Annotated in this window: 51 protein-coding genes (1 of these 51 running past the window's edge); 50 read left to right on the plus strand and 1 reads right to left on the minus strand. The window is 60.4% G+C overall.

Annotation, left to right across the window (positions count from 1 at the left end; genetic code table 11):
• The 34 genes from WKF55_10325 to WKF55_10490 form a co-directional block, all read left to right on the plus strand.
• Positions 1-1051 (plus strand): nucleotide sugar dehydrogenase (locus WKF55_10325; protein ID MEJ7759968.1); only part of this gene is annotated, 1051 nt, incomplete at its 5' end.
• 15 nt (positions 1052-1066) lie between these two features.
• On the plus strand, positions 1067-2410 hold the full coding sequence (locus WKF55_10330) for a UDP-glucose/GDP-mannose dehydrogenase family protein (protein ID MEJ7759969.1): 1344 nt from the start codon (positions 1067-1069) through the stop codon (positions 2408-2410).
• Positions 2407-3165, plus strand: a complete 759-nt coding sequence (bamD, locus tag WKF55_10335; GenBank protein MEJ7759970.1) for an outer membrane protein assembly factor BamD — start codon at positions 2407-2409, stop codon at positions 3163-3165. The genes WKF55_10330 and bamD overlap by 4 nt, the downstream gene beginning before the upstream one ends.
• Before the next feature lie 4 nt (positions 3166-3169).
• Positions 3170-3805, plus strand: a complete 636-nt coding sequence (gene nadD / locus WKF55_10340) for a nicotinate-nucleotide adenylyltransferase (protein ID MEJ7759971.1) — start codon at positions 3170-3172, stop codon at positions 3803-3805.
• Positions 3806-3815: 10 nt separating this feature from the next.
• Positions 3816-7109, plus strand: a complete 3294-nt coding sequence (gene secA / locus WKF55_10345; protein MEJ7759972.1) for a preprotein translocase subunit SecA — start codon at positions 3816-3818, stop codon at positions 7107-7109.
• A gap of 164 nt (positions 7110-7273) precedes the next feature.
• Positions 7274-7957: a DNA repair protein RadC gene (gene radC / locus WKF55_10350; GenBank protein MEJ7759973.1), complete on the plus strand. Its 684-nt coding sequence runs from the start codon at positions 7274-7276 to the stop codon at positions 7955-7957.
• Positions 7954-10128, plus strand: coding sequence for a bifunctional (p)ppGpp synthetase/guanosine-3',5'-bis(diphosphate) 3'-pyrophosphohydrolase (locus WKF55_10355; protein ID MEJ7759974.1), 2175 nt, complete (start codon positions 7954-7956; stop codon positions 10126-10128). The genes radC and WKF55_10355 overlap by 4 nt, the downstream gene beginning before the upstream one ends.
• Positions 10129-10175: 47 nt before the next feature.
• Positions 10176-12242 carry an excinuclease ABC subunit UvrB gene (gene uvrB / locus WKF55_10360; GenBank protein ID MEJ7759975.1) on the plus strand — a complete coding sequence of 689 codons (2067 nt, stop codon included), beginning with the start codon at positions 10176-10178 and terminating at the stop codon, positions 12240-12242.
• Positions 12242-12697 (plus strand): tRNA (adenosine(37)-N6)-threonylcarbamoyltransferase complex ATPase subunit type 1 TsaE, encoded by a 456-nt coding sequence (tsaE, locus tag WKF55_10365; protein ID MEJ7759976.1) that lies wholly within the window; start codon positions 12242-12244, stop codon positions 12695-12697. Before uvrB ends, tsaE begins: the two co-directional genes overlap by 1 nt.
• 67 nt (positions 12698-12764) lie before the next feature.
• Positions 12765-13445 carry a tRNA (adenosine(37)-N6)-threonylcarbamoyltransferase complex dimerization subunit type 1 TsaB gene (gene tsaB, locus WKF55_10370; protein MEJ7759977.1) on the plus strand — a complete coding sequence of 227 codons (681 nt, stop codon included), beginning with the start codon at positions 12765-12767 and terminating at the stop codon, positions 13443-13445.
• Complete coding sequence (gene rimI / locus WKF55_10375) at positions 13420-13935, plus strand: ribosomal protein S18-alanine N-acetyltransferase (GenBank protein MEJ7759978.1); 516 nt, start codon at positions 13420-13422, stop codon at positions 13933-13935. The genes tsaB and rimI overlap by 26 nt, the downstream gene beginning before the upstream one ends.
• Before the next feature lie 87 nt (positions 13936-14022).
• Complete coding sequence (gene ssb / locus WKF55_10380) at positions 14023-14541, plus strand: single-stranded DNA-binding protein (GenBank protein ID MEJ7759979.1); 519 nt, start codon at positions 14023-14025, stop codon at positions 14539-14541.
• A gap of 776 nt (positions 14542-15317) precedes the next feature.
• On the plus strand, positions 15318-15680 hold the full coding sequence (locus WKF55_10385; protein ID MEJ7759980.1) for a hypothetical protein: 363 nt from the start codon (positions 15318-15320) through the stop codon (positions 15678-15680).
• Positions 15681-15734: 54 nt separating this feature from the next.
• On the plus strand, positions 15735-16541 hold the full coding sequence (gene ccsA, locus WKF55_10390; GenBank protein ID MEJ7759981.1) for a cytochrome c biogenesis protein CcsA: 807 nt from the start codon (positions 15735-15737) through the stop codon (positions 16539-16541).
• A complete protein-coding gene (locus WKF55_10395; protein ID MEJ7759982.1) occupies positions 16538-17185 on the plus strand; it encodes an NAD(P)-dependent oxidoreductase in 648 nt (215 codons plus the stop codon). Before ccsA ends, WKF55_10395 begins: the two co-directional genes overlap by 4 nt.
• Positions 17182-18462, plus strand: coding sequence for a glutamyl-tRNA reductase (hemA, locus tag WKF55_10400; protein MEJ7759983.1), 1281 nt, complete (start codon positions 17182-17184; stop codon positions 18460-18462). The genes WKF55_10395 and hemA overlap by 4 nt, the downstream gene beginning before the upstream one ends.
• The gene (locus WKF55_10405; GenBank protein ID MEJ7759984.1) at positions 18459-19424 is read left to right on the plus strand and encodes a GDP-mannose 4,6-dehydratase; all 966 of its coding nucleotides are present in this window, start codon (positions 18459-18461) and stop codon (positions 19422-19424) included. Before hemA ends, WKF55_10405 begins: the two co-directional genes overlap by 4 nt.
• Entirely contained in the window at positions 19424-20140 is a 717-nt protein-coding gene (locus WKF55_10410) for a MotA/TolQ/ExbB proton channel family protein (GenBank protein ID MEJ7759985.1), read from the plus strand. The genes WKF55_10405 and WKF55_10410 overlap by 1 nt, the downstream gene beginning before the upstream one ends.
• 17 nt (positions 20141-20157) lie before the next feature.
• Positions 20158-20547 carry a biopolymer transporter ExbD gene (locus WKF55_10415; GenBank protein ID MEJ7759986.1) on the plus strand — a complete coding sequence of 130 codons (390 nt, stop codon included), beginning with the start codon at positions 20158-20160 and terminating at the stop codon, positions 20545-20547.
• Positions 20544-21251 (plus strand): TonB C-terminal domain-containing protein, encoded by a 708-nt coding sequence (locus tag WKF55_10420; GenBank protein ID MEJ7759987.1) that lies wholly within the window; start codon positions 20544-20546, stop codon positions 21249-21251. The genes WKF55_10415 and WKF55_10420 overlap by 4 nt, the downstream gene beginning before the upstream one ends.
• Entirely contained in the window at positions 21248-22888 is a 1641-nt protein-coding gene (locus WKF55_10425) for a hypothetical protein (GenBank protein MEJ7759988.1), read from the plus strand. The genes WKF55_10420 and WKF55_10425 overlap by 4 nt, the downstream gene beginning before the upstream one ends.
• 37 nt (positions 22889-22925) lie before the next feature.
• Positions 22926-23513 carry an OmpA family protein gene (locus WKF55_10430; GenBank protein MEJ7759989.1) on the plus strand — a complete coding sequence of 196 codons (588 nt, stop codon included), beginning with the start codon at positions 22926-22928 and terminating at the stop codon, positions 23511-23513.
• Complete coding sequence (locus WKF55_10435) at positions 23510-24328, plus strand: tetratricopeptide repeat protein (protein MEJ7759990.1); 819 nt, start codon at positions 23510-23512, stop codon at positions 24326-24328. Before WKF55_10430 ends, WKF55_10435 begins: the two co-directional genes overlap by 4 nt.
• 13 nt (positions 24329-24341) lie before the next feature.
• Positions 24342-25196, plus strand: coding sequence for a twin-arginine translocase subunit TatC (gene tatC, locus WKF55_10440; protein ID MEJ7759991.1), 855 nt, complete (start codon positions 24342-24344; stop codon positions 25194-25196).
• Positions 25193-28153 (plus strand): putative LPS assembly protein LptD, encoded by a 2961-nt coding sequence (locus WKF55_10445; protein ID MEJ7759992.1) that lies wholly within the window; start codon positions 25193-25195, stop codon positions 28151-28153. The genes tatC and WKF55_10445 overlap by 4 nt, the downstream gene beginning before the upstream one ends.
• A gap of 4 nt (positions 28154-28157) precedes the next feature.
• On the plus strand, positions 28158-29174 hold the full coding sequence (locus tag WKF55_10450) for a DUF1835 domain-containing protein (GenBank protein ID MEJ7759993.1): 1017 nt from the start codon (positions 28158-28160) through the stop codon (positions 29172-29174).
• Entirely contained in the window at positions 29167-30684 is a 1518-nt protein-coding gene (gene hutH / locus WKF55_10455; protein MEJ7759994.1) for a histidine ammonia-lyase, read from the plus strand. The genes WKF55_10450 and hutH overlap by 8 nt, the downstream gene beginning before the upstream one ends.
• Positions 30681-32414: a urocanate hydratase gene (gene hutU / locus WKF55_10460; GenBank protein MEJ7759995.1), complete on the plus strand. Its 1734-nt coding sequence runs from the start codon at positions 30681-30683 to the stop codon at positions 32412-32414. The genes hutH and hutU overlap by 4 nt, the downstream gene beginning before the upstream one ends.
• Positions 32415-33386 carry a radical SAM protein gene (locus WKF55_10465; protein MEJ7759996.1) on the plus strand — a complete coding sequence of 324 codons (972 nt, stop codon included), beginning with the start codon at positions 32415-32417 and terminating at the stop codon, positions 33384-33386.
• Positions 33387-33395: 9 nt separating this feature from the next.
• Positions 33396-34676, plus strand: a complete 1281-nt coding sequence (gene hutI / locus WKF55_10470) for an imidazolonepropionase (protein MEJ7759997.1) — start codon at positions 33396-33398, stop codon at positions 34674-34676.
• Positions 34677-34726: 50 nt separating this feature from the next.
• Positions 34727-36478 carry a tetratricopeptide repeat protein gene (locus WKF55_10475; GenBank protein MEJ7759998.1) on the plus strand — a complete coding sequence of 584 codons (1752 nt, stop codon included), beginning with the start codon at positions 34727-34729 and terminating at the stop codon, positions 36476-36478.
• Positions 36475-37494 carry a polyprenyl synthetase family protein gene (locus tag WKF55_10480; protein MEJ7759999.1) on the plus strand — a complete coding sequence of 340 codons (1020 nt, stop codon included), beginning with the start codon at positions 36475-36477 and terminating at the stop codon, positions 37492-37494. Before WKF55_10475 ends, WKF55_10480 begins: the two co-directional genes overlap by 4 nt.
• Entirely contained in the window at positions 37494-37775 is a 282-nt protein-coding gene (locus WKF55_10485) for a hypothetical protein (GenBank protein ID MEJ7760000.1), read from the plus strand. Before WKF55_10480 ends, WKF55_10485 begins: the two co-directional genes overlap by 1 nt.
• Positions 37776-37784: 9 nt before the next feature.
• The gene (locus WKF55_10490) at positions 37785-38054 is read left to right on the plus strand and encodes a twin-arginine translocase TatA/TatE family subunit (protein ID MEJ7760001.1); all 270 of its coding nucleotides are present in this window, start codon (positions 37785-37787) and stop codon (positions 38052-38054) included.
• A gap of 91 nt (positions 38055-38145) precedes the next feature.
• Here the strand turns inward: WKF55_10490 and WKF55_10495 are convergent, their stop codons facing one another.
• Positions 38146-39978, minus strand: coding sequence for a peptidyl-prolyl cis-trans isomerase (locus tag WKF55_10495; protein ID MEJ7760002.1), 1833 nt, complete (start codon positions 39976-39978; stop codon positions 38146-38148).
• A gap of 194 nt (positions 39979-40172) precedes the next feature.
• Between WKF55_10495 and WKF55_10500 the strand changes: the two genes are divergently transcribed.
• The 16 genes from WKF55_10500 to WKF55_10575 all read left to right on the plus strand — a co-directional run.
• Positions 40173-42197, plus strand: a complete 2025-nt coding sequence (locus tag WKF55_10500) for a tetratricopeptide repeat protein (GenBank protein ID MEJ7760003.1) — start codon at positions 40173-40175, stop codon at positions 42195-42197.
• Between the two features lie 2 nt (positions 42198-42199).
• Positions 42200-42610: a type II 3-dehydroquinate dehydratase gene (locus tag WKF55_10505; protein MEJ7760004.1), complete on the plus strand. Its 411-nt coding sequence runs from the start codon at positions 42200-42202 to the stop codon at positions 42608-42610.
• A complete protein-coding gene (locus tag WKF55_10510; GenBank protein ID MEJ7760005.1) occupies positions 42603-43691 on the plus strand; it encodes an aminopeptidase P family protein in 1089 nt (362 codons plus the stop codon). The genes WKF55_10505 and WKF55_10510 overlap by 8 nt, the downstream gene beginning before the upstream one ends.
• Before the next feature lie 70 nt (positions 43692-43761).
• On the plus strand, positions 43762-44268 hold the full coding sequence (accB, locus tag WKF55_10515; GenBank protein MEJ7760006.1) for an acetyl-CoA carboxylase biotin carboxyl carrier protein: 507 nt from the start codon (positions 43762-43764) through the stop codon (positions 44266-44268).
• The gene (locus WKF55_10520) at positions 44261-44446 is read left to right on the plus strand and encodes a hypothetical protein (protein ID MEJ7760007.1); all 186 of its coding nucleotides are present in this window, start codon (positions 44261-44263) and stop codon (positions 44444-44446) included. Before accB ends, WKF55_10520 begins: the two co-directional genes overlap by 8 nt.
• The gene (locus tag WKF55_10525) at positions 44443-45420 is read left to right on the plus strand and encodes a PilT/PilU family type 4a pilus ATPase (GenBank protein MEJ7760008.1); all 978 of its coding nucleotides are present in this window, start codon (positions 44443-44445) and stop codon (positions 45418-45420) included. Before WKF55_10520 ends, WKF55_10525 begins: the two co-directional genes overlap by 4 nt.
• Before the next feature lie 13 nt (positions 45421-45433).
• Positions 45434-46789 (plus strand): acetyl-CoA carboxylase biotin carboxylase subunit, encoded by a 1356-nt coding sequence (accC, locus tag WKF55_10530; protein ID MEJ7760009.1) that lies wholly within the window; start codon positions 45434-45436, stop codon positions 46787-46789.
• Complete coding sequence (locus tag WKF55_10535; protein MEJ7760010.1) at positions 46790-47536, plus strand: 2-phosphosulfolactate phosphatase; 747 nt, start codon at positions 46790-46792, stop codon at positions 47534-47536.
• A gap of 4 nt (positions 47537-47540) precedes the next feature.
• Positions 47541-49898 (plus strand): DNA translocase FtsK, encoded by a 2358-nt coding sequence (locus tag WKF55_10540; GenBank protein ID MEJ7760011.1) that lies wholly within the window; start codon positions 47541-47543, stop codon positions 49896-49898.
• A gap of 280 nt (positions 49899-50178) precedes the next feature.
• Complete coding sequence (locus WKF55_10545) at positions 50179-50559, plus strand: YraN family protein (protein ID MEJ7760012.1); 381 nt, start codon at positions 50179-50181, stop codon at positions 50557-50559.
• Positions 50560-50688: 129 nt separating this feature from the next.
• Complete coding sequence (recA, locus tag WKF55_10550; GenBank protein MEJ7760013.1) at positions 50689-51735, plus strand: recombinase RecA; 1047 nt, start codon at positions 50689-50691, stop codon at positions 51733-51735.
• Positions 51736-51855: 120 nt separating this feature from the next.
• Positions 51856-52323 (plus strand): regulatory protein RecX, encoded by a 468-nt coding sequence (locus WKF55_10555; GenBank protein MEJ7760014.1) that lies wholly within the window; start codon positions 51856-51858, stop codon positions 52321-52323.
• A gap of 19 nt (positions 52324-52342) precedes the next feature.
• Positions 52343-55207 (plus strand): alanine--tRNA ligase, encoded by a 2865-nt coding sequence (alaS, locus tag WKF55_10560; GenBank protein MEJ7760015.1) that lies wholly within the window; start codon positions 52343-52345, stop codon positions 55205-55207.
• A gap of 8 nt (positions 55208-55215) precedes the next feature.
• Positions 55216-55800, plus strand: coding sequence for a hypothetical protein (locus WKF55_10565; GenBank protein MEJ7760016.1), 585 nt, complete (start codon positions 55216-55218; stop codon positions 55798-55800).
• A gap of 36 nt (positions 55801-55836) precedes the next feature.
• A complete protein-coding gene (locus tag WKF55_10570; GenBank protein ID MEJ7760017.1) occupies positions 55837-56808 on the plus strand; it encodes an asparaginase in 972 nt (323 codons plus the stop codon).
• Positions 56809-57671, plus strand: partial view of a CCA tRNA nucleotidyltransferase gene (locus WKF55_10575; protein ID MEJ7760018.1) — the 5' portion only. Its footprint extends 439 nt past the window's final position; 863 of the gene's 1302 nt are visible here — the first part of the coding sequence; it begins with the start codon at positions 56809-56811; its stop codon lies off the right edge, out of view.

Below are 57671 nucleotides of genomic sequence, written 5' to 3' on the forward strand. Positions count from 1 at the left end.
GCCGACGCCCCTTGCAAAGACACGCGATCCCGACATGACGTATGTCATTGCCGCAGCGGACGCGATCGCGAGGAATTGCCATCCGGGTCTGTTGATCGTTCTTGAGAGCACGACTTACCCGGGCACGACACGCGAGCTGATGCAACCAAGGCTCGAGGCGGCGGGACTCACCGTTGGGGAGGATGTCTTCCTGGCCTTCAGTCCCGAACGCGTCGATCCGGGGAATCCGATCTGGAATACAAAGAACACTCCGAAGGTAGTCGGCGGCATTACGCCGGCATGCACCGAGCTGGCCAGTGCGCTCTATGCTTCGTGTCTCGAATCCATCGTTCCGGTTTCAAGCACCGAAACCGCCGAGCTGGTCAAACTGCTCGAGAACACGTTCCGGTCGGTGAATATCGGACTCGTCAATGAAATGCAGATCGTCTGTGACAAGCTGGGCGTCAACGTCTGGGAAGTTATCGATGCCGCTGCGACGAAACCGTTTGGTTTCATGAAGTTCACTCCCGGTCCGGGGATAGGCGGTCACTGCATCCCGCTTGACCCGCACTATCTTGCGTGGAAGATGAGGACGCTCAACTACAAGACCCGATTCATCGATCTGGCGAGCGAAATCAACAGCGAGATGCCGGCACTGGTGGTGGAAAGGGTTGCCCATTCATTAAACCAGCGGCGGAAGCCAGTGAACGGCAGCAGGATATTGGTGCTTGGAGTGGCGTACAAGAAGAACATCGATGACATGCGCGAAAGTCCTGCACTCGATGTTATCCGGCTGCTCGAAGAGCAGGGAGCAACGGTTGTCTATCACGATCCGCATGTTCAATCCTTTCGTGAAGATGGACATGAGCGTGTGAGTGTTGAACTCACCGATTCGGCGCTTTCCGATGCCGATATCGTCGTCATCATTACGGACCACTCCGCCGTGAATTATCAGCGTGTCGTAAACATCTCAAAAGCACTGGTGGACACCCGGAATGCGACCGCAGGCTTGAAGCGGGCGCAAGGCGGTAATCCCAGCACTCCCGCCATAGCCGATCTGGCAATTGCATAACCACAATCGCAAGTCATGAATATTTCTGTAATCGGTACTGGATACGTTGGTCTCGTAGTCGGGGCCTGCCTCGCCGAGACGGGGAACGACGTCATATGCGCTGATGTGATGGCGTCGAAGATCGACAACCTGAAGATGAACATCCTGCCCATTTACGAGCCCGGCCTCGAGGATCTTGTGGCGCGGAACCAGCAGGACGGACGGCTGACCTTCACCACCGACATTGCGGCAGCGGTTGCATCAGCGAGCGTACTGTTCATTGCGGTCGGTACGCCGCCGGACGAGGACGGATCCGCCGACCTTCAGCATGTGCTGGCCGTGGCGCGTCTGATTGGCAGGCATATGACGCGCGAGCTTGTAGTTGTCACCAAATCGACGGTGCCTGTCGGCACCGCAGGAAAGGTGGCGGCCGAGATTGTCAGGGAAGCGAAGTTTGCGTTCCACATGTGCAGCAACCCCGAGTTCCTCAAGGAAGGCGCGGCGGTTGACGATTTCATGAAGCCGGACCGAGTTGTTCTGGGTGTCGACAGCGACAAGGCACGTGACGTCATGGGTGAGATTTATGCGCCATTCGTTCGCACCGGCAAGCCGGTCATTTTCATGGATATCGCGTCCGCTGAGATGACCAAGTATGCCGCGAACGGCATGCTTGCAACGCGAATCTCGTTCATGAACGAAGTTGCCAACCTGTGCGAGATGGTGGGCGCGAACGTCGATATGGTGCGACGGGGCATCGGTAGCGATTCGCGGATCGGTTCCTCCTTTCTCTTTCCCGGCCCCGGTTACGGCGGATCGTGCTTCCCAAAGGATGTGAAAGCACTTATCCGCACGGCTGGCGAGATAGACCTGAACCTGCTCGTCCTGGCGGCCGTGGAAAAAGTGAACGAGCGGCAAAAGCTGCTGCTCGCCGAGAAGTTGCGCGGCGCGCTGGATGGAGAACTCGAAGGGAGCCATATCGCGGTGTGGGGACTCGCCTTCAAGCCGCAGACTGACGACATGCGGGACGCGCCGTCGCTCACGCTCATCGAAGAGCTTCTCCGGGCCGGTGCGACTGTCTGCGCTCATGACCCTGCAGCGATGAACGAAGCACGGCACAAGCTCGGTGACACGATCGCTCTTGCAGAGACGAACTATGAAGCGCTCGAGGGAGCTGACGCCCTTGTCGTGGTGACGGACTGGAACGAATATCGCCACCCGGACTTCGAGCGCGTCAAGGCTGCTCTCAGCCAGCCAATCATTGTGGACGGCCGGAATCTCTACGATCCGGAAAAGATGCGCGAGCTCGGTTTCGGGTACTATTCAATCGGACGGACCTCGGTCGAACACACGCCAGCCGAGCGGGTAAGAGAGATCGCATGAACCTTCGCCGCCATCTCCTCGTTGCGATACTCATCCTTGGCGCCTGCAAGCCCGCGTTCAACGCCGGCCGCTTCGGTTCGACTGACGATCTTTACCGGGCCGCGCTGGTGGAATACAACGCGCGGCGGTGGGAGAATGCGGTGACGGCCTTCGAGCGTCTCACCACCGAGCTCCCGCCGCGTGATCCACGTCTTCCGGCAGCGTTGTTCTATCTCGGCACATCTCAGCAGAAGCGAGGTGACCACCTTCTTGCTGCAAAGACCTATAGCCGCGTTTTCGAGATTGCACCGACGGATACGCTGGCGGACGATGCTCTCCTTGCTTCGGGGCTCGCGTATCAGCGGCTGTGGCGCAAACCCGTGCTGGACGCGGAGTACGGAGACTTTGCGCTGACCCAGTATCAGCAGCTGAGAGGCTCATTCCCCAATTCCGTCCTCCTGCCGCAGGCTACGGAACAGATCGCGAAGGTGGATGAATGGTATGCCGCCAAGGACTATGAGACCGGTTATCACTATTTGCGGCGAAAGGCGTACGATTCCGCGATTATCTATTTCAAGGATGTGATCCGGCTGCGCCCTTCCGCGCCGTCAGCGAAAAACGCGTACCTTCGACTGCACGAGGCCTATTCCGCCATCAACTACAAAGACGATGCACGTGACCTTTGTGATGCGATGCGCAAGGCATACCCTGCGGACAGGGAAGTGAGAGCGGCATGTGGCGCCGTGCCCGCCGTCGTGACGGCACCACCTCAGTAGTCAATTGCGCCTCGGCGTACTCGGGGGCACGTTCGATCCGCCGCACGCCGGACACCTGCTGGCAGCGGTCGATTCTTTCGAAGCACTGAAGCTCGAGAGGCTTTTGATTGTCCCGGCAGCAACACAACCGCTCAAGGCTGGCTTGGCTGCCGGAGCGTCGCCTGCGCAACGGCTGGCAATGACGAGACTCGCCTTCGGTGGTGACACGAGATTCGAAGTGCTCTCCATGGAAATCGATCGGGGCGGGTTATCTTACACGGCCGATACTCTGGAGTCCGTCTCAGCCGCAAATCCGGACAGTGAGCTTGTTCTTGTTGCTGGAACCGACGCGCTCGCAACGTTTGACCTGTGGGATAGACCTGAGCGGATTCTTGAGTTGGCCAGAATCGCGGGAGTGCAGCGGGATGTAGCTGGAGGAGCTGCAATTTCAGGGCACCTTTTGCGGGCGCGGGGCGGAGTCCTCTCCGTTACGGCCCGACGTGTGGATGTGTCATCTTCCGAGATCCGCCGCCGGCTCCAGAAGGGTCAGTCGGCAAAGGGATTCGTCGCTGAATCGGTAGAGCGCTACATCGCCGCCGTGAAACTATACAGGTCAGAGCGCGGTATCGCACCACGTTGCGCGGTACTGAGCGGGGACTGAGGAAAGGGAAATGTTAAAGGGAATGCTGGCGGGTGTGTTTGGCACGAGGCACGAGCGCGAGCGCAAGCGCGTGCAGCCAATCGTGGATGAGATCAACGCCCATTATGAGCGTCTCCACGGCGTGTCTGAAGACGAACTAAAGGCACAGACGGACAAGTTTCGTGCGCGCTTCAGCGAGGCGACAGGCGAGCTGGATGCGCGCATTGCAGAGCTGAAGGAAGAGAAACGGAGCACGGCCGACGCCGCCGGGCGGGAGCGAGTGGATGTGGAGCTTGGCGGTACCGACGGACGCGGAGGGGCCGAGGGTGAGCTGAGGGAGGCAACAGCCGAAGTACTTGACGAAATTCTTCCCGAGGCATTTGCCACCGTCCGCGAGGCGTGTCGCCGGCTTGTCGACTCGACGGTTCGCGTCACCGGGCAGGACCAGCAGTGGAACATGATCCCGTATGACGTGCAGCTCATGGGAGGAGTTCAGCTGCATATGGGGCGCATCGCAGAAATGGCGACCGGTGAAGGCAAGACGCTGGTTGCAACCCTGCCGCTCTACCTGAATGCGCTGCCTGGCAAAGGATCACATCTCATCACCGTGAACTCGTATCTCGCCCGCCGTGATTCCGAGTGGATGGGGCATGTGTACCGGTACCTCGGTCTCACCGTCGGGTGCATTGACGACACGGAGCCGGGAACGCCGGAACGCCGCGCGGCTTACGAGTGCGACATCACCTACGGCACGAACAACGAGTTCGGGTTCGACTACCTCCGCGACAACATGGTGGTGTCGAACGAGCAACGCGTTCAGCGGGGACACGTGTACGCGATTGTCGACGAGGTCGACTCGGTGCTCATCGACGAAGCCCGGACTCCGCTCATCATATCCGGGCCGGTAGGTAACGAATCCGATGCCGAATACGCGCTGCATAACGCGGCGGTGTCCCGGCTCGTAAAGCGACAGAGTGATCTTGCAAACGTGCTGGTGGCCGATGGGCAGCGCGCTTTCGAGAGCGGCGATACGGCGACGGCGGCGCTGAAGTTGTACCAGTCCCAGCTTGGTGCGCCAAAGAACAAACGGCTTCTGAAGATGCTGCAGGAAACGGGTGTCAAGCAGCTCGTTCAGAAGATGGAGCTGGACCACCTTGCCGATCGCAAGCTACCGCCGGCAAAGCAGCAGTTCCGCGAAACGGAGGATGAGCTGCTGTACGTGCTCGATGAAAAGGGCCACACCGTTCACCTAACGGATCGCGGCGTCGACTTCATGTCGCCAAGCGACCACGATGCGTTCGTTATGCCGGACATCTCGCAGGAAGTGCACCGCATCGACCGCGATGATGCGATGACCCCGGAGGAAAAGCTCGCCGCCCGCAACGAGATCAACCGGGAGTACGCGCTGAAGAGTGAGACTCTCAACATCGTGCATCAGCTGTTGCGGGCTCACGCACTGTACGAAATCGACGTGAACTATGTCGTTCAGGAAGGGCAGGTTCTCATCGTCGATGAGTTCACGGGGCGCACGATGCCCGGCCGGCGATGGTCCGAGGGGTTGCACCAGGCCGTCGAGGCAAAGGAAGGCGTACAGGTCAAAGGCGAGACGCAGACCCTCGCAACCATCACTATTCAGAATTACTTCCGGTTGTTCTCGAAGCTTGGCGGCATGACCGGTACTGCTGAAACCGAAGAGACCGAGTTCCACGAAATTTATGGTCTCGGTGTTTCGGTAGTTCCAACGAACCGCGACGTGATTCGCGACGACCGGCAGGATCTTGTCTACAAGACCCGCCGCGAGAAGTACAATGCGATGCTCGAGGAAACCGAGCGGCTCCACAAACTTGGGTATCCGGTGCTTGTCGGAACCGTGAGCGTGGATGTGTCGGAGACGCTGTCGCGGATGTTCAAGCGTGCAGGCATTCCGCACAATGTTCTCAACGCCAAGTATCACCAGCGGGAAGCTGAGATCGTCGCCGGAGCTGGACAACCGGGCGCTGTGACGATCGCGACGAACATGGCCGGCCGCGGAACCGATATCAAACTTGGTGCGGGTGTGACGGTTTCGAAGCCGTCAGTTGTCAAAGACGCCGAAAATCAGCCGGTCGAAACGAATGAGTGTGGCGGTCTCCACATCATCGGATCCGAGCGGCATGAATCGCGGCGAATTGACCGGCAGCTGAGGGGCCGCGCCGGACGGCAGGGCGATCCCGGCTCGTCGCAGTTCTTCCTTTCGCTCGAAGACGATCTGATGCGGCTGTTCGGCAGCGACCGCATTGCCAAGCTGATGGACCGGATGGGCGCGGAGGAGGGCGAGATGCTGACGCACTCACTCATCACGCGTTCGATCGAGCAGGCGCAGAAGCGCGTCGAGCTGCAGAACTTTCAGTCACGCAAAAGACTGCTCGACTATGACGATGTAATGAACCAGCAGCGCGAGGTAATTTATTCACTGCGATCATTTGCGCTCGACGGTGGCGAGGAGTTGAAGGGCGAAGCCGAGAAGATGATCGAGAAGGGAGTAACCCGTCGGATCGAGAATTCGCTGGCGGCGTTCGACAGCGCAGAGGAATGGGACTACGGATTGGTTCGGCAGGATCTGCTCATGCACTATCTGCTCAGCGTCCCGTCGTTTGAGGAAGATGTGGACCATCCGGGCTCGCTGGCAGAAGCGCAGCGGGATGCAGTCGAGGCGGCAAAGCGTGCCTTCGATGACAAGCTCACAGGCCTGGGAGAATTTTCGGGTCAGCTGCTGGCCCTGGTGATGCTCAATGTGCTCGACGAAAAATGGAAGGATCACCTCTACGATCTCGATCAGCTTCGAAATGCGATCCACTACCGGTCGTGGGGTCAGAAGGATCCGCTCATCGAGTACAAGCACGAAGCGTACACGATGTTCGTGGATTTGATGAACGACATCTTCCACACGTTTACCGAGCGGTTTCTGCGGGCGCAGATCAGCTTTGAGCCACCGTCGTTCGACGACGGAATTGACTCTGGTCCCAGCAACGGCTCGCCAACCGGCGGACCGCCCCGTGGCCCGACAAAGCGTTACAACGCTATGGGTGTGCTGGTAGATATTGAGCCGGAAGAACCGAATGGAAATGGTGAGGATTCAGTCGTTGACATAGGGCCTTCGGAGCCGCCCAACAGGAAGCCTGCGGTTCGACCGGAGCCCGTCGTCACGGGGGCTGGCCGCGTGCGATCGCTCGACCCCACGCAGAACTCCGCGCCGCAGGGGGATTGGAGCACAGTCGGTCGAAATGATCCCTGCCCCTGTGGGTCAGGAAAGAAGTTCAAGAAATGCCACGGGACGCTCGCCTAGCCGGCTGACGCGCGGGGCGTACGACGGCGCGCGATCGTGCAGTAACCCCCGCTGAAGCAGATTTGCGCCAAGGCGTGCATGTGGTTGCCGATGCGAGGCACAGGTGGGGCGCCTCGGGCCGGGAAGGACTAGCCATACACATTCCTCCAATGGAGTGCGTATCGATGGCATCGAGCATCCGCGAACTACCGAGCAGTGAACGACCGCGGGAAAGACTGAAGTCGCATGGCGCGCGGGCGCTGAGCTCCGCGGAACTGCTGGCGATCCTGCTGGGTACGGGATCCGAAGGACATTCCGCTACAGGCATCGGTCATCAGATTCTCACCAGCTCCCGCGGTTCGCTTCGGCGGCTTTCCTCGCAGCCGGTGGCATCGCTCACGGCACTTGCCGGTATCGGCAATGCGCGCGCGGTCGCAATTCACGCTGCGCTCGAGCTGGGGCGTCGCATGGCGGCCGAGGAACGCGAGGAAGGAATTCCCGTGCGCGGGCCTCGCGACGTGCACGAAATATTCGGACAGAAACTGCAGGATCTTCCGGTGGAGGAGTTCCACGTTGCGATTCTAGATTCGCAGCATCGGCTCGAACGGGACATTACGGTAACTCGCGGGTTGCTCAACTCGTCTCTCGTGCATCCACGCGAAGTATTCCGCGAAGCGATCGCGGAGAACGCCGCAGCGATCATCCTCGTGCACAACCATCCGAGCGGCGACCCTACGCCATCTGCCGACGACAGGATTACAACCGATCAGCTGGTGCAGGCCGGGCGCGTTCTCGACATTCCCGTGCAGGATCACATTATAATTGGAAGAGGACGATATCTGAGCTTCGCGGAGGCCGGCCTGTTGTGACAGCGATCGAACCGCACACGGTGATTCCTGGATGGACCAGCAACGGCGGGTCGATCCCTGATCGGCTCGATCAGGAGCTGCTCGTGCGTGCGTACCGATTCAGCGAGCGGGCGCATATCGGCCAGAAGCGATTGTCCGGCGAGAACTATGTGTCGCACTGCGTGCAGGTGGCGAAGATTCTTGCGGATCTCCACCTGGATAGTGTGACCGTCGCCAGCGGGCTCATTCACGATGTGGTCGAAGACACGAGCGTAACTGTTCGTGAGGTCGAAGCTGAATTCGGCGCCGAGATTGCACAGATCGTCGATGGTCTGACCAAGATCGGACATCTGCCGCTGAATTCGTCGCAGGAAAGACAGGTCGAGAACTACCGCAAGCTGCTGCTGTCCATCGCCAAGGATGCGCGGGTCATCCTGATCAAGCTCGCTGACCGTCTGCACAACATGCGGACGCTCGAGTTTCTCCCCGCGGAAAAGCGTCGGCGCATCGCTCAGGAAACGCGCGACCTCTATGCGCCGCTGGCTCACCGCTTCGGTATGGCGAGAATGCGCTGGGAGCTGGAGGACCTTGCTTTCAAGCACCTGGAACAGCCGGAATACAAGTCGCTTGCGAAGCTCGTCACGCAGCGCCGCGGCGAGCGGGAGGAAACGATCTCGCAGGTCACCGAGCCGCTGCTGGCGCTTCTGAGCAGCGGCGGGATTGCGAACGTCGAGGTGACAGGCCGCCCCAAACATCTCTGGTCGATCTACAAGAAGATGACCAAATGGGATAAGCCGTACGAGGAGATATACGACCTCATGGCCATCCGGGTGCTTGTCGACACGGTCCCGGATTGTTACCACGCGCTCGGCGTCATCCACGAGCGATACACTCCTCTGCAAGAGCGGATCAAGGACTACGTCGGGCAGCCGAAATCAAACGGATACCAGTCGCTGCATACGACGATCTTCGGGCCGGGCAAGCAGCTGTTCGAGATTCAGATTCGCACACGGGAGATGCACCGGACAGCCGAATACGGAATCGCCGCGCACTGGCGGTTCAAGGAAGACGCGCGCAATGCCGACGAGCTCGATCGCGCACTTCACTGGTTTCGACAGGTGCTCGAGTTGCAGCTCGACGCCAAGACTCCCGACGAGTTCCTCGAATTTCTGAAGCTCGATCTCTACCAGGATGAGATCTTCGTTTTCACGCCCACCGGTGATGTGATTCAGCTTCCGAAGGGTGCGACGCCCATCGATTTTGCGTTCGCCGTTCACACCGAAGTCGGCTTGCACGCCTGCGGGGCGAGGATCAACGGCAAGCAGGCCACGCTTGCCCGCGAGCTGAAAAATTCGGATACCGTCGAGATAGCTACATCGCCCACCGCGCGGCCCAGCCGCGACTGGCTTTCGCATGTTCGGACTGGCCGCGCGAGGCACAAGATCAGGCAGCGGCTGCGGATCGACGAGCAGACAACGTCGTCGAAGCTCGGCCGGGAGATGCTGTACCGCGAAATCAAACGCCGGCGGCTCGCCAAGCCGGACGATGCACAGCTACGGCTGGCAGCCGAGGCCATGGGCCTGAATGATGTCAATCACCTCATCGCGTCGATTGGACAGGGCGACGTGGGAGTGACCCAGGTGCTCAGGCACCTTTATCCCGAAACTGAAGTCAACGTGCCGCCCGTCAAGCCCGGCCCGCTGGACTGGCTGGTGGACAAGGTTCGCGGAAACCCAAAGGGCGTGCGCATTCAGGGCGTGGATGGGCTGATGGTCCGCTACGCGCAATGTTGCCAGCCGGTACCTGGAGACCCGGTTGTGGGCTACGTAACCCGGGGGCGTGGAGTGAGCATACACCGAGGTGACTGCCCGAACCTGCTGATGCTCGACCTGGAACCCGAGCGGCGGCTCGAGATCGACTGGAAGGAGCTCGAGGGCGAGCGTTTCATGGTGCGCCTTGCACTCGATGCCACAGACCGGCGGGGCCTGTACGCCGATCTTGCAGCCGCGGTATCGGCAACCGATACCGATATCCGGAGTTTTGAGATGCAGAGCGCCGATGGGCATGTCACTGGCGCGGTGTCGGTGGAAGTCGAGAATCTTGCCCATCTTCAGCGAATTCTGAAAGCGGCGCGACGCGTGAAGGGAGTAACGGAGGTGACGCGAAAGGAGCGGATGGCCAGCGACAGCTGAACGGATGGCAAAACCGAACAAAAACCGCAAAGTGGTTATATTTAGAAGTGCCGTCCAAAGCCGAGTTCGACCTTCAGGCCCCGTTCAAGCCGGCGGGGGATCAACCTCATGCGATTGCCGAGCTGACGCACGGGCTCGAGCGGGGCGACCGGTTCCAGACACTGCTCGGCGTGACCGGATCCGGCAAGACGATGACAATCGCCAACGTCATCCGGAATTTTGGGCGGCCGACGCTGGTTCTGTCGCACAACAAGACGCTCGCCGCGCAGCTCTACGGAGAAATCAAGAGCTTTTTCCCGAACGACGCGGTCGAATATTTCATCTCGTATTACGACTACTACCAACCCGAGGCGTACGTACCGACGACGGATACGTACATCGAGAAGGATGCTTCGATCAACGAGGACATCGACCGGTTGCGGCTGAGGGCAACGTCGAGTCTGATGGAGCGCGAGAACGTTATTATCGTCGCTACTGTCTCAGCGATCTACGGTCTTGGCGATCCGGTGAGCTACAGGGAGCACATGTTGACCCTGACCAAGGGGCAGCGGATACCCCGCGACGACATCCTGCGTGCGCTGGTGAAGATTCAGTATTCACGTAATGACGTGATGTTCGACAGGGCGACGTTCCGGGTGCGCGGTGATACCGTCGAGATTCTGCCGGCGTATGAAGAGCAGGGTGTGCGCGTGGAAATGTTCGGTGATGAGATCGAGCGGATCTCGAAGATCGACCCCCTTACGGGCCGAGCCATCTCGGAAATCGGGAAGGCGGCCATTTACCCCGCGAAGCATTTCGTGACATCGCGCCCGACGATCAAGCGGGCGGTGGAGCTCATCCGCGACGAGCTGGTCGAGCGGCTCAACGAGCTCCGCGCCACGGGAAAGCTGCTCGAAGCACAGCGTCTGGAATCGCGCACCAACTTCGACATCGAGATGATGCTCGAAATCGGCACGTGTGCGGGAATCGAAAATTATTCACGTCATCTTTCCGGGCGCGATGGCGGAGAGCGTCCGGCGTGCCTCTTCGACTATTTCCCTGACGATTTCCTGGTAGTCGTCGACGAATCACACGTTACGCTTCCTCAGATCGGCGGGATGTTTAACGGCGACAGGGCACGCAAGCTGACGCTGGTGGATTACGGATTCCGGCTGCCGAGTGCGCTGGACAACAGGCCGCTGATGTTCGATGAGTTTTTGTCGCTGACGCCCCGTGCAATCAATGTTTCAGCAACGCCTGGCGAAATCGAGCTGCGCCTTTCGGAAGGCGTCGTTGTCGAGCAGATAATTCGTCCGACCGGCCTCATAGATCCCGAGATTGACATTCGTCCTGTGCGCGGTCAGGTGGACGACCTGCTCAACGAGATTCGCCTGCGGGAGAAGAAGAGTGAGCGTGTGCTCGTGACGACGCTGACGAAACGCATGTCGGAGGATCTCACGGACTACCTCCAGCAGATGGGCGTTCGCGTTCGATACATGCATTCGGATATCGACGCAATCGAGCGGATGGAAATCGTGCGCGGGTTGCGCCTTGGCGAGTTCGACGTTCTGGTAGGCATCAATTTGCTGCGGGAGGGCCTCGACCTTCCTGAAGTGTCGCTTGTCGCAATTCTCGACGCGGATCAGGAAGGGTTTCTTCGGAGTGACCGGTCGCTCATTCAGACCGTTGGAAGGGCGGCCCGGCACGTCAACGGGCGCGCGATATTCTACGCCGACCGAATCACAGGGTCGATGGCGCGGGCGATGGACGAAACGAAACGGCGGCGCGAAACTCAGCGCGCGCACAATGTTGAACATGGCATCACGCCGTACAGTGTGGTCAAGAGTACTGAGCAGGTGAAGTTCATCACGCGCGTAGCTGACGCCCGGGAGGTGCGCGAGGCAAGGGAGGACGATCGTGCGCGCCGTGTAGCGGAAGTCCGGCCGACGTATGGCGGCGGAGATCCTGCGGTGCTCATCGCTGAGCTGGAAAAGGGAATGAAAGACGCTGCTCTGGCCCTGGATTTTGAGACCGCCGCCCGGCTGCGGGATCAGCTTTTCGAGATCAAGGCGAAGTCGGATGGCAATCGGGCTCGCTCGCGGGGACCGCTGGCAGGCATCAGGGCTGAGCGGTGATGCGTGTAGGGCATCATGTTGTTCCGAATCTGGCAGGAAGCGGTGGTCTGACGCTCGACGAAGACGAGATGAAATCGTGGGGCGAACAACTGGGCGCCGCGAGCACCGCGCCTCTCGTCATCGGGCTCACCGGCGAGCTCGGCGCAGGAAAAACGACACTTGCTCAGGCCATCTTCAGCGGCTACGGGGTCACCGAGCCAGTGACCAGCCCCACTTACACGATTGTGCAGCAGTACCACTCGCCGCGGTCGATTGCCTACCATATAGATCTTTATCGCCTGAACGATGTCGCGGAACTCACAAATATCGGCTGGAACGACATTGTCGCCGAGCGCGCGCTCGTGATCGTCGAATGGCCCGAGCGGGCGGGAGACCGCTTACCGGATGCGCCGCTGCATATCGAGCTTGCGTATGTAGCGGGCGATCCTGCGCGGCGACTGTTGCTGGCGGGGTGACGCCATTGCGGACGGGGTCGACGGTAGCGCCCTCTAAGTCCTGCGCAACGCGCCTCGCGGCGGTCTGATGGCCACCTGCACGTTGGCTCTCGACGCGTCCACGTATGCTGGAAGTGTGGCGTTGCTTCGCGACTCTGTCGTTGTAGCTGAGCGCACTCTGGCCGATACGGGCATGCCTCCAAAAGGGGGGCGGGAAGAGCGAATGCTGCCGCTGGTCGCGGAGTGTCTCGAGGAATCCGGTGTGCGCGCGGGCGAACTCGGGCGAGTGGTGTGTGGAGCTGGACCCGGCAGTTTTACAAGCCTGCGGATCGCGGCCTCTGTCGCGAAGGGTCTGGCAGCAGGCATTGGGTGTCCGCTTTTTTCTGTATCGTCGCTGCTGCTCACTGTCGCCGGTCTCGAATCATTGCCGTCGAGCGGCCTGCATCTGTCCGTGCTGCCGGCAATGCGCGATGAGTGGTTTGTTGCCGAAATCAGCGTTGATGCTGCGGACATTACCAAGCAGGTTTCGCCGGTTTCCATTGTGACCGCCCTGCACCTGCGGGAAGCAGAGGAGGCGGGTGCGTCAATTGTAGGCCCCGGGCAGGCTTGTGATGCGCGGCCGCATGCGCGCGGTGTTGCGCGCCTGCTGGCTGCGATTGTTGCGCGTGGCGCGGAGAATCTGGATGGCTGGGAGCCCGATTACGGCAGGCTGGCCGAGGCGCAGGTAAAATGGGAGGCCGCGCATGGAAGATCGCTCTTCGCCGGTTGATGTGCTGGGGCGTTCCCTTAACGCAGGCTCAGGGGCGACCAACACCTTCCTGATCCGTCGTGCGATGCTGGGTGACCTCTCTGCGATTGCGGGCCTGGAGAAGATCGCGTTCACCGATCCGTGGTCCCCGGCAGAATTCAGGACCTTGCTCGATGCCCCGCACATCATCTTCCTTGTGGCTGTCGGTGTCCGCGACGGCAGCATTGTCGGCTACGCAATTGTGTCGAGCGTCCTCGACGAAGCGGAGATACTCAACCTTGCGGTCTCGCCTGCGTGTCGCGGCGTTGGCGCCGGGGGAATGCTGCTCGACGCGGGCATGTCGGCGGCTGCTGCGGCCGGGGCGACGGCGGTTTTTCTCGAAGTGCGGGAATCAAATGCGGCAGCCCGCGGTCTGTACGCTTCGCGCAACTTCAGCGAAATTTCGAGACGCAGGCGTTACTACAGGAGGCCGGTGGAAGACGCCCTTGTACTTCGTGGCGCGGTACAATGATGTCGGGTGTCACAGGATAGATGCAGTCTTGTCGGACTGCAGGTTTACAATGAATGGCAAACGTACGAACTCTCGCCGGGAGGCAAAGTGAGCAGGAGTGTTAACAAAGTGATGTTGATCGGAAATCTGGGAAACGAGCCGGAAATCCGTACGATAGCCAGCGGCAGCAAGGTCGCGACTTTTTCACTCGCGACGAGCAGGTCGTGGAACAGCGCGAGCGGTGAGAAGCAGGAGAAAACCGAATGGCACCGGTGCGTTGCATGGAACGCAAAGGGGTCGGGCATGGGGCTGGCTGATATCGTCGAGAAGTACTGCAGGAAAGGTGAACGGGTCTTTGTCGAAGGATCCATCGAGTATAGCCAGTGGCAGGACAAGGAAAACCAGACCCGTTACACGACCGAGATCAAAGTGCGTGAGTTGATGCTGCTCGGCGGAGGCTCCGGCGGGGGCGGTGGCGGGCGTGGCGATTTCGAGTCCGATGACTCGCGTTCGCGTGCCCCGGCTCGCAACGTCGGGCGTTCGGCCGCGGCATCGGGCACCAAGGACAACAATTTCGACGATTTTCCGTCGGCGCTTGAAGATCAGGATGACGATCTGCCGTTCTAGAAGAACAAGAGTTTCGTGGTGTCGATTATGCTCGTGCAGCGGAAGCGACCGGCGCAGCAATAGTCTGGCGGAGGGGGTCGGTAAGTGACCCCTCGTTACCACTAAACCGTCTACCTACCGGCGCACATCACGCCCGCCGTGCATCCCGCACGTGCGCGGCAACGGCTCACTCCCGCTGCCCCGATCCAGATTTTTCGCGGAGCAACTCGATGCAGGTCTAAAAAGGGGTCGCAGGTAACGGTCGCCTGATTCCGGTCACCACCCTCCGGGCTCTCGTCGCAACGGTGGCGATCGCGGGCTTCTCAGCCACCGGTCAGGCGCAGGATTCGGTGGCGCGTCCGGTCCTCCACGAGGCCGGCGCCGGTGACGGATAGAACCGTGTTCTCTTCGATGCCGATGCGAGTCTCCGACCGGATTCAGTCGAGCGGCGAAGTGCTGGGGCGCGAGGGTGCTGGCTCGGTGCGACGTGGCGAGAGAGGCGGCACCCTTTGCGTCCCAGGGTGGGGGTCCCCCAGGCAGCGGACGCCTGGCCGCGGCATACGACAGGCCGGACATCGATGCCCCGGCCGGTAACCAGACGTTTCGGCTGAATGATCCTGTATTCATCGAGGTGCCGGCGGCGAGCGGCGCACGAATCGGAGCTAAGTTCCTGGCTTACCGTCCTGGTCCTTCCATCAGCGAAGTGGCCCAGGTAATGATCTCGACTGGCATTGTGCGTGTGGAATCGATGGTGCCCGGACAGCCGGCTCTGGCTCGCATCGTGACGCTTTTCGATCATGCGTCTCGATCAGCGCCTGATGCCTCTTGGAGTCTTCGTGATGGCACACCCGGGTTCAGTTGCAACGGTTGCCATGGGACCGGTCGAAAAGGTCGTCTACGTTTCCGGCGACCCCGTTCTTCCTTCGCTGCAGAGTTACGTGATGCTGAGTGCAACAGCCGCTGACGGTGTTCGCGTTGGTGATCGGTTCACGCTTGTGGACGATACCATTGCCGAGCGGTATCCTGCCCCGGCTGTCCCCGCCACAGTTGCACAAGTGGTCCGTGTCACGCCATTCGCCGTTACGGCAATTGTCCTGGATCACGATCAGCCCACCATTCGCACGGGAATGACCGCTCGTCTCAGCGCTCGTACACCGTAACCGCGCAGAAAAAAGGTGGTTTCACGGTAGGCAAGGATTAAATTACGGGCGATCATGATCGTGATCGCCCACTTCATCGCCATCTCCTGTTATGTTGGCGCTACGGCCCTTGCTGCGATGCCGTTTGCGCGCCGCGTGCGGGCCCCCGTCCGAGGCGTTATCGCGCTCCTGGCGCTGGGCGCGACGGCGCACGGCATCGCGTTGCTCGGCATGCTGCAGCAGCTCGGATCGGCATCTCTCACCGGACTCGGTCCCGCGCTGTCGTTCGCCGGCTTTTTGCTCGCCATCGTGTTGTTGCTCATAGAGGCAATTACACGCGATGTAAGTCTGGCGCTGGTCGCGGCGCCGCTTGCGGCAGTGATGACCACAGTTGGCAATATTTCCGGGCTTACTCCGTTCATGACCCTCGGTGGCCCACGAGCCGTATGGCTGGTGACGCATATCGTCCTCAGCTTTTCCGGCCTCGCATTCTATGCAACGGCCGCCGCCGCAGGCGCCATGTATCTCGTGGCACGCCGCGAGTTGAAGTCAGGACGATTCGGGGCAGTCTACCGGTTCTTTCCTCCGCTGGAGACGCTGGATCGCGTTAATCACTTTTCAGCCATCGCCGGTTTCATGGGACTGACGCTCGGCGTCATCCTGGCGGGGGTCTACTCGATCGTTTACCGCACTATCGCCGCCCCGGAAATGGTCTGGGGTCTTGGCGCGTGGCTGTGCATATTCGTGCTTGCCTTCGGCCGAATCCTTCGCGGCTGGCAGGCAAAGCGCGCCGCGGTAATCTCCTCAGTCTCGTTTGCGGGCGTTGTCGCCTTCTACGTCCTGATCCGCGCGTCGTCGCTCGGCCGCGGACAATTCCTGTGACCGCCATTCCGCTGGCTGTCAACGCGGCCGCAATTTCCGTACTGATTGTGGGCGGAGGCCGAGTTGCCACACGCAAGGCGCTGGCCCTACTTGGCGCTGGCGCTGGTGTCAGGCTCATCGCCCCGGAGATAACTGACGAGCTCGGCGCGCTCAGTGCTCGTTACGCGCGGCTTTCGATTTTCCGCCGCGAGTATGATGGAATACCCGATATTGCGAACGCTGCTCTGGTAATCGCTGCAACCGCATCAACGGAAGTCAATGCTCGTGTCGCGGCGGATGCGCACGCAGCCCACCGGCTGGTAAACGTTGTCGACGCCCCGGGATCAGGCACCTTCACGACGATGGCTGTTCACCGGGCCGGCGATGTGGTGATTGGGGTGAGCGCGGGGAACGTGCCGTCCGCCGCTGTCCGTGTCAGGGACAGGATCGCCGTGCAAATTGATCAGCGGTATGCCGCCGCCGTTGCGGCCTGTTCGGTACTTCGGTCGCAGATGCTGACACGGGAACGTGCGTCCACTTCGGGAAACACGGGCAGTGCCGCAAATGGAGAATGGGCCGACGTCAATGCGCGGCTGATCGACGAGAATTTTTGCGTAAGTGTAGAAGATGGTACCTTCGCGACAACGCTGGCGGCCTGCCGGTGATTGTTGCGGGCATGAACCATCAGACAGCGCCAATCGAAATCCGCGAAAAGCTCGCGTTCCGGGCGAGCGAGTGCAGTGATGTGCTCGATGGCCTGCGTGACAGGAGCGATGCGCGCGAGATGGTTCTTCTCTCGACGTGCAATCGGACGGAATTCTATCTCGTGCACGGCACCGACGACTGCGCGCCCCACGTGTGGGAAATAATGTCGTTGAGGCTTGGCGAAGATGCGAAACAGTATTCGTATGTTCGCCGTGACCGCGAAGCCGTGTCGCACATTTTCCGGGTGGCCTCCGGAATTGATTCGATGATCCTTGGCGAGGCTCAGATTCACGGGCAGGTGCGCGATGCGTGGGAAGCGTGCAGGGCGCATTCCGGCGTCGCGCTGAATCGGCTTTTTCAGTCGGCGCTCCTTGCCGCATCGCGGGTTCGTGAAGAAACGGGCATCGGTCGGGGCGCGGCGTCCGTCAGCTCCTCCGCCGTTCAGCTTTCCAAGCGCATATTCGGATCGCTGGCTGGCCGCCGGGCGATGGTCCTCGGCGCCGGCGACGTTGCGGCAATCGCGTTGACATGTCTGCGGAAGGAGGGCGTGAAAGTCTCGATCGTCGCCAATCGTACCTTCGAGCGCGCCGATGCCCTCGCACGCGAACAAGGCGCGGTAGCGATGCGTTACGACGAGTGCTGGGAAAATCTGCATACAGTCGACGTCCTTCTCTGTTCGACGGCATCCCCGCATACGGTCGTTGGTGTCGAACAGATAATGCCCGGAATGCGGGCCCGGGGCGATCGTCCGCTTTGCATTCTGGACATCGCGCTTCCGAGGGATGTGGACGCGCAGGTGGGACAGCTCGACAATGTATTTCTCTACGACCTGGACGATCTTCGCGCGGCGGCGTCCGCGAATCTGGAACGGCGACAGGAAGATCTTCCCGCGGCCGAGCAGATCATCGCTGGAGAAGTGGAGAGGTACTGGCAATGGCTTGCGGGCCTCGCTGCAGTGCCGGTGGTGACTGAGTTTCGTTCGCGCATGGATGCTGTTCGCAGCGACGAGCTGGCACTGGCACTGCGCCGGATCGGAGGCCTGTCTGAGGCGCAGGAAAAAGGACTCGAGAAATTCTCTCGGGCGTTGATGAACAAGTTTCTCCATGAGCCGAGCGTGCGACTTCGTGCGGCGGCCGCAAACGGCAGGGGGTTGGGGGTGGTCGATGCAGCACGATATTTGTTCGCGCTCGAAAGCGATGCGGTGAACGCAGACACGGACCCGGAAGAGCCGGTATGAATCAACGGGCGCTGGTTACCGGTGGCGCGGGATTCATCGGGTCGCACGTGGCGGACCTTCTGATCGCTGAAGGATACGAGGTGGAGATCATCGACGACCTTTCTTCCGGGAACAGAGACAACGTTCCGCAGCTCGCGATGCTTCACGAGGTGAGCGTCGTCTCGCCCGCCGCTGCTGACATCGTTCTCAGGGGGAACTTCGATTTGCTCGTTCACCTCGCGGCTCAGATCGACGTGCGCAAGAGTTTGGCAGACCCTGTGCTTGATGCCACGACCAATATCCTTGGAACGCTCAATCTTCTGGAAGCGGTAAGACTCGGTGGGAGAAAGACCCGGGTCGCGTTTACTTCGACTGGCGGCGCCATCTATGGTGACTTCAACACTCCTCCGAACGTCGAGAATTATCCCAAGGAGCCGGAGTCGCCGTACGCCATATCCAAACTCGCGTCCGAGTATTACCTCGCCTGTTACGGGCGTCTCCACTCACTCGAGCACGTGACGTTGAGGTTCGGCAATGTTTACGGTCCCCGGCAGGATCCGCATGGCGAAGCGGGTGTCGTGGCGATTTTCTGCACCCGCATCCTGGACGGGGATTCACTGACCGTATTTGGTGATGGCAAGCAGACCAGAGATTACGTCTACGTCGGGGACGTGGCGCGGGCCGTCTATCTTGGCCTGACGCGGCCACTGCCACCCGCGGAGCGGGTTGACACCCGATCGTTCAACGTTGGTACCGGGACGGGGACGTCGGTCATTGAGCTCGCCGGCCTGCTGAACAAAGCGGCGGGCAGCAACGCCGAGGTGGTGTTTGCTCCGAGCCGGCCCGGCGAGCAGATGGAGTCATTTCTCGATTGCGCGAAGGCGCAAGCGGTTCTGGGGTGGCGCCCCGAAGTTTCGCTCGAGGATGGGTTGGCTGAGACTTTCGCCTGGTCCAGCACTCAAAGGGCGGCTGTCCGAACGTGATGCCAGCGTTGATGTTGCAGGTAGGCGCTGCGATTCCTTCGTCGCCAACCGAGCTGATCATGAGCTCTACCGGCGCCACCAAGATCGTTCTGGCAGTGCTCGGCATCCTGTCAGTAATGAGCTGGACCATCATGGCCTCGAAGGTCCGTGAGTTCAAACGGGCCGAGCGGGCGTCGAAGGCTTTTATGGAGGATTTCGAAAGATCTCATTCGCTGGACGAAGCCGCGGATAACGCGCTGAGATCCCCCGCAAGTCCCCACAAGAGCGTGATGGCCCGAGCGACGCGGTTCATTACCGAAACCACTCCCGCATTGTCGCCCACCAGCGAACGCAAGGCACGAATGAGCGCCTCTCAGGTCGAAGCGCTTCGCCTGGTTCTCGATTCGGAAAGCGGAGCGGTTCGCGATCAGCTGGGAAGGTTCGTACCGACGCTCGCCACCATCGGATCCGTGAGCCCGCTCATCGGGCTGCTGGGAACCGTGCTTGGCGTTATCGATGCATTCATTGGAATTGCCACCAAGGGGTCCGGGAATATCGGCGCAGTCGCGCCCGGCGTTGCGGAGGCGCTCATCGCCACCGCCGCAGCCCTTGCGGTGGCGATTCCAGCGGTTTTTGGCTACAATATTTTTGCCCACCGATTGAACCGGTTCGACGGTGAGCTCGATGGTTTTGGTTCCGAGCTTATTGCGCTGCTGGTGAGAGAGGGGCGTATCTAGTGCGGCGGCGGGAAAGGATGCAGCTCAACGCAGAGATTAACGTCGTCAGCCTGATCGACGTGATGATGTTGTTGATGGTGATCTTCATGATTACCGCTCCCATCATGCAGGGCGGCATCGATGTCGCGCTCCCGAAGGCCGAGGCACGCCCGCTGGAAACGAAGAGCGGGCTGGTCGTTACAGTCGATCGCGCCGGCAAAGTTCATGTCGATGAGACCGTTCTCACTTTTCCGGAATTTCGCGCGACGTTCAAAGCGCTCGCGTCTGCGCGTGGGAAGGATGGTGTCTACCTCCGCGCCGATGAAGGCGTGCCTTATGGCTCGGTTGTGAAAGTCCTCGCGGTGATGCGGGCAAGCGGAGTCGCCGATGTAGGCCTCGTCGCAGAGCCGGAAGGGGAGCGTCAGTGATTGCCGCTGCAGGGCGGGCTCGGCTCTCGGGCCCGATCGGTGTTTCGCTGACGCTTCATCTCTCGGTTGCCGCTCTCGCGCTCGTGGGTTTCAAGAAGGGCGTCCCGCAGGCGATGCCGCCGATTTACAAAGTGGATATTGTCGCTGCGCCTCCCGGGCCGAGAGCCATTGGTGAAGTCCAGCCAGAGCCTGTTACGCGCCCGCTGACTCCACCGGTGGTCGAACCCCCCGCGCCGGTTCCCCCAAAGCAATCTGTCATCCCGACGCCAAAATCCGCTCCGCAAAAAACACTGCCGCGCGCTACACCCGTTGAACGGCCGGCAGTCGCGACGCCAAAGACGGCTGCGCCGCGGGCCGGCGGTGGTCCGATTGGCGGCAAGGGCACCGACGTCGCGACGGTACAGACGGAGGGAATCGATTTCCCCTTCCCAGGGTATCTCAACAACATCGTCCGGCAAATCGCTCTCCGTTTCAATCCGGCGGACGCGAACACCGGTCTGCGTGCGGAGGTTAGATTCGTGATTCGCCGTGACGGTTCTGTCATCGGAATTGGATTTATCACGCGGTCCGGGTCCTACGCTTTCGACCTCGAGGCACAAGGCGCGGTCGAAGCAGCTGCGCGCGAGTTCGGCGCGCTGCCCGAGGGATTCCGTGATGATGCACTGCCCGTAGTGTTCAGCTTTGACCCCCGTTTCCTCAGATGAATCCACGCACTTATTCTCTTGCTGCTGTCGTACTGGTTGCAGCAGCTGTTGTCAGCACACGCGCCTGCGGTCAGGACACGCTTCCGCCGCCGCCTCAAACTCCGCAGCCAGGGGTTCGTCTCGGCCTCAGCTATCCACGTGGCACAAGCCCGAAGGTGCTTGTAATGCCGGTGGATACCACCTCCGGCGACTCGGTCCGCACGATCATCCATCGTGATCTCGACTATGGCGACCGTGTGACGCCCATCGTTCTCGACGATGCAACGATGCGAGGCATGATGCCCGTTCAGGCGAACGGATACAATTATTCGTTGTTCTCGAGCCTGGGTATCGCGGCCATCGTTCAGGCAACGCGAATAGGTTCCGGTTTTCGGGTGACGCTTTATGATGTAAGCGCAAAGCGGCGCCTGCAGTCGCAGGATTTCCGCGTGTCCGGCATTCCGCCAAATCGTGATGCGGATCTGGTCGAATCCGTTTCGACTGCGACAACGGCGAGGGAAAGGCTGCTACGCGATTCAGTGCAACGCCGGCTCCGAGCCCGCGCAGCGATCATGAGAAAGCCGCCACTCAAAAAGGACACGCGGGCCCGGCGTTTCATTGTGCGCGATTCCCTGCGTCGTGATTCGACCGCCACCGCATACGTGAGGCGAGGTCTGGCGCGCTGGGAGGAGGACCGCAGGGATTCAGTGGCGGTATCGATCACTCGTGGCGCAGAAGGCATGGCGAGGCAGGACAGCGCGGCGCGCACCGCCGCGGCGGAAGGCGAACGTATGGGAGTCCATAGAATAAGTGATGAGATAGAACGGTGGATCACCGGTCGCGGCGGTATCGCGGCGTCCCGCCTGGCATATGTACATGGTGGGCTCATTCGCGTTGTCGACTCCGATGGTGCCAACGACCGGCCGTTGACGAAGCGCGGGCTTTCACTCTCACCGTCCTGGCATCCCAACGGTGAGAAAATCGTCTATTCCAGATTTCTGGATGGAGGCGCGGGAACTCAGCTGGAGGAGATCAACGTCGTCAGCGGCAGAACCAATAAGATCGGTGGCGGGGGGCTCAATATCACGCCCGTGTATTCACACGATGGGCGACACGTCGTGTATGCGACAAGTACCGAGAACGGAACCGACCTGATGATGGTCAGCGTGGAAGACGAGTCGGTGACGCAGAGGCTGACGTTTGGCCGCGGAACGGACAACGGATCGCCGACATTCAGCCCTGACGGCCGTCAGATTGCCTTTTTCTCCACACGATCGCGCTTCCCGCAGATTTACACTATCGACACCGATGGAGCGAACCTCGAACTGTTGACGCCATTCACTCCGGGTGTGCGCAGTTACCGGGCAGCGCCGGATTGGTCGCCCGATGGACGCGCAGTCGCGTACGAGCAGCAAAATGGCGACTTTCAGGTATGGATGATCAATATTCGGGACAAGGAACCGCGACGGCTGACGAGCGAAGGCGAGAACGAAGGCCCCTCCTGGGCTCCGGACGGCAGGCATCTCGCTATCTCTTCAACCCGTGGAGGATCCAAGCAGATCTGGATTCTCGACACGGAGTCCGGCCGTTTTCGGCAGCTCACGCGCAACGCCGGCGCGCGGCTTTCAGCCTGGTCGCCCCTCGTGAAGGCTCAGTGATGAGCGGCGGCAACCAACATCTTACTGGAGGCAGTCAATGTTCGTTCTCGCCCGCGTAGCCGGAATTGCATTCATCGCGGCCGTCGCAATCGCCGGGTGCTCCAGAAAGCCGAAGAACGCGCCTGCGCCTCGCCGCATCAATGCCGACAGTCTGCTCCGCGAGCAAACGAGGCAGGACAGCGTCGCACGGGCCGAGGCGGCGCGTGCCGCTGCCTCAGCGGCAGCAGCTGTAGCAGCGGCTGCCGGACCGGCAACGACGGCTCCCGTCACATCCAGTGAGCGATCCGCAATGGTTGCGACGATCTATTTCGACCTCGAGGAATCGACCCTGGCCGACGAATCGCAGGCAGCGGTGGAGGCGAAAGCGCCGGTGCTGCTGCGACACCCGAACATGCGGATCAGAATCACCGGACATGCGGACTCCCAGGGCTCCGACGAGTACAACCTCGCGTTAGGCTTGCGCAGGGCAGCCGAAGTGAAGCGGTATCTGGCTGCGCTTGGCGTGGATGAGGCAAGGGTTGAAATAGTCACGCTTGGAGAGGAGCGGCCGGCTGTCGAAGGCCGCAACGAAGAGGCATACGCCCTCAACCGGCGTGTAGAATTCGAGATTATCGCCGGGGGATGACGATGCGGGATCAGGCCAGGCAGGCCAAGTTTTTTCTTTTGGCGGCGGTCGTAGCCTCGGCCACAGGGTGCTTTGCGTCCATCGGCCAGATGGACGATCTGCGGGAAGAGGTAAACGTGGTTCGCACCGATAACGCAGCCGCGGATTCGGTTCGCGTCACACAGATCGTCCAGATACTCGGTTCGCTGCGGGCGATCAACGACAGCCTCGCCGCGTTTGGCACGAGACTGAGCCGTGTCCGCGCTGAGTCGCAGAGTGAGATTCGCGCGCTGCGACAGGACATCCTGCAGGTTCAGGAGATAAGTGGGCAAAGCCAGCGGCGGTTGCAGGAAATGCGGGCCACGCTCGAGCAGCGCAACCGCCAGCCGCAGGCGCAATCGTCGCCGTTGCCGACAGCGGAGACGTCGACTCCGGTTGTCGTGCCGCCAGTGGAAGATGCTCCGGGACCGAACGAGCTGTTCCAGCTTGGTCGCGACCAGCAGTCCCGGGGCGGTAACAGGGCGGCCCGGGCCGCATTCAGCGATCTTCTCCGCCGGTTTCCCGAATCGGATATTGCGGACGATGCGCAGTTCTATCTGGCAGAGGCATACGCGGCCGAGGGAAATGCTGCCGCAGCGGATTCGGCATATGCGCTGGTGGGCGCTAAGTACTCGTCATCCATTCGCGCGCCGACCGCGCTGTACAAGCGCGCTGTGATGGCCCAGACAGCTCGCCGTACCACAAGCGCACGAAGACTGTTCAACGAGGTGATTCGCAGTTATCCGCAGTCGGACGAGGCTGACCTGGCGCGCGAACGGCTGCGGCTCCTCTCCTGACGGTTTGAGCGTCATGGCGGGTGCCACGCGTGAAATTGAAATGCCGTTTCTCGATCACCTCGAGGAGCTGCGGCACCGGCTTTTCTGGATTGCGGGGGCCATTCTTCTCGGGGTGGTCGTATCGTTTGTTGTTCTGTCTCAGAAACGTCTGGACCTGGTAGGGTTGCTCGCACAGCCGATCAAGCCGTACCTGAAAAACGGCAGTCTCGTGTATACCCACCCGGGAACATCGTTCAAAATCATTCTGAATGCTTCGCTCATCACCGGCATGTTGCTGGCGACGCCGGTAATAGGGTATCAGCTCTGGGGCTTTCTTGCGCCGGCGCTGCACTCGCACGAGAAGCGCATCATCATTCCCACAGCGTTTGGAATGGTCGCCCTGTTCCTGGGGGGAGTCGCGCTTTGCTTCAAAATTGTCCTGCCATTCACGCTGCGCTTTTTTCACGGGTTCGAGTCGGCTTCGCTTACGCCGATGATCGAAGCGACCCAGTACTTCGATTTCGCGTTCAGCATGATGCTTGCTTTCGGAATTGCCTTCGAGCTTCCGATTGCCATCCTGCTGCTGACCGTACTTGGAATCGTCAATCCGCAGACACTCTCGAAGTACCGGCGTCATGCCATTGTGGTATGTGTGATTGCTTCGGCATTCATCACCCCCGATGCGAGCCCCACGACGCTGTTCGCGCTCGCCGGGCCGCTTTACCTGCTGTTCGAGCTGGGGCTTGTACTTTCGTACGCAGTAACGAGGCGGCGCCGCAAGCGGGCCCTGGCTGCCGAGCTTGAAGCTCGTCGTGAGGCTGACCGCGAGATGGGACTCGTTACGGGAACCGGAGGACGTGAGCCACGCCGACTGGGAGTGGATCTATGAGGCGCTTGCTGGTCGTGCTCGGGTTATTGATCCTGCCCTGCGCTGCCTACGCACAGCCAACGCGGCCGGTCCGGCCTGTCGTGCCGCAAAGCGCGCGGCCGACCCCCGACGATACAATCCGCCGTGTCGCGGGAGATACACTTCGCGTCGATTCGGCGGCGGCGCGCAAGCTGATTGAATGGGCGGAAGCCGACTCGGTGACGAGAGCGCTTCTCGATCGACCCGGATATTCGGTTACCCGATACCAGGGCGTGAAAGTGACTTTCAACGCCAGGTCGCGCACTCTCTATCTGGAGGGAGGGCCTGCCGCCGTCGGGCGCGGGACGACCCTCCTCGTGGGTGATACCATCACCTACAATGATTCGACAAAGATCGTCCTTGCACGCGGCGATACGCTGATACTCAGGGATCCTTCGCAAGGCTCCGCATCCGATGTGGTCGCGCTCGGCCAGCTGCGCTACGACATCGTTGCCCGCCGCGGCAGCGTGACGAATATCAGCACGGCCATTGAAGGGACGGGACAGAAGTGGTTCGTCGGGGGGATGCAGACTGCCTTCGTTCTCGACACTACGAGAGGACGGCAGCCTTCTTACTATGTCCGTGGCGGCTCGATTACCAGCTGTGACGACTCGATTCCGGATTACCGGTTCCAGGCAAAGGAAATCAAGCTCGTGTCGCGAAACATCATGGTTGCGCGCCCCGCGGTGCTGTACATCGGGGACATCCCGGTGATGTGGTTGCCATTCATCTTCCAGGACATGCGATCGGGAAGGCGAAGCGGGATACTGACACCGCGGTTCGGCGTCAGCGAGCTCTTTCGAAACAGTCCCACCTACCGCCGCCATGTGGAGAACATTGGTTACTACTTCGCATACAGCGATTATATGGACGGTCAGGTTTCGCTCGACTGGCGGAGTGGAGCAGGTGCATCGGACGGCGATCCGGGTTGGGTGAGGGTTAACGGAGAATGGAGATATCGCTGGCTCGATCGTTTCCTGACCGGTCGGCTGGCGGTTTCGCGGCTGGCGCAGCGTGACGGGCAGAAAAACACGGCATACTCGTGGGGACACCAGCAGAATTTCTCTCAGACATCGAGTCTGACGACCGATATCAATTATGTAACCAGCACCGTGCTGCAACGTCAGAACACGTTCGATCCGCGTCAGGTGCTTGCGACAATTCAGAGTCAGGCGAACTATCAGCAGAAACTGGGACCGGCATCGCTCAGCCTCGGTGGAAGTCAGCGGCAGTATCCGGGGCGCGAGGAAGTAAGTCGGGATTTCCCCAATTTCAGCCTCAGCACACCGACGCTGGAGCTCGCCCGGTGGCTGGAGTGGACGCCGTCACTAAATGTCACCAATGCACAACAGCTGAAGGTGGACGTGACAGGCCCGCTTGGATTCCGGTTCACGGGAGCCGACGACGACAGGAACGGTGTTCCGGACACCGTCCGGGTTCGCGGCGATTCCCGGGCAACCCGGCTGTCGATCGGAACGCCCTTCAAGATCTTCGGCTTCACCTTACAGAACTCTTTTCGGGTGTCGGATCTCGAAAACACGGCGCCGATAACCATACCAATCATCGATCCCCCGGACCCGACCCGCACGACCAACCGGATTTTCGGCAAGACGTACAGTACCGAGGTTGATTTCGAGACTTCGTTCGCGCTGCCGACGCTGCTGCAAGGCACGTTCAACCTGGCGCCGAGCATCGGTCTGACGAACGTAGATCCCCGTGGCTATTGGGTTCGCACTCAACTTACCGGCGGGCGCTTCGTTAATCAGTCAAAGCGATTGAGCTACGGCGCTTCGGCAGCTCCCACGGTGTTCGGTCTCTTCCCGGGTTTTGGCGGAGTCACCCGCTTCAGGCATTCAATATCGCCCGTCCTTAGCTATCGGTATGCGCCCGCGGCGCAGGTTAGCAATGAGTTTCTCGCGGCGCTGAATGAGAACCCGCGCAACTACATCGGCTCACTTGCCGCGAATCAGGTCACGCTGCAACTCGCACAGACGCTCGAGGCAAAGCTGAGGACGAAGGACACGAGCTCTACGGCCGAGGCGAAGAAGGTGAAGCTGCTGGCGCTCACTTTCTCACCTCTGACATACGACTTCGAGTTGAAGCGCGCCACGGGCAGGTCTGGCTTTACAACCGATCAGTTCAGCTATGACGTGACATCCGAGCTTCTGCCCAGCTTTCGGTTAGGCGTACAGTACTCCCTGTTCGAGGGAAGCGTGCTCAGCGACACGGCGCTGTTCAAACCGTTTCGGACTGGCATCAACGCGTCGCTGTCATTCAACAACCAGTCGGGAATCTTCGCTGCCATCAATCGTATCCTGGGCCGCGCGGTGCCGCAGCCCAATCCGCAGATCGAGCGCCTGGAGCGGAGCGCAGATGACGCGCTCGTCCAGCGTATTGCTTCAACGCCAGTTGCTGGAAGCTCGATCGGGAACCGGCAGTTTGGAATTCCCGAGACACAAGGATGGCAGGCTTCGTTTACGTTCAGCTCGTCGCGTCAACGCGCGCCGACCGGTAACGGCGTCGTCATCGACGATGACCCGCGGACCCGATGTCAGCCATTTGTCGGCAATCCCTTCGTCTTCGACCAGTGTGTGCTTACTCAGCAGACCAACCCGGTGGGTGCGGTTCCGGTAGATCGTCTTACGGCAGGGGGGCCATTCATACGGACCCCGTCGCGAGAGAATCTCAACTCGCAGATGAGCTTCAACATCACGCCGAAGTGGTCAGCGTCGTGGGGCACTAACTACGATTTTCAGGCCGCGCAGTTCGGGAGTCAGACGGTGACGTTACAGCGCGAGTTGCATGACTGGCGCACCATTTTCGCGTTTACCAAAGGTCCGAACGGTAACTTCGCGTTCAACTTCTTCATCGCCTTGACCGCGCAGCCAGACATAAAGTTCAACTACGACAGGCAGACCTACCGGCAATCCGGACAGTAGCGCGATGCAATCGATTCTACACATCACCAACGGTGACTGTGCAGGAGATCTGATCAGGGCCTCGGGGATCGCCGGCGATGTGCTTGCGTGGCGCGACATCCTCCATGAGGGGCCGGTCCCGCGATTGCCCCTTACGCAGCTTAGCCTGGTGCGCGCCGACTTCCTTGCTGGCGAAGGGCTGGGTGAGGCCGCCCGGATTCGTGCGGATTTCGCCGAGCGCGACTCGACGCTGATGCGCTTTGACTGCTACGACCAGGTAGTGCTCTGGTTCGAATGGGACCTGTACGATCAGCTGCAGCTTATTCAGCTGCTCGATTTCTTCTCGGCCAACTGGTCCGGGGACTCGAGCGAGACCCATCCTCGCCTCGATATTGTCTGCATCGAAGGTTACCTCGGCAATACCGCTGTTGAGGATTACCCATCGCTTTTCGAAAAGCGCGCTCCGGTCACCGGGGAGATGCTCAAGGTCGGCCGGGATGCGTGGCGTGCGTTTACGTCCTCCGATCTGCAGGATGTAGAGTTGTTCATCCGCGGTGATACGACCCCGCTGCCATTTCTTCGTGACGCATTTTTCCGGGCACTCGAAGAATTTCCGTCCGCGCGAAACGGATTGTCGCGATCGGAGTCACAACTGTTGGAAGCGGTCTCCGGCGGACCTCTTGGATTTTCGGAACTGTTCAAACGCGTTTCGCAGCGCGAAGCCCGTGTCTTCTGCGGTGACATGGCGGTGGCGGGTTACCTGGAGCGCATGAGCGCGAAGCCTGAGCCGCTCGTTTCATATGCCTCGGGCGACCGGATCCGCTATCCTCGCGATGGTGAGGATTCGGCGGCATTTCGAAACGCGCAGGTTGCCCTGACGGAGGCAGGACGCTCGGTTCTCGCGGGCGGGCGCGACTGGATCGACATGGGGGGTGCCGACCGGTGGCTTGGCGGCGTCCATCTTCAGGGTAGAAATTCACCCTGGCGGTGGGATTCAGATGCGGAGACACTTCGAATGCGCGAGAGCGGCGTGAATGGCTGAGGGCGTTTCCAGCATCGAGATCGATGGGAACTCGCTGGACATCGAAGGCGTGCGTGCCGTGTCTGATGGCGGAGCTGGAGTAACCCTTGGGCCCGGGTCGCGATCGAAAATGCGGAACACGCAACTCGTCATTGCCGGCATCGTCGAGCGGGGCGATGTGGTTTACGGCGTTACTACCGGATTCGGCAAGCTTTCCGAGATAGCCATCCCGCGCGACCGGCTAGCCGAGCTGCAGGTGAACCTCGTTCGCAGCCATGCGGCGGGGGTAGGTCCGTTTCTGCCGCAACGCGAAGTGCGCGCAATGATGCTGCTTCGGGCCAATGTGCTCGCGAAGGGATTCTCCGGCGCGAGGCCCGCGCTGGTCGATCTGCTGATCGGCATGTTGAACGCCGGTCTTTACCCACTGGTGCACGAGCAAGGCAGCGTGGGGGCAAGCGGGGATCTTGCACCGCTCGCAGCCCTCGGACTAGCACTTATTGGGGAAGGCACGCTGTGCCAGGACGAAAATCCGGCGCGTGACGCGGCACGCGCCCTCCGCGACAACGGTCTCGAGCCTCTCCAGCTTGGACCCAAAGAAGGAATCACTCTCATCAATGGCACACAGGCGCATACCGCGATCGCGTCCCTTGCTGTTGCCGACGCGCGAACGCTCTGGCAAACGGCGCATGTCGCCGGCGCGATGTCTCTCGAAGCATTGCTTGGAACTCCAGTTGCGTTCGATGAGCGGATTCACGACGCAAGGGGGCAGTCCGGACAGCGCCGGTCGGCAGCACTTCTTCGCGATCTATTGGCGGATAGCGCGCTCAGGGAATCCCATCGGTTTGGCGATCCGAGGGTGCAGGATCCGTACTGCCTTCGATGCATGCCCCAGGTTCACGGGCCTGTTCTGGACGCGCTCGACTGGATTGCAGATATCGTCACGCGCGAGCTGAACGCCGCCACCGACAATCCACTCGTGTTCGAGAACGGCGAAACACTGAGCGGCGGCAATTTTCACGGGCAGGCGGTGGGGATGGCGCTCGACTTCCTCGCCATTATCATGACCAACCTCGCAACCATCGCTGAGAGGCGGATTGACCGCCTGGTACATCCTGATTTCAACCAAGGATTGCCTGCCTTCCTTTCGGCAGATGCGGGGGTCAACTCCGGTTTCATGATGGCTCAGGTTACCGCGGCCGCACTCGCCAGTGAATGCAAAGTGTTGTCGCATCCCGCTACGGTTGACACGATTCCCACCGACGGGAACAGGGAGGACGTTGTACCAATGTCGATGGGCGCGGCCTGGAAGGCGCGGCGCATCATTGGCAACGTGAGAAATGTGCTCGCTATCGAGCTGATGTGCGCTGCGCAGGCGTTGGACTTTCGCGCGCCGGTTAAACCGGGCCCCAGGATGCAGAGGGCGCACAATACGGTGCGATCGACCGTCTCGCATCTCGACGACGACCGGGCGTTGAGCGGCGACATTGCGGCTCTTGCCTCAGCCATTGAAAGCGGCGGGTTCAACACGTGATTGCTGATGGCACGATTACGGAAGGGGTGCCCGCACCGAACGGCGTGACGATATCGCGTCGCGCGCCCGTCAGATCACCCCGTGGCCGCGAGATATCGTGCCGGGGGTGGCAGCAGGAAGCTGCCCTTCGGATGCTGATGAACAATCTCGATCCGGATGTCGCTGAGCGTCCCGAGGAGCTTGTCGTATATGGCGGAACGGGCAAGGCCGCGCGCAACTGGGAGTCGTTCGACGCAATAGTGCGATCGCTGCGCGTGCTTGGGGACGACGAAACGCTGATCGTCCAGAGCGGCAAGCCCGTTGCGGTATTCCGAACGCATACGTCGGCACCACGGGTTCTGATCGCCAACAGCAATCTGGTGGGAAGGTGGGCAACGTGGGACAAGTTCCGTGAACTGGAGCGGATGGGCCTCACGATGTATGGACAGATGACTGCTGGTTCCTGGATATATATCGGTTCACAGGGAATCGTTCAGGGTACGTACGAAACGTTCGGCTCAGTAGCGGAGCGGCACTTCGGCGGAACCCTGGCCGGGCGACTGGTAGTCACGGCAGGCCTCGGTGGGATGGGCGGTGCGCAACCGCTTGCGGCGACGATGCAGGGTGCCGCTGTGCTCGCGATCGAGGTTGATGAATCCCGCGTAGACAAGCGGATCGGCACCGGGTACTGCGACCGCAAGACCGGTAGTCTCGAAGAAGCTCTGGCATGGCTGGACGTTGCGCTGGACCACCGCGCGGCGCTTGCCGTTGGCCTGGTTGGGAATGCAGCGGATGTCATTCCCGAGCTGGTCGCGCGTGGAAGGATTCCCGACGTACTGACAGATCAAACGAGCGCCCACGACATGCTGAACGGTTACGTGCCGGCGGGGATGCCGCTGAGTGAAGCCCTCGCACTGCGTACGGCCGATCCGGACGGGTATGTGGAGCTATCAACGGCCTCGGCGGTAGTCCACGTAACGGCGATGCTCGCGCTTCAGCGGATGGGCTCCATCACGTTCGATTATGGCAACAACATACGAACTGTGGCATTCGATGCCGGCGTCGACGACGCGTTCAGCATTCCGGGCTTTGTCCCTGAGTATGTGCGACCACTTTTCTGCGAAGGGAAGGGTCCGTTCCGCTGGGTTGCGCTCTCGGGTGATCCGGCAGATATCGCAAGAACGGACGACCTGGTGCTCGATCTCTTCCCGGCCGACGAGCACTTGAGGCGATGGATTACACTCGCGCGTGAAAGAATCAGCTTTCAGGGTCTTCCCGCCCGGATCTGCTGGCTCGGACAGGGCGAGCGAGCGCGGTTCGGGGTTGCCATCAACGATCTCGTAGCGTCTGGAGAACTTTCGGCACCAGTGGTGATAGGCCGCGATCATCTGGATACCGGCAGCGTTGCCTCGCCATTCAGGGAAACGGAAGGAATGCGCGATGGCAGCGACGCCATCGCCGACTGGGCAATTCTCAACGCAATGTTGAACGTCGCCAGCGGTGCCTCGTGGGTGTCGTTCCACCACGGTGGCGGCGTCGGGATTGGCAACTCCCTGCACGCCGGGCAGGTCATTGTCGCGGACGGAAGCGCTGAAATGCGGCTGCGACTCGAGCGTGTTCTGACCAACGATCCCGGCATTGGTGTCGCGCGTCATGCTGACGCCGGATACAAGGCTGCAATCGAAACCGCAAATGCCCACGGCATAATTCTGCCGATGCCGCCTCTGCCAGCTCCCGATCAGAAAAGCTGAATGCTGTCGAGCAAGTTCAAACCCTGGCATGTTCCCGTATTTCTCGCGAAGTACGCATATCTGACCGTCGTCAACAAGCCCATTCTCGTTCATTTCGAGGTCACGCTTCGGTGCAATGCGCGGTGCGGTTTCTGCGACTACTGGAAGACAGAACCATCGGCGCGGGCGAATGAACTCAAGAGCTTTGTCGACGCCGCCAGGTTCTTCAATCCGATGATGATCACGTATACGGGGGGTGAGCCGACTCTCCGCCGTGATCTTGAAGACATCGTCTCATCGGTGAGCGATGCCGTCAGCGTACAATACTCGACGCTTCTTACACACGGCGGCATGCTGACGATCGAACGCGCCAAGTCACTGTGGGACGCGGGCATTCACCAGTTCAATTTCTCCCTCGATTTTCTCGACGAACGCCACGACACCGCTCGCGGCATTCCCGGACTTTCGGCAAAGATCTTCGATGTCATCCCGCGTATGCGCACAATCGGCATCGACAGCATCCGCTTCAACACGGTGATAAAGGATTCCAACCTGGATCAGTTGATGCCTATCGTCACACGTGCCGAGCAGCTCGGCTGCGGGGTCAACTTCAGCTCGTATACGGATTCCAAGAATGGCAGCCGCGATGGTCTCATCGCTCAGTCGCGGGTCCCGGAGCTGGAAGCGGTGATCGAAGAGTTGCTGGCGTTCAAACGGCGAAAGCGGGGAGTGATCACGAACTCGGATTACTACCTCGAGCAGATTCCCCGCTATGTTCGCGGCGAAGCAATGGAGCCGTGTCGCTCCGGAATGCGCACGATCCACGTCGATCCCACCGGACACGTCAAGCGCTGTCCGGACTTCGCCACCGATTTTCACTGGAGCGAGTTTCGGAAATATCGACCGATAGACTGTAACGCATGCTATTATGCCTGCCGCGGCGAAGCGCAGGCGCCACTACGGCTGTCGCGCATTCGCGATGTCATGGCATAGCTCCGGACATTGAGTCAGATCCTCTTCGTAAACGCCGCGCAGGTTGTGACGTGCGCGGGTCCTGCGCGTGGTCGTCGCGGGATTGAAATGGGCGAGGCGGGAGTACTGACCGGGACCGCAATCGCGATTGAAAACGAGCGCATCGCGGCGGTGGGTTCGCAGGCAGATCTGGAGCGTGAATTTCCGGACGCTACGCGCATTGATTGTGCGAATACGGTGATCACCCCCGGACTGGTGGACTCGCATACCCATGCGCTTTTTGGCAGAGCGCGGTACGAAGAACATGAGCAGCGCGCTGCGGGTGCGGATTATATGGCTATTGCGCGGCGTGGCGGTGGAATCCACTCATCCGTTGCGGATCTGCGTGCGCGGAGCGAAGACGACCTTTATGCACTTGCACTGCCGCGCCTGCGCAGGCTCGCTTCGTATGGATCGACGACCATTGAAGTGAAGTCCGGTTACGGACTATCGGTCGATGACGAGCTCAAATCGCTGCGCGTTGTCAGGCGTCTTAGCGAAGCACTGCCGATGCGCCTCATACCGACGTGGCTTGGAGCCCACGAGATTCCGCTCGATCATCGGGGGGCTGACAGGAGTCGCTCCGATTACGTAGCCCTTCTGTTGAATGAATTGCTCCCAGTGGTCGCCCGCGATAAGCTGGCTCGCTTCGCTGATGTGTTCTGCGAGCCCGGTGTGTTCACAATCGCCGAAACACGTTCTATCCTCACAGCATCCAGATCGGCCGGCCTCGGGCTGAAACTCCACGCCGATGAGCTCGAACCCTACGGTGGTGCCGAACTGGCCGCCGAGCTGGGCGCTATCTCTGCGGACCACCTCGCCTCGATTTCGGCAGCCGGTATCGAGGCAATCGCAACCTCCGGCACGGTCGCAACGCTTCTTCCCGGCACAATGCTGTTCCTCGGCAAGCACAGGCAGGCGCCTGCGCGCCGTCTCATCGACGCTGGCGCGGCGGTGGCGCTGGCAACCGACTTCAATCCCGGCACTTCACCGACGTTCAACTTTCCCCTCATCCTCACTCTGGGCGTGAGCCAGCTCGGCATGAGCGCAGCGGAGGTTCTTATCGCCGCAACCGTGAACGGGGCGGCAGCGCTTGGGCTCGCCGCAGAAACAGGTCAGATCGCCACAGGTTTTTCAGCCGACCTCGCGATCTTCCACGCAGATGATGTCCGGGAGATACCGTATTGGTACGGTGATCGTCGTTGTAGGAGCACGTGGGCGCGAGGAAAACCTTGTCACGCTTACGGCGCTGCCGATAACTTGAGCGCATAGCGGTAGTCGTCACGCCGGGTGCGCCCGCTGGTCACGCCTCATCACTCAAGATGTCCAACATCGATAAGCTCAAGAAGAAGGCCGCCGAGTTCGAGAACAAAAAACAGTACGAAAAGCCGCTCGAGCTTTACGAGCAGATTCTCAACCACACGCGTGCGGGTGAAGAGGATCGCGAAGTTCCCTTGTACAACAAGGTCGGCGGTCTGCACTACCGTATCGGCAACAACGAGCAGGCCATCGGCTATTACGAGAAGGCTGCAGACCTGTACGCCGAAGGCGGTTTTTTCAACAATGCTATCGCGCTGTGCAACAAGATCCTGAGATACGCGCCAGGCCGGACGGTCATTTACTACAAACTCGGATCCTCAGCGCGAAAAAAGGCTTCAATAGCGACGCCAACCAGAATTTCCTCGAGTACGCAGACCGGATGCAGCGCCTCGGAAAGGTGGACGAGGCACTCCGTGCGCTCAAGGAGTTTTGCGGATCTCTGCCCCGGGCAGGGCGATGTACGGCTCATGCTCGCTGAGCAGCTCGCCCGTGCCGACCGTAAGCCCGAAGCACTGGAGCAATTGCAGCTCCTGTATGAAACACTCGAGTCGGAAGGCCGGACGGTGGAGGCAACAGCCGCTGTCGACCGCATGAAGGTTATCGACCCGTCGTTTCTGCCCACGCGATCGGCGACACCGCCTCAGCGGAAGAAGGATGACCTCGTATTTCTCGACCTGGACTTCAATACCGCTGAACTCGGGGCGCCAGCTACGGATGCGGCAATTGGAGAGGCTATGGGCGCCGGGACCAGCAGCGACGCAGGCGTCATCCCGGAAGGATTTGTACAAGCCGAGCCTGCGGCTGAGACGGAAGAATCCGAACACACTGCGGCAACGGCTGTGCCGGAACGCCAAGTCGAGGCCGCGGCGCCCAGTGCACCGGAAGGTCTCGGGATGACGTCTGTGGAACGCGAGCGCATCGCGGCGATTACGCCATTGTCAGTTCAGTCGATAGATGAAGAAGTCTACTCCGCACCTTCGCCTGCAGCTGCTTCAGACCTCGTCTACATTCTGCCGGACGTCGAAAACCCGGCACTAGCGAACGAGAGCCGCACATGGGAAGACTCGTCTGATGCCGACCCGGTTGGGGGTGACCACAAAATGCAGCTTGAAGCTGAGCTTCTGCATCTCGAGCTGGCGCCGATAATCGACAGTGTGGATTTCCCCACTGCAGAAAAGACGGCAAATCGTACCGGCAGGCAAGGAACCAACGGACTTCCCGATGACGATTTCGTTGACCTGGGCGATTGGCTGGAGCGAAACCGCACGCCGGCCTCCACGAGAATGGTGGCGCACGATCAGGAGCCCGAGGACAACGAGCAGAAGGATTTCGGCGAGATGCTCGACAAGTTCAAGGAAGGTATCTCCAGGAATGTCGATAACGCGGATTTTGAAAGCCACTACGATCTGGGAATTGCTTTCAGGGAAATGGGTTTGCTCGACGAAGCAATTGGATCGTTTCAGAAAGCGTCGCGTGGCGAAGCGCAGCGGCTGCGGGCGTCGGAAGCGATGTGGCAATGTTTCATCGACAAGGATGAGCCGGCGGTCGCGACGGCGGTTCTTCAAGGGCTCGCCCGCGATTCCCAAATGGGCGACTGTCAATTGGTCGGAGTTCTTTACCTGCTCGGACGAGCGGCCGAGGCGCTGGGCCGCCTCGAAGAGGCAGAGTCGTACTACCATCGTGTCATTGCCGTGCATATCAGATTCCGCGACGCCAGCGCCAGACTATCAGCCTTGGCGCAGACATCCCGGTGACCGTCGGTCGCGCTGCGCCGGCGACTCTCACAGCCGGTCGGCCGTCGGACGTGCTCGCCCGGATTCAACAGCCAGTTCGTGAACCGCTGAATTCGGTAACGATGGAGATGGAGAGGATGGTGCTTCATGACGCGCCGCTGGTCGCGCAAATGGGGCAGCACCTCATGGGAATGCGCGGCAAGATGTTTCGGCCGACGCTCGTGCTTCTCTGTAGTGACGTCGAGGGCAAATCTGAACCTCGGGTGGTCGGGCTCGCAGCAGCAGTCGAACTTATCCATCTTGCAACGCTGGTGCATGACGACGCTGTGGATCACTCTGTACTCCGGCGCGGCATGCCAACGCTCAACTCTCTCTTCAGTCACCAGATCTCGGTGATCATGGGAGATTTCCTCTACTCCACCGCGCTGGGGAAGCTGGTCGACGCCGGCGATCTGGAAGCTTTGCGCGTGCTCACCCGCGCATCGACCGATATGAGTGTCGGCGAGATGCGCCAGCTCGCAGTGGTCGACCCGCTCTCGTTTTCTGAAGACGACTATTATGGTCTTATCCGGGCGAAAACGGCCTCCCTCATGTCCGCCGCCTGTGCGGTCGGCGCAATGTGCGGGGCGGCCAGATACTGTGAGGCCTTGACAAGGTTTGGCGAATCTCTCGGAATGGCGTTTCAGATCGCCGATGATCTCATCGACTACACCGAGCAGGAGGAAACCACCGGCAAGCCAACCGGTCTCGACCTGCGCGAGCACAAGGTGACCCTTCCTCTGATTGCGGCGCTCCGCGAGATGTCGCCCGCAAACCGATTGAAGGTGGACAAACTTTTTGCCGGCGGCGAGCCCCGCGATGGCCCAATCGCAGAGGTTATGCGGATGGTTGCCGACAGTGGCGGTCTCGACTACGCGCGTGTTCGCGGCGCTCGCTATGCGGCGAAAGCGGAGGAAGCGTTGAGCGGGCTACCCGACACAGTGGCGCGGTCAGCCCTGATCGAGTCTATTTCCTATGTCATGGAGCGACACGCATAATGCCCCCAAAAAGCGCAACCCGGCACGGAATCGTCTTCAACGGCATCGTTCTGGCAATTGGTTTCATCGTTGGCGGACTCCTCACTCAGGTGGCCCGCAAATTTCTTCCGCCGGGCTCGGCGAAGGAATTCTTCACTACCGGGGTAACACCTTCGGTAGGCGCGCTTCCGGTGGATCTGGTGATCCTGAACTTTGCGCTCGGTCCGGTGGCGCTCGACGTATCCTTGCTCAGTCTGGTGGGCGTTCTGATAGCTTACCTGATTGCCCGTTCGCTCTTCTAGGAGGCAGACATGCTCGGCAACATAGGTTTTCCCGAAATCATGATCATTCTCGTGATCGTTCTGCTCCTCTTTGGCGCGAAGCGAATCCCGGAGATCGCAGGCTCGATGGGGAAGGGCATCAAGGAATTCAAGAAGAATATCAATGACGCCACCCGCGACCTCAACTCGAGCGACGCACCCGGCTATGAGTCACGGCTCACTGCTGCTGAGCTGGAGGCGCGACGAACCACTCCTCAGCCTGAAGATGCAGTGCGTCCTGAGCCGAAGCGGCTCGTTTAACCGGGTTATCGGCCGCGCGGGGCCGAACCCAGCAACGAAAAGAGGCCGTGCGATCAGCGCGGCCTCTTTTGCGTCGTGTGAACAGCGATGTCTACTGCTCGACGATCTGACGGCTGGCGGCCTCGATTTCCTTGCGGCGGTCGGTAACCTTGGCCGACTCGCGCAAATTGGTGAGGAACTCGCGAACTCTCTGCTGCCGTAGCTGAGAGGCCACCTGCGTTCTCTGAGCCGCTTTCGTCCTCTCCCAAACGGCACGATCGGCAACGGTCCGCTGGTCGACCCGAATCACGAATACCGCATCGTACGTTTGAATCGGCCCGCTGACAGCGCCAATGGGAAGCGAAAACGCCGCGCCGATTGCTTCGTTAAGCCGGCCAATACCTTCCGCGCCACTGATGCGAGTGAAAGCAGGACTCTTTGCCACAGGCAGCGCCGCAGCCTGCGCTGCCTGTTCGAGTGAGGCGGCGGCTGCTGACGCCGCAAACTGTTTTGCCCGCGGCATCAGCTTCGCAACCTTGAGCCTTCGGCCCAGCAGCTTTCGAATTTCCGGCGTGGCTTGTTCCAGGCTGGCGATGCCGCCCCGGTTCACCGAGTCGAGGCGGGCGAGATAGTAGCCGTCCTCAGCGTCAAACAGCTCACTGGTCTCGCCTGGTTTTGCACCTTGGAACGCCCACGGCCCAACGCTGGGAACGAACTTGCCGTTGATGACGAGGGCGTCGGTATCGACTACCGACGCTCTCTGAATCGGAATTCCGAGTTTTGTCGCTGCCTGTTGAAAAGCCCCGGGCTTATCGGTCGAGGCAGCGAGTCGTGCCAACTCGTCAGCGCGGCGATCAGTTGCCGTGGCAGCAGAATCGCCCTGGAGTATTGGCAGCAGAATATGTCGCAGCGTCAGAGTGTCGCCCTTCCGCTCGTCGACGCGAATGAGGTGATAGCCGAAAGGCGAAAGAACCGGCTGCGAGATCTCGCCGACGCCGAGTGCGTAAGCCGCTTCCTCGAAGGCCGGCACAAACCGTCCGCGTGCTCCGCTCCCAAGCGAGCCACCGCTCGCGGCCGAAGCCGAGTCGGTGGACTCAGTGCGGGCGACATCCTCGAATTTTTCTCCGCCAGAGATGCGTGCGCGGAGTGCCCCAAGGCGGTTCCGCACCGATGCGCTGTCCGACGCAGTTACCGATCGGGGAATGGCGAGTACCGAGACGACCGCGTGGCCCGGTCTGTTGAAATCTTCCTTGTTGCTGTTGTAATAATCTTTGATCTCCGACGCGGGCACGCTCACTGCCGAATCCGGCAGCATCTCCGGCCTGAATGCAACGTAGGAAATCCGAGCGGTATCGTGGGAGTCTTTCCAGATACTCCAAAGCCGCTCATCGCTGACGTATACATCTGCGGCCACCTGTTCGAACAACTTTTCCCTCGGGACCGCGTTTCGATAGTACGACTCGAGCTGGACCAGAATGCCCTGTTGCCGCGCGGCCGCGCTGGACAGAAAGCGCCGGTATTTTTCCGGATCGAACTGACCATCTGTCTGTAGCTCCGCGCTCTGAGCAAGCTCCGGCGGCGGGCTGAACTTTGCCGCTTCAGCCAGTTCTTCGTCAGTGACGTTGATCCCACGCCGCAGATATTCCTGTTTCAGCAGCACGTCGGACACTAGTTGCTCGAACGCCTGGTCTGACAAACGCTTGCGTTCATCGAGCGACACTCCCCGCCCGGACTGCTGCGTTGCCTGCTGTTCAAGGACGGCAGTCGCGTTATACCAGGCAGTCGCGAGAATGTCTTCGCCATTCACCGTCGCTACCGCGGTATTGGTGCGCACAGGGCCGCTTCCGAGTAGTCCTGACGTCTCGGCCAGAAGAAAGCCGCCGACGAAAAAGATGATGAGGAAAATCCAGATGTACTTTGCGGAACTCCGCATCGATTGCAGCAAGGGGCCTACTCCTGACAGGGCCGGGAAATCAGCGTGAAAAGAGGTGTGGAACAGCCTCGCAAATTATCGGCGCGGCGGTCGTAAAAGCAAGAAGCACAGGCACTTCGTGCGATTGACGCAAGTCCTCCTCACGCGGTATCTTCAGCCATTCTGCACCGAGTGCGGAGACAGCAGTACAAACCAGAGGTTCAAGGATGCAAAGCTCAACCCGGATCGACGAGCTAAGGGCCAGATTTTACGAGAATCCACGCCGGTATTTCGCGCCACTCGCAAACGAGTATCGCAAGGCCGGTGATCCGGAACAGGCCATAGCAATTTGCCGAGCGCACCTGACGCAACAGCCTGGTCACATGAGTGGCCACGTCGTCTGTGCGCAGGCGCTTTTCGACGCGCAGCGCACTGACGAAGCGAGAACGGTTTTCGAGCAGGCCCTCGCTCTTGACCCGGATAACGTCATTGTGCTTCGGCACCTCGGCGATATAGCGCGCGAGAGTGGTGAGACTGCGGAGGCTCGTCACTGGTACACACGGGGCCTGAACAGCGATCCGCATGATACCGAGATTGCCGCTTATCTCGCCCAATTGACCGAACCGCTTGGAATTGCCGCTCCGCCGTCATCGGCCCACGGGTCGCCAGTAGACGCCGAGTCGAGCGCGGAGTCGACCGGGGCACTTGTGGGAGCCCCATCGGAGGAACCTGCGGCTGTTGCGCGCGAGAGCAGTGACGATGTCGAGCTCGTTCATGAAGCGCCGCTCGCGGAGGATGTCGACGCTGTCCCGGGATTACAGCCTGAAGTGGACCTGGAGCCCGTTCTCGAACCGGTTCATGAGACGGACGTGGAGCCCGTTCGTGAACCGGCGCTTGAAGTGGAAGTCGAGGCTGTGCGCGAACCGGGGCCCGAGGTGGACCTCGAAGAGATTCGTGAACCGCCGCCCCCGTCTGCCCCGGATGTTCCCGAGTCGCTGTTCGGAGGAGATGCTGAACCGCTCGATGCGCATTCGCCGGAAGTCGGCGTGGAAAGCACGGGTGACGCGCGACTTGATGCCGATGTCGAACCCGTGGATCCGGCAGTCTCGACGATTCCCCGGGAAAGAGGGCCGTTTGTCACCAGTACGATGGCGGAACTCTACATTCAGCAGGGATTCAAGGCGCGGGCACTCGAGATTTACCAGCAGCTCGCTTCAGAGCGTCCGGATGATTGCGAGATAGCCGATCGGCTCTCGGCGCTGTCTCTTGCTGCCGCTGCCATCGAGCCGGACGGCGAGAGAGCAACGAATGAACAGTTCGAGGATGCGACCGAGACCGAAAGCACCCCGTTACCGGCCGATGAGCTGGGATCTCCGACGTCATCGGTAGAGTCACATTTCACCGAAACTGAACTGGTCGGTGGGGGTGACAGCTGGGATACCGACAACTGGGCGGCGGGGTTTTCGTCCACAGAAGCGGTGGACTATGGCGACCTTCACTCTCCTGATGTGGAATCGGAGTCCGGTAACGCTGCCGGCGCCGAACTCCTGGCCGATGCGGGAAAGCTCGATACAAATCTGATTGCGGACAGGTGGGGCGAGGCTGACCCCGCGGAAGATCTGGCGGTCGAGCAGAGCGACTCCAAGCCCGTTGCAGATCTGGGAGTTGCGCAAAGCGACTCTGACCTGGTCGCGTACGCCCCGCTCACGCCGACACTGTTCGGGGGGAACGATGCGCCTGACCCCGGGCCTGCCGATGCGGATCAGGTTACCGCCTCCGACTTCGGTGGCGTTCCTGACACCCTGCAATTTAACGAGCGGATGCCGAAGCGCGGGCCCACAATCCGCGAGTTCTTCGCAACCCTGGGTGCAAAACGGCCTCCGGGGCATGCAGCACCGGACGGTCAGGTCGCGGGCGACCTCGCTCCGCCACTTGCCAGCGCGTTTGACGATCTTTTTCCGGGAGAGGTCATCAGCGGCGAGCACAGTCGGGCCGCGTTCGCGCTCAGCGGTGCTGTCGGTGGCCTGCTGCCGCCGTCAGCGCAGGCCGCCACGACCGAAATGCCTCACACGAAAGCGGCGGCAGCCGCGTCTCCGCCAGGGGGAGGGTCCCCCCAACCCGCCGCAGCCGCGGCTGCGCCATCATCAGCTGAGGCGGGGCAGGAATCGGAAGAAGACATTCGAAAGTTTCGCGAATGGCTGGACGGTCTTGCCCAGTCGTGTAGAGAGCGGTCATCAACGGCCCGAACCTGAATCTGCTTGGCAAACGCGAGCCCGCGGTTTATGGCACGAAGACGCTTGCGCAGATAGAAACACGGCTACGCGAGATCGGGTCGAACCTTGGGTGCAATCTCACGTTTTCCCAGTTGAACGGAGAAGGCGAGATCGTGAGTGCAATTCACGAAATGCAGGGTGTCGCCGACGGCATTCTCATTAACGCCGGAGCTTACTCGCACACTAGTCTGGCGATAAGGGATGCGTTGACCGGAGTGAATGTGCCGTTCGTGGAAGTCCACCTCACGAACATCTACGCGCGCGAAGCCGAACGCCAACATTCGGCTCTCGCGGTCAGCGCTGTCGCGGTGGTCTGCGGGTTTGGAGCAATGAGTTACGAGCTCGCGCTGCGTGGACTTGCGGCGCGTCTCTCCGGAACCGCAGGTGACTGACCGGAGGCCAGCGCGATTGACCGCGCTTGGCGAAAGGCTCAGAACAGAGAAGATCGACGCGCTCCTTCTCACCGCGCTCCCCAATATTCGGTACCTGACCGGATTCTCTGGTACGAGTGCGCTCGCCCTCGTAACCGGATCAGACGTCAGGCTCATCACCGACTTCCGCTACGAAACCCAGGTGGCTGACGAGGTCGGCGACGCTGCCCGCGTCAGAATCGAACCTGTGAGCCTGTGGACCGGCCTGTGGGATATGCTGCACCGGCTGGGAGGCATAGAAGTGGTTGGCTTCGAGTCTGCGCACGTCTTTCACCGGGATTTTCAAAGACTTCTCGGTGACGGCGGGCGCTGGCAGTGGCGGCCGCATGTGAATCTGGTCGAGGATCTTCGTGAGTCCAAGGACGATGATGAAGTCGCGTTGATTGCTGAAGCGGCCCGGATCGCCACGGGCGCGTTGAACAGGGTACTCCCCGCGATAGAGTCCGGCATGAACGAGTTGAAGGTTGCCGGGATACTCGAGAAGGCGTTACGGGAGGAAGGAAGCGAGGAAGCTCCATTTGCCCCGATAGTTGCTTCGGGCCCGCGCTCCGCACTGCCTCACGCAAGGGCATCGTCGCGCACTATCGAGCGGGGTGACCTCCTGCTCCTGGATTTCGGGGCTCAGTATCAGGGATACTGCTCGGACATCACCAGAACCGTAGTGGTGGGAAGTCCGACCGACGAGCAACGCGAGGTTTATGACGTTGTGAAGGGTGCGAATGACGTTGCGACGCGCTCCGTACGTGTCGGAATGTCGGGAATGGCTGCTGACGCGCTCGCCCGGAGCTACATTGAGCGCCATGGGCACGGGGCCGGCTTTGGCCACAGCCTTGGACACGGTCTTGGCCTCGAGGTCCATGAAGCGCCGCGGCTTGCCCGTACTGTACAGGCGGAGCTGAGGCTGGGAACAGTAGTGACGATCGAGCCTGGTATTTACCGGGCGGGGTGGGGAGGCGTCCGTATTGAGGACGACGTCCACCTCTCAGCGAACGGTCCGCAGATTCTGACGAACTTTTCCCGGGAGCTAATCGAGGTCGCATGACAAATCATTCACTCATGCAGGACGCACGACAATCGCCTTACGGAAGGGGAGCAGCGGCGGAGGTGAAAGGATGATAGATCTGCGCTTCGTCAAGAAGCTGGTGGACATGATCGATGCATCGTCAGTGGATTCGATCGAGATCTCGTCCGACAAGGGAATGAAGATCCGCATTTCCAAGACGTCGCAACAGCGTGCCACGGTACAGATTGCTGCACCTATGGCGGGCGCACCGGTAGCGACAATCGGAATTGCGTCACCTGCTGCTCCCGCCATCGACACTGCCGCGGCAACGCCGAAAGAGCTCGAGGCGCGAACGGAAGCGGCGAAGTCGAAACTGCTGGAAGTGAAGTCGCCAATGGTGGGCACGTATTACGGAGCGCCGGAACCCGGTGCAAAACCTTACCTGGCTGTGGGCGAGCGAATTTCGACAGGCCAGATTCTCTGCATCATCGAGGCGATGAAAATCATGAACGAGATTGAATCGGAATTCGATGGAGTCGTCAAAGAAGTCCTTGCTCAGAACTCGCACCCCGTCGAGTACGGCCAGGTGCTCTTCCGTATCGATCCCAATGGCTGATCCAGATTCAGAGACAGCGGCCACCGCTGGCGGCAACTTCGATTATCGCATCGTACTCCGCCAGATGCTCGAACAGAACGCATCCGATCTTCACCTGAAAGTCGGATGTCCTCCGACACTTCGCGTGAACGGGGAGCTGCGGTCGATGCCAATGGCGCCTCTTGGACCGACGACATGAAGGCGCTCGCCGATCAGATCATGCCGGCCAAACGACAAAAGGCATTTGCCGAAATGAAGGAGGCGGATTTTGCGCTTGGTGTTCCAGGTATTGGACGTTTTCGGGTCAACGCATTTCAGCAGCGCGGCACAATTGCCGACGCGTTCCGTATCGTGCCCTTTCAGGCGAGCACCGTTGCCGAGTTGAATCTTCCTCACGTCGTCGAGGAGATAGCGCTCAAGCCACGCGGCCTTGTTCTCGTGACGGGTATGACCGGTTCAGGAAAATCGACGGCGCTGGCGGCGATGATCCAGTACATCAATCAGCACCGCCAGGCCAATATCATCACGATCGAAGACCCGATCGAGTTCCTGTACCGCGACAACAAGTCGCAGATCAACCAGCGGGAAGTCGGCACGGATACGGCGAGCTTTTCACAGGCGCTCAGACGTGTGCTCCGTCAGGATCCTGATGTCCTGCTGGTCGGTGAGATCCGGGATCTCGACACGCTGGACACCGCCATGAATGGAGCCGACACCGGCCACCTTGTATTCTCGACTCTGCACACTACCGACGCCACTCAGACGATTAACCGCATCCTTTCGTTCTACGCTCCGCACCAGCAGGCGGAAGTGCGGTTTCTTCTTGCCCGCTCGCTGGAGGCGGTCATCTCGCTGTGGCTCGTGCCACGCGCGGACAAGCCCGGGCGCGTGCCCGCGGCTGAAATACTTGTAAACACGGCTGCCGTTCGTGAGAACATCCGTGACATGTCCAAGTCGCTGAACATCCCCGAGCTGATAGCGGAAGGCACGGTGCAGTACGGGATGCAGAGCTTTGACCAGTCGCTTATGAACTGGTACATGAAGGGTGTCATCTCGTACGAGAATGCCCTCTACTTTGCGACGAGTCCGAGCGAGTTCGCGCTGCGGATTCAGGGCGTGGCTGGTGCGAGCGATTCTACCTGGGATACCGTGAGTCTGGATGCGACTGCCTGACGGTCGCTGAATTATGTTCAAGAAGGTACTAATTGCGAACCGTGGTGAGATCGCGCTACGGGTGATTCGCGCCTGTCGTGAGCTCGGACTGCAGACGGTGGCGGTTTATTCGGAAGCAGACCGCGAGTCGCTGCACGTCCGGTTTGCGGACGACGACGTGTGCATCGGCCCTGCTCCAGCGCGCGATTCATACCTTAAAATCCCGCGAATAATCGCCGCGGCTGAGATTGCTGGTGCCGATGCCATTCACCCTGGGTATGGCTTCCTCGCCGAAAATGCCGAGTTTGCGGAAACCTGCGAGGCGAGCAACATCACGTTTATCGGGCCGACCGCCGATCAGATTCGCACCATGGGCGACAAGGCGTCGGCGCGAAACGCGATGGTCAAAGTCGGCGTTCCCATAGTGCCAGGCAGTCCAGGCCCGGTGGAAGACGCCGAGGAAGCGCTCATCTTCGCGCGTGACATCGGGTTTCCGGTAATCATCAAGGCGACCGCTGGCGGGGGCGGAAAGGGTATGCGGGTAGCGACAGAACCCGATGACTTCGTCCGCTCCTTCCAGCTCGCACGATCCGAAGCACTTTCTGCATTTGGAAACGGCGACGTGTACGTCGAGAAATATCTTGCGCGGCCCCGTCACATAGAGTTCCAGATCATGGGCGATCGTTACGGCAACGTGATCCATCTCGGCGAGCGGGACTGCTCGGTGCAGCGTCGGCATCAAAAACTGATCGAGGAATCGCCGAGCCCCGCGCTCACCCCGGAACTGCGCGCCGCGATGGGAGAGGCCGCGGTGAAGGGTGCCAAGGCGATCGATTACGTCGGCGCAGGCACCATGGAGATGCTGCTCAATGACGACGGAAATTATTTCTTCATGGAGATGAACACCCGCATCCAGGTCGAGCATCCGGTAACGGAGATGCTTACCGGCATCGATCTGGTAAAGGAACAGATACTGGTGGCGGGAGGCGCAAAACTCTCGATAACTGAGACGCCTCCATACAGGGGCCATGTGATCGAGTGCCGGGTAAACGCAGAAGATCCCGCTCGGAGTTTTCAACCCTGCCCGGGGCGACTGGATGTCTTTCATCCGCCCGGTGGCCCGGGCGTGCGGCTCGACACTCACGTGTACACCGGATACACAGTACCGCCGTTCTACGACTCGCTCCTGGCAAAGCTGATCTGTCAGGGACGGGATCGCCGGGAAGCGCTCAGACGGATGCAGGTTGCATTGGAGAGCTTCATCATCGAAGGTGTGACGACGACGATTCCTTTCCTTGCGCGAGTGATGGCGAACAAGCGTTTCCAGGACGGCGAAGTGGATACGAAGTTTCTCGAGCGTGAGACAGATTTGTTCAAGGAGCCCGCCTAGTTGAGGCTGGACGTGTTCATGTCGCCTCGCGAGTTGTCACCGGGCGACGTTCAAGGGCGGGTAGTGGCAGTCATCGATGTTCTGCGGGCCTCGACAAGCATTGCTGTCGCGCTTTATAACGGCGCGAGGACGGTGGTACCGGTTGAAAGCGTGGACGACGCCCTCAGCGTTGCAAGGCCATTTGAAAGAACACAGGTTCGTCTCAGCGGCGAACGGCGAATGCTTCGCATACCAGGATTCGATCTCGGCAATTCGCCCGCCGAGTTTTGCGCCGAGGCCGTCGCGGGACGGACGGTTGTGATAAGTACCACGAATGGTACGCGTGCCCTGCTCAACCTTCATGGCGCGCGCGACATTGTTGTCGCTGCGTACGTAAATCATGCCGCGGTTTCGGCCTTGCTGCGCACGGCGGCCCGGTCGGATATCGACATCGCGATTGTCTGCGCGGGTGACGAGGGGCATTTTAGTCTCGAGGACGCGGCATGCGCCGGCAGATACGTCCGATCGATCACGAAACAGGGGACGTCGGTGGTTCACAATGACGCCGCCAGTGCCGCAGACCTCATCGACCGAATGTATGGCGACAACATCGCGAAGATCTTCGAAGAATCGACCCACGGAAAAGCGCTCGCCGAAGCAGGGTTCAACGACGACCTCGTGGCGTGTGCCACATTGGATTCGCACCCTGTGGTCCCCATCTACCAGGACAAGCAGATCACCCGCCTCGGCCCCGACAGGGACCGCTGACAGCATGGGCGGCGGCTCCGGGCTGAAGCGCGAGCTCCTTGGCATCGCGCTGCTGCTGCTGGCGCTCTTCCTTGCCGGGGCCCTGGCTATGCAGGGCATCGCGATGCTCGGCGCCGGAGGCGATGTCGCTGGCAGTTTTGGCTGGATGGGTACGTTGCTGGCGTCGCCGCTAGCTGAATTTCTCGGGTGGCCAGCCGCCGCACTCATTCCGGTTGCTCTGGCGGCGCACGCGTTGCGGCTTTTTGGACGACTCGACAGATCTACAGATCGGTCGTGGCTGGTGTTTCTGCTCGGTATGGTAGTTCTCCTGCCCGTTGCTGTCGGTCTGGCTGAAGGCGGCGGCCGGACGGAAACAGCGAGTGTTCTGAGCGGCTGGTGGGGCGGACTGACGTCATTTTATCTCCTCGAGTTCGCGGGATACGCGGGCGCGTGGATTGTCGTGCTCCTCTCGCTTTCGGCGTTGATGGCGGCGACGTTGTCGTGGAACCCGGTACGAGCATTGATCGGAAGGCGTGGCGAGGCCGGTTCCACGCTGACTGCGGGCTCTGGTCGTAACGGTGTTTCCGGGGAACATAGGAACGGGGAGACCGCGCGGAAAGAAGTGAGGGTGACGGAGCCGGCTCCCGAGGAGATGCCCGCTGTCGACATGAGCTTGATGGACCGGTTAAGGGGGGGGCCGGATGAGGCTTCGGACGACACGCGATCGACGAAGAAACGGGAGAAAAGATTCCGGCAAGACAGTGGCGCTGAGCGGGACAGCCGAATCGCCGCGGCGATCGACTCGACGGCGTCAGCATCATCCGGAACAGCAGACGACGAGCTTCCGAATGCTGATCTTCTAACTCGCGCGCCGAAGCGGAACACCGCTGACGGTGATCGGGAGCTGGATGCAATGGGTGTGAAGCTGATGGATGCTCTACGTACTTTCCGCGTCGACGGCGATCTTGTCGGCCGCACGACCGGGCCGGTGGTCACCCAATACGAAGTTGCCCCGGCTGCGGGCGTAAAGGTGCGTCAGTTCGCGACACTCGCCAACGACCTCGCGCTTGCAATGCGCGCGCAAAGCATCCGCATCGTCGCCCCTATTCCGGGGAAGGGTGCCGTGGGAGTCGAAGTACCCAATCCGACTCCGGAGATGGTCGCGTTCCGCGAAATGATCGAGTCCCGGGAATACCAGAAGATGCCCGCGGCGTTGCCGATTGCACTCGGCAAGGATCTCGAAGGCAGAGCAGTTATCGCCGACCTCGCCAAAATGCCTCACCTGCTCATCGCCGGCGCAACGGGTTCCGGCAAATCGGTGTGCGTCAACACGCTGATCACCAGTCTGATCTACCGGCACACGCCCAGGACACTGCGCTTTCTGATGGTCGATCCGAAGATGGTTGAACTGTCGGTGTACAACGTGCTGCCGCACTTGAGGCATAAGGTGGTTACCGACAACCGCGACGCAGCGGCTGTGCTCAAATGGGCGGTGTTGGAAATGCAGGACCGCTACGAGCTGCTGGCCGCTAATGGTGCGCGGAACATTCAGGATTTCAATCGCAAAGTCGAAGAAGGGGCGCCGCTGAAAACGCCCAGGCGGCCTGATGTTGCATTCGAGAACAACGAATATAGCGGCGGAATTCTGCCCTATATCGTGCTCATCATCGATGAGCTTGCTGACCTGATGATGACAGTTCAGGCCGAAGTCGAGACGCCGCTTGCAATGCTGGCGCAAAAGGCCCGCGCCATCGGCATCCATATCATTCTGGCCACGCAGCGGCCGAGTGTGAACGTGCTCACGGGTTTGATCAAGGCGAACTTCGCGAGCAGGATTGCCTTTCGGGTTGCATCCCAGATTGATAGCCGCACCATTCTCGACGGCATGGGCGCCGAGTCGTTGCTGGGTAACGGTGACATGCTGTTCGTGCCGCCGGGCAAGTCCGAGCCGTCGAGATTGCAGGGCGCATTCATCTCGAGCGAAGATACTGAGCGAATCACGCGCTGGTATGAGGAAAAAGAGCAGCGTCGGCGTGAAGCCGCGGAGGCGAAAGGGCTGTTGGTCGAGGAGTCAAAAGAGGTTGATATCCTCGAGACGATGCGTAAGCGGGAAGCCGAGGCTGCCGCGGGGGGCGAAAGCGAGGATGCCAGTGATGGCGACCGCGACAAATTGTTCAGAGAAGCCGCTGAGATAGTCATACAGCACCAGCAGGGATCCACATCACTGCTTCAAAGACGGCTCAAGGTGGGATATGGACGCGCGGCGCGGATCATCGACCAGCTTCACGCAGCCGGATTGCTTGGACCGCCAGACGGATCGCGTCCTCGCGATGTTCTGGCAGGCCTGGACGATCTCGACCGGATCTGCGGACCGCGACATTGACGGCAGTGGTAAACGCTGTTGAGTAACTGCGGCGCACCGCAGCATTGGCTGAGGGTTACCGCTGCTGGTGCCGTCAGTCAATCGAATATTGTTTCAGAGCCGTGCTGACTGCGGCCGCGACGGCTTCACGGTAATGTGAAGGGGCCTGCCGCATTTCGATGGATTTCCACCCGGAAACTTGCACCCCGGATGGCAGACTGCAAATGCGTATCGCGGGATTTCGTATCTATCAGAAATGGGACAATGCGGGCGATATGCGGGGTCCATCTAGCTTCACCTCATGTCGAAGGCCCGTCAGGAACTTGGCGCACGAGGAGAACGTCTGGCGGAAGCCTGGCTGGTAAGAGCGGGCTGGCGAATCATCGGCCGCCGGTTTCGCAGTGGTCATCGCGATATCGATCTGGTGGCTGAGAGAGGAGAGGAGGGAGACCGTACTATCGCCTTCATCGAAGTAAAAACCCGGCTCTCTCCTGCATATGGCGGCCCGCTTGGCGCCGTTCACTGGCGGAAACAGCGGGAGGTGGCGCGCGCGGCGCGAGACTGGATAAGCAGGTTCCGGCGGCCCGGGGAGCAATACCGCTTCGACGTCATCGGCGTGACTCAGAAAAAAGAAATGGAGCCTGAAATAATTCATCTCGAAAATGCATTTTCGGTGCGGTAGAATCTTGAGAAACGGATGGAGTCTTCGTATTTTATTCGGGTGCGCTTTACGAGCGGAAAACGGGAATTTGCTGGCCTGTCCCGGAGGCGCATCATGCGGTGGGGCAACGACAACAAGAGGATCTGACAGATGGCGGCTTCGGTAACCCAGGACGACAAAAGCAAGGCCCTGAACCTTGCGATCGCGCAGATCGAGAAGAACTGCGGAAAGGGCTCGATCATGAAGATGGGCGAAGGCTCGGCGCGAGTTCGCATTGACGCAATCTCGACAGGAGCGATTAACCTCGATGCCGCTATTGGCGTCGGCGGCATTCCCCGCGGAAGGGTGACAGAAATCTACGGGCCCGAGTCGAGCGGGAAGACCACACTTTGCCTGCACGTGGTAGCGAACGCCCAGCGAGCCGGTGGCGTGGCAGCTTTCATCGACGCCGAGCACGCGCTGGATATCGATTACGCGCAGAAACTTGGCGTTGATATCGACAACCTTCTGGTGTCGCAGCCTGATACCGGCGAGCAGGCGATGGAGATCTGCGAGATCCTCGTGCGCTCCGGCGCAGTCGATGTAGTGGTTATCGATTCCGTGGCCGCACTTGTTCCGCGTGCCGAAATCGAAGGGGATATGGGTGACTCGCACATGGGTCTCCAGGCCCGTCTGATGAGCCAGGCCCTCCGAAAACTGACCGGCGCGATCGCCCGTTCGAAAACATCTGTCATATTCATCAATCAGCTCCGCGAGAAAATCGGTGTGATGTTCGGCAATCCGGAGACGACCACCGGTGGCAAGGCGCTCAAGTTTTATGCGTCGGTCCGTCTCGATATACGTCGGATCTCAGCCGTCAAGGAAAAGGAAGATGTGATTGGTTCGCACGTCCGGGTGAAGGTGGTCAAGAACAAGGTGGCACCTCCATTCAAGCAGGCAGAATTCGACATCATGTACGCTGAGGGAATCAGTCACGCATCGCTGGTGCTGGACATCGCCGCAGAATCGGGTATCATCGATAAGTCGGGGGCGTGGTACAGCTACGGTTCCCAGCGAATCGGACAGGGAAGGGAGAATGCAAAGATGTTCCTCAAGGACAACCCTGCACTCCTGAGCGAAGTCGAAGAGAAAGTAAAAGTCGTACTCGGTATTGGGCCGGCGGTGATTGTGGCCGATTCGGAGGCCGCTGAAGAGTAGAAAGCGGCGCCCGTCGGCTACGGTTACGGGAAGACGACCGAGAGGGGTCGGATGAGCTTGTTGCGGTGGTGGCCCGGTGCCTCCCCTTCAACGCCGCTCGTTCGGCCCCATTCTTCTGATATGGCAACATCAGCGTACGACTACGCGCTCAATCTTCTGTCTGCCCGCTCCTACTCTGAAAAGAATATGCGGCGGAAGCTCTTGTCACGAGCCTTCGCACCCCCTGATACGGAGTCGGCAATCGAACGCCTGCTGGCGAATGGATTGCTCGACGACCGGCGCTACGCAGAGCAATTCGCCCGGGGACGACTGCTTGGGCGCGGTGCCTCCAGGTTGCGACTCAGGCAGCAGTTGTTCACCCGTGGCATCCAGGGCGAGCTGGCTGATGCTGCAATCGACGCGGTGATCGCAGACGATGAGATCGATCTCGATGCCGTCGCCGAAAAAGCTGCCGCAAAAAAAGCCGCATCGATGGCCGGGCTCGATGCGGCGGTAATCAGGCGCAGGTTATACGGCCATCTCGCACGGGCGGGATTCACGCCCGACATCATTCGCGCCGCCATGAAAAAGGTGCTCGGCGCCGAGTAGGAGTTCTGTATATTTGAGCATGCATTCCGCCGAGATCAGGCGCAGGTTTCTCGATTATTTCGAGCGCCAGAGTCACACAGTACGCCCCAGCGGGTCACTCGTTCCTGCGGACGACCCGACGTTGCTGTTCGCCAACGCCGGGATGGTTCAGTTCAAGCGGGTATTCCTTGGGCACGAAACCACCGAATTCGGATTGCGGGCGACGACCTCGCAGAAATGTGTCCGCGCCGGGGGTAAGCACAACGATCTCGAACAAGTGGGGCATACCGCCCGGCATCACACATTTTTCGAGATGCTCGGCAATTTCTCGTTCGGAGACTACTTCAAGGCAGATGCAATCCGTTTCGCCTGGGAATTCCTCACCGTCGATGCCGGCATCGACCCCGCGCATCTTCGTGTAACCGTCTTCGAGGAAGACTCTGAGGCACGGGCACTATGGCGGGAGATCACCGGAATTTCCGAGTCGCGGATTTATTCACTCGGCGCTCATGACAACTTCTGGCAGATGGCGGATACCGGTCCCTGTGGACCCTGCTCCGAGATTTATGTCGATCTCGCCCGAGTGACAGACGATTGGCGCGCTGCTGACGGTGAGACAGGCGATTGGACTGAGAGCGAGCAAAGCGAATTTTCGGAGGCGGCGTTTGTACAGGGCGCGGAGGCTGGTCGCTTCCTCGAAATCTGGAACCTTGTTTTCATGCAGTTCGATAGACAGGCTGACGGGACGCTCCATCCGCTTCCGAAGCCATCAGTTGATACCGGTCTGGGCATGGAGCGAATCGCGTCCGTTATGCAGCGGGTTGCGAACAACTATCACACCGACCTGTTCGCGCCGCTCATCGAGGCTGTCGAACAATCCACAGGAATTCCATACCGCGGCAGGCAATCGTCCGACGCGCACTGGCACGAGTTGCTTCCCGTCGCAGCCGGCCGGCCTTCGGGTCGCTCGGCCGCAGTGCGGGAAGGAAACCGCGTTCTGGTCGAACCGTCTGCTTTTCGCGTAATTGCTGACCATGCACGCGCAGTGGCATTTCTGCTGGCTGACGGCGTTTTCCCGTCCAACGAAGGACGTGGCTACGTGCTGCGGCGAATTCTGCGTCGCGCAGTGAGACACGCGTGGCTGCTGGGCAGTGCAACACCGGTGCTGGTGGATGTCGTCAAGCGAGTGGTGGATACGATGAGCGCCCACTATCCGGAGCTGCGTCAGCGGGAACGGCACATCATCGAAACCACGCGCGCAGAGGAACTTCGGTTCCTGGCTACGATCGATGGCGGCATGCGACGCTTCGATGAGCTCGCACCGGTGTCGACAACACAGGGCTCGGGAGCAATTCGTGGGACAGTGGCAGGGGAAGATGCGTTCCGCCTCTACGATACGTTCGGCTTCCCAATCGATCTGACCGAGCTCATGGCTCGCGAGCGAGGCTACACTGTCGATATCGCCGGTTTCGAGAGGGCTCTTGCGGGGCAGCGCGAACAGTCGCAGCAGGAACGTAAATCAAGGAAGCTCGGAATAGGAATCGACGAGTTCCGCGATGGAAAATGGATTACGACGACCCGCGAGATTGCCGTTACTGTCGTTGACGAAATTGCACACGCCTCGAACGACGGCTTGCCTGACTCCCCCGATCCGCTTGGCGAAGTTGAATTTGTCGGCTACGACAGAACCGAAACCCAGACCGAAGTGGTTGCATTCCGCCCGCTCGCGGACGGCCGCGTGGCGGTCATGCTGCGCGAGACGCCTTTCTACGCAGAGTCGGGAGGGCAGGTGTCTGACCGGGGCACGATCATCGGGGACGGCTGGTCGGTGGACGTGGACGAAGTTCGCAGGATCGAGAACCGGGTAACTGCGATTGGACTCTCTCGCGGAGCCGTGTCGTCCGGGAAGGTGACGGCGTCGGTACCGGCGGGGCCGCGCCATGACACGGAGCGTAATCATACGGCTACTCATCTTCTGCACGCGGCGTTGCGCACGGTGCTCGGCGACCATGTGCTTCAGGCGGGATCCCTTGTGTCTCCCGACCGCATGCGGTTCGACTTCGCGCACCATGGACCACTGACAGATGAGCAGATCGAAGAGGTCGAGAGAATCGTCAATCGCGACGTGCTTGAGTCGATACCGCTCGATATTGCTGAGCGTTCGTATCCTGACGCAGTCGCATCGGGCGCGATGGCGTTGTTCGGCGAGAAATACGGGGACATAGTCAGAGTCGTGAACATCCCCGGGATTTCCGCCGAGCTTTGTGGCGGTACGCACGTCCGCAACACATCTGAGATCGCGCTGTTCAGAATTTCGGGCGAGACGGGCGTTGCGGCCGGCGTGCGCAGGATCGAGGCGGTAACGGGTCCCCGTGCCTACGACCTGGTTCGCGAAAAGGAGCGCACGGTGAACGAGATCGAGCATTTGCTGCGTGCTCCCCGGGGCGCTGCAGTCAGGCGGCTCGAAGTCCTGATCGAGGAACGGAAAACACTCGAGAAGCGACTTGGCGAGGCACTGCGCGGCGGCGGCGTCGGGGTAAAGGAGCTCATCGACAGGGCGGTCACGGTTGAGGGAGTAATGGTCATTGCATCGGTTGTTTCGGCTGTCGATCTGGCATCCCTCAAGACTACGGGCGACGCGCTGCGCGAAACGATGAAAAGTGGAATAGCGGTCCTCGTATCTTCATTCGATGATGGCAAAACCAGCATGATTTCCGTCGTTACGGACGATCTCCGGAATCGCGGGCTCAGCGCCGACACGATTATTCGCGAGGTCGCGGCGATTGCGGGCGGACGTGGCGGCGGCAAGCCACAAATGGCACAGGCTGGAATTCCTGACGCGACGCGAGTACCAGAGGCACTGGCCAGCGTGACGGGAATTGTCGAACGATTGCTCCGCGCCTGAACTGCAACGTGTCGAAGCTGCCGCCTTTCGCTCATTCATCTGCAGACGACTTCCCCGCGGCACCCGAAGACACACGGCTCATATCGGCGAGCGCGTTGCAGTGGATTTGTTCTCGAGGAACTACGCCGCCGGCAGCACTGCTGGAACGAATTGCACGTGCTCTCGCCGACGAGGACGGTCGTGCGGACATCCCTGAATCGAGTCGTGCAAAGTGGCGCGAAGGAACGAATCAGCCCCTTGAAGGCAAGGAAAATCGCACTTCAGCGGATGCCGGTATTCGCGCAGTGTCTGAGCTCGATTCGGTACTGGATGCCGGCCGGGGCGTTCTCTCACCACTTTCCACATACCTGCTGAATTCCGCAATCGGTATTATCGCCAGCATCGATCATTCTGCAACATCGGAATGCGGCTCTGCAGCAGTTTCACCGATGAATCCGTTGCGGCCCGCTGCACTCGACCTGCTGGCTGCAGACGCCCTCATCACTTATGCAATGGAGGTCGCAGCTGAAAACTGCGAGACGGTGGAGGCCGGAGCGGATGCGGCAACCCGGTTGATTTGTCTGCTCGAGACGCACGTCTCACGTGGTTGCTGACGGTGCGCGTTGGGCATTGCCTGAGTCGTTGAGTCAATGATCGTAATTCTTTTTACGGGCGGGACGATCGCGATGCGGAACGACCCCGGTGGATCGGGCGCGGTGCCCTCGCTGACGTCGGCCGAGATCATTGAAGCAACCCGTGGCATTGATGCAGTCACTGGCGTTGAGACGGAAGAGTGGGGCGCGTTTCCCGGGCCGCACATGACTATCGAACGCATGTGGGCACTGCGAAACCGCATTGCCGAGCACCTCGCTCGCCCGGAGGTTACCGGGGTGGTGGTGACGCACGGAACCGATACACTCGAAGAAACCGCATACCTGGTCGCGCGTTCACTGGTGGCCGGGAAATCGATTGTCTTTACCGGAGCCATGCGCACGGTGAGCGATCTCGGGTGGGACGGGCCTGCGAATCTGCTCGAAGCAGTCAGAGTAGCCGCAAGTCCGGAAGCGCTTGGTTACGGTGCGATGGTGGTCATCAGCGGGCAGATATTTGCCGCGCTCGACGCCACGAAGAGCAATACGCATCTGCTTGACGCCTTCGAGAGTCCGGGTCTCGGGCCGCTTGGCGTTCTCGACGAGGGCGAGCTGATAATGCATCGGGAGCTTCCACCCGCCCCCCGGGTAATCGCGCCTGCCTCGCTTGCTACTCCTGTCGACATCATCTTCGTTGCTGCAGGCTGTGACGCGAGATTGCTTGATGCGTCGCGCCGGGTGGCGCGGGGCGTAGTCGTGGCGGCGATGGGAAGGGGCAATGTGCCGCCCGATCTGGTGCCGGCAATCGAGCGGTGGATCGCTGAAGAGAAGCCTGTAGTGCTTACGTCACGGACGCAGGGTGGGCGGGTAGGGCACACGTATGGATATGACGGCGGTGGCCGCAGGCTCGAAGAAGCGGGCGCGATCTTCGGAGGATCCCGCCGTGCGCAGCAGGCCCGCATTGACCTTATGCTCGCGCTCGGAGCCGGCATGACAGTTGGTGAAGTTCGCACGATGTTCCGGGAAGGCTGATTGCATGTTCCATTAAGGCCTCCCGCTGAGGTTCTCAGGATTGCGGATACACTGGAAAAGGCCGGGTTCGAGACGTGGTGCGTGGGAGGTGCGGTGCGTGATGCACTGCTTGGACACCAGCACCTCGACTGGGATCTCGCGACCGCAGCGCGCCCGCAGCAGGTGCGCAGTCTGTTTCCGAGGACAGTGCCGGTGGGTATCGAGTTCGGAACTGTCGGTGTGCTCGACGTAAATGGTGTAATGCACGAGGTGACCACGTTTCGCCGTGATGTGCACACCGACGGGCGACATGCTGTCGTCGATTTTGGAGTGTCGCTCGACGAAGATCTGGCACGCCGCGATCTGACCATCAATGCGATCGCGTTCTCACCGTCGACAGGGGAAATTCGCGACCCGTTTGCGGGCCGCGCCGATCTGGCGAATGGAATCGTGCGGGCCGTCGGAGAACCTGGCGAGCGGCTAGGCGAAGATCGCCTCAGAGGCCTTCGCGCCATCCGGTTTGCCGCGAGATTCGGCTTTTCGCTGGATGCGCCCACATGGGATGCGATCGTGGCGAGCGCGCCTCATCTCACGCGGTTGTCCGCCGAGCGGGTTAAGCAGGAAATCGAAAAGACAGTTGAACAGGTGCGTTACCCGGGGCGCGCGTTCCGCCTTTGGCGGGAATGCGGCGCACTGAAAGTGTTGATTCCCGCGATATCCTCGATGACAGATATCCATCTGGCTGCGCTGGACAATACCGCCCTTCCGCAGACGGGATCGGGCTCCGGCAGAAAGATCCTGAGACTCACAGTGCTTTTCTCAGCGGCGCCTGCGTCCGGCGTGACGGATGGTTTGCGCGCGCTGCGCTTCTCAAATGCCGATGC

The organism is Gemmatimonadaceae bacterium, assembly GCA_037721215.1.
In the GTDB taxonomy this organism is placed as follows: domain Bacteria; phylum Gemmatimonadota; class Gemmatimonadetes; order Gemmatimonadales; family Gemmatimonadaceae; genus UBA4720.

What these genes read in the sequence shown, in the direction of transcription:
- alaS (MEJ7760015.1), top strand. Translation starts at nt 52,343, where the DNA reads ATGCATTCCGCCGAGATCAGGCGCAGGTTTCTCGATTATTTCGAGCGC.
- WKF55_10405 (MEJ7759984.1), top strand. Translation starts at nt 18,459, where the DNA reads ATGAATCAACGGGCGCTGGTTACCGGTGGCGCGGGATTCATCGGGTCG.
- WKF55_10490 (MEJ7760001.1), top strand. Translation starts at nt 37,785, where the DNA reads ATGCTCGGCAACATAGGTTTTCCCGAAATCATGATCATTCTCGTGATC.
- bamD (MEJ7759970.1), top strand. Translation starts at nt 2,407, where the DNA reads ATGAACCTTCGCCGCCATCTCCTCGTTGCGATACTCATCCTTGGCGCC.
- accC (MEJ7760009.1), top strand. Translation starts at nt 45,434, where the DNA reads ATGTTCAAGAAGGTACTAATTGCGAACCGTGGTGAGATCGCGCTACGG.
- WKF55_10445 (MEJ7759992.1), top strand. Translation starts at nt 25,193, where the DNA reads ATGAGGCGCTTGCTGGTCGTGCTCGGGTTATTGATCCTGCCCTGCGCT.
- WKF55_10465 (MEJ7759996.1), top strand. Translation starts at nt 32,415, where the DNA reads ATGCTGTCGAGCAAGTTCAAACCCTGGCATGTTCCCGTATTTCTCGCG.
- WKF55_10450 (MEJ7759993.1), top strand. Translation starts at nt 28,158, where the DNA reads ATGCAATCGATTCTACACATCACCAACGGTGACTGTGCAGGAGATCTG.
- hutH (MEJ7759994.1), top strand. Translation starts at nt 29,167, where the DNA reads ATGGCTGAGGGCGTTTCCAGCATCGAGATCGATGGGAACTCGCTGGAC.
- WKF55_10555 (MEJ7760014.1), top strand. Translation starts at nt 51,856, where the DNA reads ATGGCAACATCAGCGTACGACTACGCGCTCAATCTTCTGTCTGCCCGC.
- WKF55_10435 (MEJ7759990.1), top strand. Translation starts at nt 23,510, where the DNA reads ATGACGATGCGGGATCAGGCCAGGCAGGCCAAGTTTTTTCTTTTGGCG.
- ccsA (MEJ7759981.1), top strand. Translation starts at nt 15,735, where the DNA reads ATGATCGTGATCGCCCACTTCATCGCCATCTCCTGTTATGTTGGCGCT.
- rimI (MEJ7759978.1), top strand. Translation starts at nt 13,420, where the DNA reads ATGGAAGATCGCTCTTCGCCGGTTGATGTGCTGGGGCGTTCCCTTAAC.
- tatC (MEJ7759991.1), top strand. Translation starts at nt 24,342, where the DNA reads ATGGCGGGTGCCACGCGTGAAATTGAAATGCCGTTTCTCGATCACCTC.
- WKF55_10525 (MEJ7760008.1), top strand. Translation starts at nt 44,443, where the DNA reads ATGAAGGCGCTCGCCGATCAGATCATGCCGGCCAAACGACAAAAGGCA.
- WKF55_10520 (MEJ7760007.1), top strand. Translation starts at nt 44,261, where the DNA reads ATGGCTGATCCAGATTCAGAGACAGCGGCCACCGCTGGCGGCAACTTC.
- tsaB (MEJ7759977.1), top strand. Translation starts at nt 12,765, where the DNA reads ATGGCCACCTGCACGTTGGCTCTCGACGCGTCCACGTATGCTGGAAGT.
- secA (MEJ7759972.1), top strand. Translation starts at nt 3,816, where the DNA reads ATGTTAAAGGGAATGCTGGCGGGTGTGTTTGGCACGAGGCACGAGCGC.
- WKF55_10545 (MEJ7760012.1), top strand. Translation starts at nt 50,179, where the DNA reads ATGTCGAAGGCCCGTCAGGAACTTGGCGCACGAGGAGAACGTCTGGCG.
- accB (MEJ7760006.1), top strand. Translation starts at nt 43,762, where the DNA reads ATGATAGATCTGCGCTTCGTCAAGAAGCTGGTGGACATGATCGATGCA.
- WKF55_10475 (MEJ7759998.1), top strand. Translation starts at nt 34,727, where the DNA reads ATGTCCAACATCGATAAGCTCAAGAAGAAGGCCGCCGAGTTCGAGAAC.
- WKF55_10570 (MEJ7760017.1), top strand. Translation starts at nt 55,837, where the DNA reads ATGATCGTAATTCTTTTTACGGGCGGGACGATCGCGATGCGGAACGAC.
- WKF55_10410 (MEJ7759985.1), top strand. Translation starts at nt 19,424, where the DNA reads ATGCCAGCGTTGATGTTGCAGGTAGGCGCTGCGATTCCTTCGTCGCCA.
- WKF55_10330 (MEJ7759969.1), top strand. Translation starts at nt 1,067, where the DNA reads ATGAATATTTCTGTAATCGGTACTGGATACGTTGGTCTCGTAGTCGGG.
- WKF55_10540 (MEJ7760011.1), top strand. Translation starts at nt 47,541, where the DNA reads ATGGGCGGCGGCTCCGGGCTGAAGCGCGAGCTCCTTGGCATCGCGCTG.
- WKF55_10385 (MEJ7759980.1), top strand. Translation starts at nt 15,318, where the DNA reads ATGCGTCTCGATCAGCGCCTGATGCCTCTTGGAGTCTTCGTGATGGCA.
- WKF55_10500 (MEJ7760003.1), top strand. Translation starts at nt 40,173, where the DNA reads ATGCAAAGCTCAACCCGGATCGACGAGCTAAGGGCCAGATTTTACGAG.
- WKF55_10485 (MEJ7760000.1), top strand. Translation starts at nt 37,494, where the DNA reads ATGCCCCCAAAAAGCGCAACCCGGCACGGAATCGTCTTCAACGGCATC.
- WKF55_10415 (MEJ7759986.1), top strand. Translation starts at nt 20,158, where the DNA reads ATGCAGCTCAACGCAGAGATTAACGTCGTCAGCCTGATCGACGTGATG.
- tsaE (MEJ7759976.1), top strand. Translation starts at nt 12,242, where the DNA reads ATGCGTGTAGGGCATCATGTTGTTCCGAATCTGGCAGGAAGCGGTGGT.
- recA (MEJ7760013.1), top strand. Translation starts at nt 50,689, where the DNA reads ATGGCGGCTTCGGTAACCCAGGACGACAAAAGCAAGGCCCTGAACCTT.
- WKF55_10430 (MEJ7759989.1), top strand. Translation starts at nt 22,926, where the DNA reads ATGTTCGTTCTCGCCCGCGTAGCCGGAATTGCATTCATCGCGGCCGTC.
- radC (MEJ7759973.1), top strand. Translation starts at nt 7,274, where the DNA reads ATGGCATCGAGCATCCGCGAACTACCGAGCAGTGAACGACCGCGGGAA.
- WKF55_10425 (MEJ7759988.1), top strand. Translation starts at nt 21,248, where the DNA reads ATGAATCCACGCACTTATTCTCTTGCTGCTGTCGTACTGGTTGCAGCA.